Annotated in this window: 50 protein-coding genes and 2 pseudogenes (1 of these 52 running past the window's edge); 25 read left to right on the plus strand and 27 right to left on the minus strand. The window is 62.1% G+C overall.

The features are described from left to right. Positions 1–134 (plus strand): hypothetical protein (locus HGO40_RS12210; protein WP_250963263.1); only part of this gene is annotated, 134 nt, incomplete at its 5' end. Between the two features lie 161 nt (positions 135–295). Here the strand turns inward: HGO40_RS12210 and HGO40_RS12215 are convergent. After that, positions 296–1,648, minus strand: a complete 1,353-nt coding sequence (locus tag HGO40_RS12215; RefSeq protein ID WP_250963212.1) for a GntP family permease — start codon at positions 1,646–1,648, stop codon at positions 296–298. A 92-nt stretch (positions 1,649–1,740) separates the two neighbouring features. Further along, positions 1,741–2,274, minus strand: a complete 534-nt coding sequence (locus HGO40_RS12220; protein ID WP_250963213.1) for a gluconokinase — start codon at positions 2,272–2,274, stop codon at positions 1,741–1,743. 216 nt (positions 2,275–2,490) lie between these two features. Between HGO40_RS12220 and gntR the strand changes: the two are divergent. From gntR to HGO40_RS12235, 3 genes and pseudogenes are all read left to right on the plus strand, one after another. Further along, positions 2,491–3,522 (plus strand): annotated as a pseudogene (gntR, locus tag HGO40_RS12225) (HTH-type transcriptional regulator GntR). A 163-nt stretch (positions 3,523–3,685) separates the two neighbouring features. Continuing rightward, complete coding sequence (locus HGO40_RS12230; protein ID WP_250963214.1) at positions 3,686–4,240, plus strand: hypothetical protein; 555 nt, start codon at positions 3,686–3,688, stop codon at positions 4,238–4,240. Positions 4,241–4,530: 290 nt separating this feature from the next. Further along, positions 4,531–4,950 carry a GNAT family N-acetyltransferase gene (locus tag HGO40_RS12235; protein ID WP_250963215.1) on the plus strand — a complete coding sequence of 140 codons (420 nt, stop codon included), beginning with the start codon at positions 4,531–4,533 and terminating at the stop codon, positions 4,948–4,950. 109 nt (positions 4,951–5,059) lie between these two features. Here HGO40_RS12235 and def read toward each other — a convergent pair whose 3' ends face one another. Both def and HGO40_RS12245 read right to left on the minus strand, forming a co-directional pair. Continuing rightward, a complete protein-coding gene (def, locus tag HGO40_RS12240; RefSeq protein WP_250963216.1) occupies positions 5,060–5,599 on the minus strand; it encodes a peptide deformylase in 540 nt (179 codons plus the stop codon). Further along, positions 5,596–6,546: a YihY/virulence factor BrkB family protein gene (locus HGO40_RS12245; protein WP_250963217.1), complete on the minus strand. Its 951-nt coding sequence runs from the start codon at positions 6,544–6,546 to the stop codon at positions 5,596–5,598. Before HGO40_RS12245 ends, def begins: the two co-directional genes overlap by 4 nt. Positions 6,547–6,793: 247 nt before the next feature. On the opposite strand from HGO40_RS12245, the gene HGO40_RS12250 reads away from it, so the two are divergent. After that, on the plus strand, positions 6,794–7,171 hold the full coding sequence (locus HGO40_RS12250) for a hypothetical protein (protein ID WP_186709198.1): 378 nt from the start codon (positions 6,794–6,796) through the stop codon (positions 7,169–7,171). 219 nt (positions 7,172–7,390) lie between these two features. On the opposite strand, the gene fadD1 is transcribed toward HGO40_RS12250, so the two are convergent. Both fadD1 and fadD2 read right to left on the minus strand, forming a co-directional pair. Further along, on the minus strand, positions 7,391–9,082 hold the full coding sequence (fadD1, locus tag HGO40_RS12255; RefSeq protein ID WP_250963218.1) for a long-chain-fatty-acid--CoA ligase FadD1: 1,692 nt from the start codon (positions 9,080–9,082) through the stop codon (positions 7,391–7,393). Between the two features lie 367 nt (positions 9,083–9,449). Beyond that, positions 9,450–11,138, minus strand: coding sequence for a long-chain-fatty-acid--CoA ligase FadD2 (gene fadD2 / locus HGO40_RS12260; RefSeq protein ID WP_250963219.1), 1,689 nt, complete (start codon positions 11,136–11,138; stop codon positions 9,450–9,452). A 224-nt stretch (positions 11,139–11,362) separates the two neighbouring features. Here fadD2 and HGO40_RS12265 point away from each other — a divergent pair, with 224 nt between their 5' ends. Both HGO40_RS12265 and HGO40_RS12270 read left to right on the plus strand, forming a co-directional pair. Next, positions 11,363–12,307, plus strand: coding sequence for an alpha/beta hydrolase (locus HGO40_RS12265; RefSeq protein ID WP_250963220.1), 945 nt, complete (start codon positions 11,363–11,365; stop codon positions 12,305–12,307). Between the two features lie 40 nt (positions 12,308–12,347). Next, positions 12,348–12,818 (plus strand): MaoC family dehydratase, encoded by a 471-nt coding sequence (locus tag HGO40_RS12270; RefSeq protein WP_014336929.1) that lies wholly within the window; start codon positions 12,348–12,350, stop codon positions 12,816–12,818. Positions 12,819–13,018: 200 nt separating this feature from the next. Here the strand turns inward: HGO40_RS12270 and HGO40_RS12275 are convergent, their stop codons facing one another. The 4 genes from HGO40_RS12275 to HGO40_RS12290 form a co-directional block, all read right to left on the minus strand. Next, positions 13,019–13,882 (minus strand): efflux RND transporter periplasmic adaptor subunit, encoded by an 864-nt coding sequence (locus tag HGO40_RS12275; protein ID WP_186730491.1) that lies wholly within the window; start codon positions 13,880–13,882, stop codon positions 13,019–13,021. A 9-nt stretch (positions 13,883–13,891) separates the two neighbouring features. Continuing rightward, positions 13,892–14,098 (minus strand): DUF1656 domain-containing protein, encoded by a 207-nt coding sequence (locus HGO40_RS12280; protein ID WP_003198565.1) that lies wholly within the window; start codon positions 14,096–14,098, stop codon positions 13,892–13,894. Then, on the minus strand, positions 14,085–16,085 hold the full coding sequence (locus HGO40_RS12285) for an FUSC family protein (protein WP_250963221.1): 2,001 nt from the start codon (positions 16,083–16,085) through the stop codon (positions 14,085–14,087). Before HGO40_RS12285 ends, HGO40_RS12280 begins: the two co-directional genes overlap by 14 nt. Positions 16,086–16,382: 297 nt before the next feature. Continuing rightward, positions 16,383–16,847 carry a PA2169 family four-helix-bundle protein gene (locus HGO40_RS12290; RefSeq protein ID WP_186709209.1) on the minus strand — a complete coding sequence of 155 codons (465 nt, stop codon included), beginning with the start codon at positions 16,845–16,847 and terminating at the stop codon, positions 16,383–16,385. A 206-nt stretch (positions 16,848–17,053) separates the two neighbouring features. On the opposite strand from HGO40_RS12290, the gene HGO40_RS12295 reads away from it, so the two are divergent. After that, positions 17,054–17,290 (plus strand): DUF3820 family protein, encoded by a 237-nt coding sequence (locus tag HGO40_RS12295; protein WP_053119117.1) that lies wholly within the window; start codon positions 17,054–17,056, stop codon positions 17,288–17,290. A gap of 15 nt (positions 17,291–17,305) precedes the next feature. Continuing rightward, positions 17,306–18,493, plus strand: coding sequence for an aminotransferase class V-fold PLP-dependent enzyme (locus tag HGO40_RS12300; protein WP_250963222.1), 1,188 nt, complete (start codon positions 17,306–17,308; stop codon positions 18,491–18,493). A gap of 195 nt (positions 18,494–18,688) precedes the next feature. Here HGO40_RS12300 and HGO40_RS12305 read toward each other — a convergent pair whose 3' ends face one another. From HGO40_RS12305 to zwf, 3 genes are read right to left on the minus strand one after another with little or no spacing between them, the layout of a single operon-like run. Beyond that, a complete protein-coding gene (locus tag HGO40_RS12305; RefSeq protein ID WP_250963223.1) occupies positions 18,689–19,354 on the minus strand; it encodes a bifunctional 4-hydroxy-2-oxoglutarate aldolase/2-dehydro-3-deoxy-phosphogluconate aldolase in 666 nt (221 codons plus the stop codon). After that, positions 19,351–20,085, minus strand: coding sequence for a 6-phosphogluconolactonase (gene pgl / locus HGO40_RS12310; RefSeq protein ID WP_250963224.1), 735 nt, complete (start codon positions 20,083–20,085; stop codon positions 19,351–19,353). The genes HGO40_RS12305 and pgl overlap by 4 nt, the downstream gene beginning before the upstream one ends. Continuing rightward, on the minus strand, positions 20,072–21,541 hold the full coding sequence (zwf, locus tag HGO40_RS12315) for a glucose-6-phosphate dehydrogenase (protein WP_250963225.1): 1,470 nt from the start codon (positions 21,539–21,541) through the stop codon (positions 20,072–20,074). The genes pgl and zwf overlap by 14 nt, the downstream gene beginning before the upstream one ends. A gap of 196 nt (positions 21,542–21,737) precedes the next feature. Here zwf and HGO40_RS12320 point away from each other — a divergent pair, with 196 nt between their 5' ends. Then, positions 21,738–22,598: a MurR/RpiR family transcriptional regulator gene (locus tag HGO40_RS12320; protein WP_250963264.1), complete on the plus strand. Its 861-nt coding sequence runs from the start codon at positions 21,738–21,740 to the stop codon at positions 22,596–22,598. A 140-nt stretch (positions 22,599–22,738) separates the two neighbouring features. Here HGO40_RS12320 and HGO40_RS12325 read toward each other — a convergent pair whose 3' ends face one another. From HGO40_RS12325 to edd, 11 genes and pseudogenes are all read right to left on the minus strand, one after another. Beyond that, entirely contained in the window at positions 22,739–23,593 is an 855-nt protein-coding gene (locus HGO40_RS12325; protein WP_250963226.1) for a D-hexose-6-phosphate mutarotase, read from the minus strand. Positions 23,594–23,863: 270 nt separating this feature from the next. Beyond that, on the minus strand, positions 23,864–25,210 hold the full coding sequence (locus HGO40_RS12330) for a carbohydrate porin (RefSeq protein WP_186709222.1): 1,347 nt from the start codon (positions 25,208–25,210) through the stop codon (positions 23,864–23,866). Between the two features lie 200 nt (positions 25,211–25,410). Further along, positions 25,411–26,571: an ABC transporter ATP-binding protein gene (locus tag HGO40_RS12335; RefSeq protein ID WP_250963227.1), complete on the minus strand. Its 1,161-nt coding sequence runs from the start codon at positions 26,569–26,571 to the stop codon at positions 25,411–25,413. A 2-nt stretch (positions 26,572–26,573) separates the two neighbouring features. Next, positions 26,574–27,419 (minus strand): annotated as a pseudogene (locus HGO40_RS12340) (carbohydrate ABC transporter permease). Further along, positions 27,412–28,320, minus strand: coding sequence for a carbohydrate ABC transporter permease (locus tag HGO40_RS12345; RefSeq protein WP_250963228.1), 909 nt, complete (start codon positions 28,318–28,320; stop codon positions 27,412–27,414). The pseudogene HGO40_RS12340 and the gene HGO40_RS12345 overlap by 8 nt, the downstream one beginning before the upstream one ends. A gap of 143 nt (positions 28,321–28,463) precedes the next feature. After that, positions 28,464–29,765, minus strand: coding sequence for an ABC transporter substrate-binding protein (locus HGO40_RS12350; RefSeq protein ID WP_250963229.1), 1,302 nt, complete (start codon positions 29,763–29,765; stop codon positions 28,464–28,466). Between the two features lie 116 nt (positions 29,766–29,881). Further along, entirely contained in the window at positions 29,882–31,141 is a 1,260-nt protein-coding gene (locus HGO40_RS12355) for a D-mannose isomerase (protein ID WP_250963230.1), read from the minus strand. Positions 31,142–31,366: 225 nt separating this feature from the next. Further along, positions 31,367–32,836, minus strand: coding sequence for an ATP-binding protein (locus HGO40_RS12360; protein ID WP_250963231.1), 1,470 nt, complete (start codon positions 32,834–32,836; stop codon positions 31,367–31,369). Next, complete coding sequence (locus HGO40_RS12365; RefSeq protein ID WP_250963232.1) at positions 32,826–33,557, minus strand: response regulator; 732 nt, start codon at positions 33,555–33,557, stop codon at positions 32,826–32,828. Before HGO40_RS12365 ends, HGO40_RS12360 begins: the two co-directional genes overlap by 11 nt. 183 nt (positions 33,558–33,740) lie before the next feature. After that, positions 33,741–34,700 (minus strand): glucokinase, encoded by a 960-nt coding sequence (locus HGO40_RS12370; protein ID WP_250963233.1) that lies wholly within the window; start codon positions 34,698–34,700, stop codon positions 33,741–33,743. Beyond that, positions 34,697–36,523, minus strand: coding sequence for a phosphogluconate dehydratase (edd, locus tag HGO40_RS12375; RefSeq protein ID WP_250963234.1), 1,827 nt, complete (start codon positions 36,521–36,523; stop codon positions 34,697–34,699). Before edd ends, HGO40_RS12370 begins: the two co-directional genes overlap by 4 nt. Positions 36,524–36,753: 230 nt before the next feature. On the opposite strand from edd, the gene gap reads away from it, so the two are divergent. The 7 genes from gap to HGO40_RS12410 all read left to right on the plus strand — a co-directional run bounded on the left by gap (position 36,754) and on the right by HGO40_RS12410 (position 44,962). Continuing rightward, positions 36,754–37,755 (plus strand): type I glyceraldehyde-3-phosphate dehydrogenase, encoded by a 1,002-nt coding sequence (gap, locus tag HGO40_RS12380; RefSeq protein WP_003184623.1) that lies wholly within the window; start codon positions 36,754–36,756, stop codon positions 37,753–37,755. 216 nt (positions 37,756–37,971) lie between these two features. After that, entirely contained in the window at positions 37,972–38,484 is a 513-nt protein-coding gene (locus HGO40_RS12385; RefSeq protein ID WP_053119086.1) for an RNA polymerase sigma factor, read from the plus strand. A 129-nt stretch (positions 38,485–38,613) separates the two neighbouring features. Beyond that, entirely contained in the window at positions 38,614–39,519 is a 906-nt protein-coding gene (locus HGO40_RS12390) for a FecR family protein (RefSeq protein WP_250963265.1), read from the plus strand. Positions 39,520–39,638: 119 nt separating this feature from the next. Beyond that, the gene (locus HGO40_RS12395; protein ID WP_250963235.1) at positions 39,639–42,233 is read left to right on the plus strand and encodes a TonB-dependent receptor; all 2,595 of its coding nucleotides are present in this window, start codon (positions 39,639–39,641) and stop codon (positions 42,231–42,233) included. 150 nt (positions 42,234–42,383) lie between these two features. After that, positions 42,384–42,974, plus strand: coding sequence for a biliverdin-producing heme oxygenase (locus HGO40_RS12400; RefSeq protein ID WP_250963236.1), 591 nt, complete (start codon positions 42,384–42,386; stop codon positions 42,972–42,974). A gap of 162 nt (positions 42,975–43,136) precedes the next feature. Continuing rightward, positions 43,137–43,580 carry a YbaN family protein gene (locus HGO40_RS12405; protein WP_250963237.1) on the plus strand — a complete coding sequence of 148 codons (444 nt, stop codon included), beginning with the start codon at positions 43,137–43,139 and terminating at the stop codon, positions 43,578–43,580. A gap of 35 nt (positions 43,581–43,615) precedes the next feature. Then, positions 43,616–44,962 carry a CoA transferase gene (locus HGO40_RS12410; RefSeq protein WP_250963238.1) on the plus strand — a complete coding sequence of 449 codons (1,347 nt, stop codon included), beginning with the start codon at positions 43,616–43,618 and terminating at the stop codon, positions 44,960–44,962. 148 nt (positions 44,963–45,110) lie between these two features. Here the strand turns inward: HGO40_RS12410 and arcD (HGO40_RS12415) are convergent, their stop codons facing one another. After that, positions 45,111–46,538 carry an arginine-ornithine antiporter gene (gene arcD, locus HGO40_RS12415; protein ID WP_250963239.1) on the minus strand — a complete coding sequence of 476 codons (1,428 nt, stop codon included), beginning with the start codon at positions 46,536–46,538 and terminating at the stop codon, positions 45,111–45,113. A gap of 373 nt (positions 46,539–46,911) precedes the next feature. Between arcD (HGO40_RS12415) and arcD (HGO40_RS12420) the strand changes: the two genes are divergently transcribed. The 6 genes from arcD (HGO40_RS12420) (at position 46,912) to HGO40_RS12445 (ending at position 52,669) form a co-directional block, all read left to right on the plus strand. Then, the gene (arcD, locus tag HGO40_RS12420; protein ID WP_250963240.1) at positions 46,912–48,339 is read left to right on the plus strand and encodes an arginine-ornithine antiporter; all 1,428 of its coding nucleotides are present in this window, start codon (positions 46,912–46,914) and stop codon (positions 48,337–48,339) included. Between the two features lie 31 nt (positions 48,340–48,370). Then, a complete protein-coding gene (gene arcA / locus HGO40_RS12425; protein WP_250963241.1) occupies positions 48,371–49,627 on the plus strand; it encodes an arginine deiminase in 1,257 nt (418 codons plus the stop codon). A gap of 70 nt (positions 49,628–49,697) precedes the next feature. Further along, a complete protein-coding gene (locus tag HGO40_RS12430; RefSeq protein WP_250963242.1) occupies positions 49,698–50,708 on the plus strand; it encodes an ornithine carbamoyltransferase in 1,011 nt (336 codons plus the stop codon). A 139-nt stretch (positions 50,709–50,847) separates the two neighbouring features. Then, positions 50,848–51,777 carry a carbamate kinase gene (gene arcC / locus HGO40_RS12435; RefSeq protein WP_250963243.1) on the plus strand — a complete coding sequence of 310 codons (930 nt, stop codon included), beginning with the start codon at positions 50,848–50,850 and terminating at the stop codon, positions 51,775–51,777. Positions 51,778–51,841: 64 nt separating this feature from the next. Continuing rightward, the gene (locus tag HGO40_RS12440) at positions 51,842–52,201 is read left to right on the plus strand and encodes a DUF5064 family protein (RefSeq protein ID WP_250963244.1); all 360 of its coding nucleotides are present in this window, start codon (positions 51,842–51,844) and stop codon (positions 52,199–52,201) included. Positions 52,202–52,492: 291 nt separating this feature from the next. After that, the gene (locus tag HGO40_RS12445; RefSeq protein ID WP_162843733.1) at positions 52,493–52,669 is read left to right on the plus strand and encodes a hypothetical protein; all 177 of its coding nucleotides are present in this window, start codon (positions 52,493–52,495) and stop codon (positions 52,667–52,669) included. A gap of 7 nt (positions 52,670–52,676) precedes the next feature. Here the strand turns inward: HGO40_RS12445 and HGO40_RS12450 are convergent, their stop codons facing one another. Further along, on the minus strand, positions 52,677–53,570 hold the full coding sequence (locus HGO40_RS12450; protein ID WP_250963245.1) for a helix-turn-helix domain-containing protein: 894 nt from the start codon (positions 53,568–53,570) through the stop codon (positions 52,677–52,679). 175 nt (positions 53,571–53,745) lie between these two features. Between HGO40_RS12450 and pobA the strand changes: the two genes are divergently transcribed. Both pobA and HGO40_RS12460 read left to right on the plus strand, forming a co-directional pair. Continuing rightward, a complete protein-coding gene (pobA, locus tag HGO40_RS12455) occupies positions 53,746–54,936 on the plus strand; it encodes a 4-hydroxybenzoate 3-monooxygenase (RefSeq protein WP_250963246.1) in 1,191 nt (396 codons plus the stop codon). Positions 54,937–55,005: 69 nt separating this feature from the next. Continuing rightward, positions 55,006–56,523, plus strand: a complete 1,518-nt coding sequence (locus tag HGO40_RS12460) for an MDR family MFS transporter (RefSeq protein ID WP_250963247.1) — start codon at positions 55,006–55,008, stop codon at positions 56,521–56,523. 138 nt (positions 56,524–56,661) lie between these two features. On the opposite strand, the gene HGO40_RS12465 is transcribed toward HGO40_RS12460, so the two are convergent. Next, positions 56,662–57,671, minus strand: partial view of a spinster family MFS transporter gene (locus HGO40_RS12465; RefSeq protein WP_250963248.1) — the 3' portion only. Its footprint extends 340 nt past the window's final position; the window shows 1,010 of its 1,350 coding nt (coding positions 341–1,350); its start codon lies beyond the right edge, outside the window; its stop codon occupies positions 56,662–56,664.

The following is a 57,671-nucleotide window of genomic DNA, read 5'->3' on the forward strand; positions in this document are numbered from 1 at the left end:
TGGGCTCGGAATATGTGTATAAGAGAGAGGATCATGTGCGTTTTGCGCTGATCGAGAACCAGGACCGGATTCGCCAGGCTGTGCGGGGGATTCGTGGGATGTTTCGGGCGGATGGGTTGACCGGCAAAGCCTGACAGCCAACCACAACATCTGTGGCGAGGGAGCTTGCTCCCGCTCGACTGCGAAGCAGTCGCAAACCGGTCGCCTCACTCTATGAGTCGGAGTTGACTGGATTGGGGCCGCTTCGCGGCCCAGCGGGAGCAAGCTCCCTCGCCACAGTTAGTCCAGGGTGTTCTTAGATCACCAGCGACAACAGCAGGATAAAGATCAGCCCCACCACGGACAGGATGGTTTCCATCGCGGTCCAGGTCTTGAAGGTTTCGGCCACGGTCATGTTGAAGTACTGCTTGACCAGCCAGAAACCTGCGTCGTTCACGTGGGACAGGATCAACGAACCGGCACCGGTCGCCAGCACCAGCAGCTCACGGTTCACGCCTGGCATCATCCCCACCACCGGCACCACGATCCCGGCCCCCGTAATGGTCGCCACAGTGGCCGCACCCGTCGCAATCCGAATCACCGCCGCCACCAGCCAGGCCAACAGGATCGGCGAAATCTGCGCACTAACCGCCATGTGGCCGATCACATCGCCCACGCCGCTGGTCACCAGCATCTGCTTGAAGCCGCCACCGGCACCGATGATCAGGAGGATCGCGGCAGTCGGGGCCAGGCTTGCGTCCAGCCATTTGAGCATCTGGCTGGAGCCGATGCCCTGCTTGTAGCCGAAGGTGTACAGCGACAGCAGCAACGCCAGCAGCAAGGCCGAGATCGGGTGGCCGATCATGTCCATGCAGACGCGGAAGAGGTTGCCGTCCGGCAGCGCTACGTCAGCAAAGGTCTTGAGCAACATCAGGAACACCGGCGACAGTACGGTGATCAGGGTGATGCTGAAGCTTGGCAGCTCGGCGGCGTTCGTCTCGCGGGCCAGTTGATCCACCAGTTCCTGGTTCGGATGGCCGGGGATGTGCTTGGCAATGAACGTACCGAAGATCGGGCCGGCAATGATGGCGGTCGGCAGTGCGACGATCAGGCCATAGAGAATGGTCTTGCCGATGTCAGCGCCAAAGATGCCGATCGCCAGCAGCGGACCCGGGTGCGGTGGCACCAGGCCGTGGACTGCGGAAAGGCCGGCCAGCAACGGGATACCGATCTTGATGATCGACACGCCGGTGCGGCGCGCCACGATGAACACCAGCGGGATCAGCAACACGAAGCCGATCTCGAAGAACAGCGGGATGCCCACCAGGAACGCGGCGAACATCATCGCCCATTGCACCTTGTCCTTGCCGAAGGCACGGATCAGGGTCTGGGCGATCTGATCGGCCCCGCCGGACTCGGCCATCATCTTGCCGAGCATCGTGCCCAGCGCCAGGATGATGCCGACAAAGCCGAGCACGCCACCGAAGCCGTCCTGGAACGCCTTGATGATGGTGCCGGTCGGCATGCCCGACGTCAGGCCGAGGAACGCGGCGGCGATGGTCAGTGCAATGAACGGGTGGAATTTGAACTTGGTGATGAGGACGATGAGTCCGATCACCGTGACCACTGCATCAAGCAGTAGGAACGTCTCGTGGGACATGCCGAACATGGGAGGTGTCTCCTGATTTGTTGTTGTTATTGAAGCAGTTATTTATGAGCCGTCGGGACAGCGCTATCTTTCTGACGCAAATTTTTTGAAACTCAACCGGCAAGCTTCAAACCGTGGGCCAACCACCAGACGTAAGCCTGGCGCGCCAGTTCATCGATGCTGTGGCTGGACGCGTCGAGAGCCAGGGTCAGGGGCTCGCCGACAGGGGATTCGAGGGAGGCAAACTGGCTGTCGATCAAAGTCGACGGCATGAAATGACCGGGACGGTGGGAAACACGGTCGGCGGCCACTTCGGGGGTCAATTCAAGGAATACGAAGCCCAGGCCGGGCAAGGCACTGCGCAGACGCTCGCGATAACTGTGCTTGAGGGCCGAGCAGGTCAGCACCGGGCGCTCGCCCGTGGCGTCGACACGGCGCAACTCATCGCACAGGCTGTCGAGCCAGCCGGCACGGTCGTCGTCGTTCAGGGGAATACCGGCGCTCATCTTCTGGATGTTGGCCGCGGGGTGGAAGGTGTCGCCTTCGATGGCGGTGGCGCCGCTCAATTGGCACAGGGCCTGGCTGACGCATGTCTTGCCGCAACCGGCAACGCCCATGATGACCAGGGCGGTGATGGGATTGTTCATGTAACACCTCAGCGCGCAGACAGCGCTACCTTTGCCAGTTATGACACCGCAGCAAAAGCAGAAGTTGCCGACGCCTTCTTGTCATTTTTGTGGTTGCAGCATGTTCGTTCACGACGCGAGCGGACGGGAGATCAGGCAACCCCCGTTCACGCATTTGCAGCGGCGTCGAGACAGCGCTACCTTAGTGCCTTGATTTTTGTTTGGCAAGCCGCCCTGATGACCGCCTCTAAAAACGATAAGAATACTCGCACCACCGGTCGCCCCACGCTCAACGAAGTCGCACGCCTGGCCGGTGTCAGCCCCATCACTGCCTCCCGTGCCCTGCGCGGCGTCAGCACCGTAGCCTCGGAACTGGTGGAAAAAGTCCGCCAGGCCGCCGTGGAGCTCAACTACGTCGTCAATCCCGCTGCCCGCGCCCTGGCTTCGGCCCAGAGCCATTCGGTGGTGGTGTTGGTGCCGTCGTTGTCCAACCTGTTATTCATCGACACCTTGGAAGCCATCCATCGGGTCCTGCGGCCCAAGGGTTTCGAGGTGGTGATCGGCAACTATCACTATTCCCGTGACGAGGAAGAAGACCTGTTGCGCAACTACATGGCCTATCAGCCACGGGGTTTGCTGCTGACCGGTTTCGACCGCACCGAAAGCGCCCGGCGGATGATCGAGGCCAGCAACATTCCCTGCGTGTACATGATGGAACTGGACCCCGGCGCCGGGCTCAACTGCGTTGGTTTTTCCCAGCTCAAGGCGGGGGAAACGGCGGCCGGGCACTTGATTTCCAAAGGCCGCAAGCGCCTGGCCTACATCGGTGCACAGCTGGACCAACGTACCCTGCTGCGCGGCGAAGGCTTTCGTCGCGCCCTGCAGAAAGCCGGCTTGTAAGACCCGGACCTGGAACTGCTGACCCCGCGCCCCTCCTCGGTGGGCCTGGGTGGTGAATTATTCCTGCAATTGCTCGACAGCCACCCGGACGTCGATGCGATTTTCTTCGGCAACGACGACCTGGCCCACGGCGCCTTGTTCGAGGCCCTGCGCTGCGGCATCAAGATCCCCGAGCAGGTCTCGGTCTTGGGCTTCAACGACCTGCCCGCCTCGGCCCACATGGTGCCGCGCCTGAGCAGTATCAGCACCCCACGGGAAGCCATCGGCCGTCGCGCCGCCGAACAGATGCTGACGCTGATGGCTGGCAACCGCATCGCCCAGCCGGTGGTGGACATGGGCTTTGAGCTCAAGGTTCGCGAAAGCACCTGAACAGCCTCGGCACGAGGCGGTCGATCCATGCCGACGAACGGCAAGGATTGGCCGCCGCGCTCGCAGCACGCCCGTCTAAAAGCCCTTGGCATAAGGTTCTAGCGGCAACGGCATGGGAATTGCTCCTGCCCCTCGCTCAGCCATTACCTACAAGGTGTTCATCATGTTGGTCAGTGCAAAACAGCAAGCGATGGTCTTGCCGCTCAAGCGCCCGGGCGAGGATCCCACCGCCGAAGCCGCCAGCGGCCTGCAAAGCGCCGCATTGCAGGCGTTGCGCGATAACGTCCAGGCCCGGGCCAGCCAGGGCAGTGCCCAGGTCCAGGACGCCTTCACCCGACAAGCCACGCAGCAGGTCAGCGCCGCCACCGCCATCAGCGACAAGGTGGACGAGGCATTCGCCAAGACCCGCGTGCACTTGCAGACCGTTGCTTCGTCAGCGCCCGAAGAAACCACGACGCTTGGCGGCTCCGCGACGGCAGAATTCAAGGACTACATGAGCAAGACGCCCGAAGAGCGCCTGCGCGACAGCATCCTTGAAGAGATGGGCATTACCCAGGAAGAGTTGGAGGCGATGCCGCCCGAGAAGCAGATGGCCATCAGTCAGGAGATTGCCCAGCGCATGCAGGACAAATCGGCGATGGCACAAGTGGAAAAGGCCGAGGAAAGCCGCACAGGGGACACGGCCTCGGCCACGGACATGTTTCTCGCCTCGCTCTGAGCTTCGACACATAACGAAGGGTTTGAGCTGGGCCGACCGCCCCAGCTCAAACTGAGGCCAACCGAGACGGTAGCGGCTCAATGACCGAACAGATTCACCTTCTTGGCCTTCTTGTCGGCACGCTTTTCATCAGCACTCTTCGCCGGTTTTTTCTTTGCCGCTTTTTTTGAATCCATGCCTTTGGCCATGATACGTACTCCACTCATACGGGATGTGCAGTCAGGTATACACCTATCGCCGCACCCGCGTTCTTTTATAATCGCCTCCCCCTTCTGCGCCACGACCCTGCCATGTCCGAAATCCTTTACACGCAACTCGACGAGCCGCTGTGGCCACTGATGAACAAATTTTACCGCGCCCACCAATCCTCGATGAAAGCGGTGCGTGACGCACAACTGTGGGTGGCAAGGCGCGATGAGATTGTCGCCGCCCTGTGCCTGCGGCCCGTGTCGGGCGGGCATTGGTTGACCGGGTTGTTCGTCGACCCGACGTACCGCGTACAGGGCATTGGCGCGCGGTTGATCGCCGAGGCGGTGAAAGACCTGGATGAGCCGGTGTGGTTGTTCTGTCACCCGGACTTGCGTGGTTTTTATGAGCGACGTGGTTTCAGCTTCGATCCTGAACTGCCCTATGCCATGGCCGAGCGCCTGAGCCGGTATGCGCGCAGCAAGCCGATGATTGCGATGGGGTTGGCATCTGCAAAACCCTGAAGATCAACGCAGCCCACTGTGGGAGCGAGCTTGCTCGCGATGGCGTCAGGCCAGTTGCATCAAGGGTGGCTGACACACCGCCATCGCGAGCAAGCTCGCTCCCACAGAGTTAGTCGTCGGCCATGGGATCCAGGTCCGGAAACATCACCTCGGTAAAGCCGAACTTGCTGAAATCCGTGATGCGCGACGGGTACAACCGCCCGATCAGGTGATCGCATTCATGCTGCACCACCCGCGCATGGAAGCCCGACGCGTAGCGCACGATCGGCTCGCCCTTGGGGTCGAAGCCTTCGTAGCGGATGTCCTGGTAGCGATCCACCGCACCCCGCAGGCCCGGTACCGACAGGCAACCCTCAAAACCCTCTTCCATCTGCGGGCCCAACGGAGTGATCAATGGGTTGATCAGAATCGTCTGGGGCACCGCCTCGGCGTCGGGGTAACGCTCGCTGTGTTCGAAGCCGAAGATCACCAGTTGCAAGTCGACACCGATCTGCGGCGCCGCCAGACCGACACCGCCGACGCTTTGCATGGTCTGGAACATGTCGTCGATCAATTGCCACAACTCAGGGCTGTCGAACAGGTCGGCGGGCACCGGCGGGGCGATGCGCAGCAGGCGTTCGTCGCCCATTTTCAGGATTTCACGGATCATGGTCGGGCTTCGTCAGGGTGGGTGTGAGGGATGGAATGGTCGCGCCCCAGGCCGGACACGTGCTGCTTTTCATGCTCGCCCGGGGTCTTTTCACCTGGATTCTTGCCCTCGGCGGACATGTGCTCGATCACCGCATTCATCTCCGCACCGAGCAGCAGCACTGCCGAAGAGATGTAGAAATACAGCAACAACACGATGATCGCGCCGATGCTGCCATACATGGCGTTGTAGTTGGCGAAGGTCTTGACGTAAAACGCGAAGCCCAGGGAGGCGATGATCCACACCACCACCGCCAGCACCGACCCTGGGGTGATGAAGCGAAACTCCTGCTTGACGTCGGGCATCACGTAATAGATCAGCGCCACGGCGACCATCAGCAAGAACACGATCACCGGCCAGCGCACAATCGTCCAGAGCGTGACGATGAACTCCTCCAGGCCGACCTGGGCCGCAATCCAGCCCATCACCTGCGGCCCGAGCACCATCAGCGCCGCGGCGGCCAGCAGCATGCCGGCGATGCCGACCGTGTAGAAGATCGACAGCGGAAAGCGCTTCCAGGCCGGACGGCCCTCGACCACGTCGTAGGCGGCGTTCATCGCGCTCATCATCAGCCGCACGCCCGCCGAAGCGGTCCACAAGGCGATGACGATACCCACCGACAACAAGCCGCCCTTGGATTGCTGGAGCTGGTCAATCACCGGGTTGACCTGTTCCAGGGCCTGGGGCGGCAGCACCAGTTCCGATTGCAGGCGCAGCCAGGAGAAGAAGTCCGGCAGGTGCAGGAAGCCAATCAATGCAATCAGAAAGAGAATGAACGGGAACAGCGAAAACAGCATTTGGTAGGCCAAAGCCGAGGCGTAAGTCGACATCTCGTCGTCGAGAAACTCGGTCACGGTGCGCATCATCACACGATGCAAGGGTAAGCCTTTCAAGGCCGGGAACATCATGTGCGTCTCCTTTCGCCGCAAAAAGGGGTGGTCGCTTGGCGACTCAGGGGGCGTTGCCACAACAAAGTAGCCTGTTTGGCGACGTTGGATCAATTTCGTCTTTTCAGGCCCGACGCTGAGTTGACCGATGATTGCCAAGCCAAGTTTCATCGTTCGTACAGGCGGGGCTTTATGTTTACCCGGCAACCACCGAGAATGCCCCACGTATTCAGGCGGCGGCCTGAAGCTCCAACCCCGTAGGAACGTTATGAAACTCGATAAAAAGCAGGCCATCGCCCGCAGAAACCTTGAACTGGGCGGCGCCGTACTGGGCGTCAACAACTGCCACTTCAGCGAATTGAACCGCAACCGCAACATCTTCTGGTTCGATATCCCGGTGGCGCGCCTGGCCATCGGTCAGTACGAATGGATCCACCTGCTGCTGCACACGCCGGCCACCGATGAGCTGCTGCACTTGAAAGTGCCGACCGTGTTCCTGCGCGAAAAGATGGAAGGCCTGGAAGTGCGCAACCAGGGCAAACGCAAGGCAGCCCTGAGCCTGGAGCTGAGCGCCGACAAAGACTCCTACCTGCAGGACATGCGGCCGGGGGGCACCAACCTGGATTTTGCGCAGTTCAGGTTGTAATGCTCCACATAGGTTGATTGCAGGGAGCTCTTGTGGCGAGGGAGCTTGCTCCCGCGGGACGCGCAGCGGCCCCGTGCGGTGTGTCAGTGGGATCGGAGGGGGCTGCTGCGCAGCCCAGCGGGAGCAAGCTCCCTCGCCACAAAAAGCTGCCCCGCCCCGGGACATTCGCCGCACAATGAAAAGCCCCGCATCAGCGGGGCTTTGTCATTGGCAACGGCCTTACTGCTTCAGCCCCAGCTTTCTAAGCTCTTCATCCCGCAACTCGCGCCGCAGGATCTTGCCCACGTTGGTGGTCGGCAAGGCATCGCGGAATTCCACGGCCTTGGGCACCTTGTAGCCGGTGACGTTGGCGCGCATGTGCTCCATCACCTGTTCCTTGGTCAACGTGACACCCGGCCGTGCGACGATGAAGATCTTGATCGCCTCGCCAGACTTCTCGTCCGGGATGCCGATGGCCGCGCATTGCAGCACGCCCGGCAGGGTTGCCAGCACATCTTCCAGCTCGTTGGGGTACACGTTGAAACCGGAGATCAGGATCATGTCTTTCTTGCGATCGACGATGCGCATGTAGCCATCCGGCTGGATCAGCGCGATGTCACCGGTCTTGAGCCAGCCTTCGCTGTCGAGGATCTCATCGGTGGCTTCCTGGCGCTGCCAGTAGCCTTTCATGACCTGCGGGCCTTTCACGCACAACTCGCCGATTTCGCCCAACGGCTGTTCGACGCCCGCGTCATTGATCACCTTGCACAGCGTCGACGGCACGGGGATGCCGATGGTACCGACCTGGATGTGCTGGATCGGGTTGACCGTGGCCACCGGGCTGGTTTCGGTCATACCGTAACCTTCGCAGATCGGGCAACCAGTGACCGCTTTCCAGCGCTCGGCTGCCGCGAGTTGCAGGGCCATGCCGCCGGACAGGGTGACTTTCAGGGCCGAGAAATCCAGCTTGCGGAAGGCTTCGTTGTTGCACAGGGCCACGAACAGCGTATTGAGGCCGACGAAACCACTGAACTTCCACTTCGACAGTTCCTTGACCATCGCCGAGAGGTCACGCGGGTTGCTGATCAGGATGTTGTGATTGCCGATCAGCATCATCGCCATGCAATGAAAGGTGAACGCATAAATGTGGTACAGCGGCAGTGGCGTGATCAGTACCTCACAACCTTCATTGAGGTTGGAGCCCATCAGCGCCTTGCACTGCAGCATGTTCGCCACCAGGTTGCGGTGGCTGAGCATCGCGCCCTTGGCCACGCCGGTGGTGCCGCCGGTGTATTGCAGCACGGCCACATCGTCGCTGGAGGGGTTGGCTTCGTTCACGGGCTGGCCGTGGCCTTTGCTCAACACGTCGTTGAACTTCACGGCCTTGGGCAAGTGATAGGCCGGGACCATTTTCTTGACGTACTTGATCACGCTGTTGATCAACAGGCGCTTGAGTGGCGGTAGCAGGTCGGCGACTTCGGTGACGATGACGTGCTTGACACCCGTCTTGGGCACCACGGTTTCCGCCAGGTGGGCCATGTTCGCCAGACACACCAGCGCCTTGGCGCCGGAGTCATTGAACTGGTGTTCCATTTCCCGCGCGGTGTACAGCGGGTTGGTGTTGACCACGATCAGCCCGGCGCGGATCGCACCGAACACGGCCACCGGGTACTGGAGAACGTTGGGCAACTGCACGGCGATTCGATCGCCCGGCTGTAAATCGGTATGCTGTTGCAGGTACGCGGCAAACGCCCCGGACAACTCGTAGAGCTCACCGTAGGTGATCGTCTTGCCGAGGTTGCTGAATGCCGGCTTGTTGGCAAAGCGTTGGCAGGACTGCTTCAACACCGCCTGAATATTCGGATACTCGTCTGGATTGATGTCGGCAGCAATCCCAGCTGGGTACTTATCCTTCCAAAAGTCTTCGATCATGGAAGCCCACTCCTCAGCAACGCGAATTCTCACCGCATTTGATGCGATTATTATTGGTGTGTTTATTGGTGAATCTGGCTTGAATCAAGGCCGAGAAGTCACAAAAGCGCGCCGAGAGTAGCAGCTTTGCCGAGGGTCGCCTAGAGCCAAAAACAACCCCCATAGTCATAAACATGACTCATGACCATTCAATGGTCACTTTTAGAGTAAAAATTCCAAACCCCCACTGCATCGCCCTGAATACACAAAAATCTGTGGGAGCGAGCTTGCTCGCGATAGCGGTGTATCAGCCAACATTTCTGTCACTGACCCACCGCTATCGCGAGCAAGCTCGCTCCCACAGGGTTTCTATTGGTCTTCCTTAAGCTCAGGCGATATCCCGCAGCTCCCGCCGCAGGATCTTGCCCACCGGCGTCATCGGCAATGAGTCCCGCAAGACGATGTGCTTGGGAATCTTGTAGCCGGTGAAGTTCTCCTTGCAGTAGGCCTTGAGTTCTTCAAGGCTGACCCCGGTTTCCCGCGCCACCACGAACAACTTCACCGCCTCGCCCGAACGCTCGTCCGGCACGCCGATCACCGCGCAGTTGGCGACCTTGGGGTGGGCCATCACCACGTCTTCGATTTCGTTGGGGTACACGTTGAAACCCGAGACGATGATCATGTCCTTCTTGCGGTCAACGATGCGCACGAAGCCGTCCGGGTCGATCACCGCGATGTCGCCGGACTTGAACCAGCCCTCGCTGTCCAGCACTTCGGCCGTGGCCTCGGGTTTGTTCCAGTAGCCTTTCATGATCTGCGGTCCCTTGATGCACAGTTCCCCGCGCTCGCCCAAGGGTTGCTCGACGCCCTCGTCGTCGATCACTTTCATCAGCGTGCCCGGCACCGGCATCCCCACCGTGCCCAGGCGGGATTTACCGCCATAAGGATTGGCGCTGGCCACCGGCGAGGTTTCGGTCAGGCCATACCCCTCGGTAATGCCGCAACCGGTGATCTGCTGCCAGCGCTCGGCGGTGGCCTTGATCAACGCGGTGCCGCCGGAGTTGGTGACCTTGAGGTGGGAAAAATCCAGGGTCTTGAAATCGGGATGGTCCATCAGCGCCACGAACAGCGTGTTGAGCCCCAGCAATAACGAGAAACGCCAGTTCTTCAGCTCCTTGATGAAGCCACCGATGTCCCGCGGATTGGTGATCAGCACGTTGTGGTTGCCGGTCACCATCAAGCACATGCAGTTCGCCGTGAACGCATAGATATGGTACAGCGGCAATGGCGCGATCATGACCTCCTGGCCTTCGCGCAACAGCGGCTGGCCGTCATCGCCGAGCTGTCCCAGGCACGCCCGGGCCTGTTGCATGTTGGCCACCAGGTTGCCGTGGGTCAGCATCGCCCCCTTTGCCAACCCGGTGGTGCCGCCGGTGTACTGCAGCACGGCAATGTCATCGAGGCTGACCTTCAAGGGCTTGATGCCCTGGCCGCGTCCCAGGCGCAAGGCGCGCTTGAAGGAAATGGCCTGGGGCAGCGAATAGTCCGGGCCCAGTTTCTTGACTTTGCTCACCACCGTGTTGACCAGCCAGCCCTTGGCGGTGGGCATCAGGTCGCCCATCTTCGCTTCGATCAGGTATTGCAGGTCCGTGTCGGGCAACACCTCCTGGACTTTCTGCCCGAACATGTTCAGGTACACCAGCGCCCGGGCACCGGAGTCCTTGAACTGATGACGCATTTCCCGCGGGGTGTACAGCGGGTTGGTGTTGACCACGATCAGCCCGGCGCGCAACGCACCGAACACGGCGATCGGGTACTGCAGGATGTTAGGCATCTGCACCGCGATACGATCGCCCGGCGCCAGGTCGGTATGGGCTTGCAGGTAACCGGCGAAGGCTGCGCTGTAGCGCTCGAGCTCGGCGTACGTGAGGGTCACCCCCATGTTGCTGAACGCCGGGCGGTCGGCGAATTTCTTGCAGGAACGCTCGAACACCTCGACCACCGACTTGTAGGCCCCGAGGTCGACATCCAGGGGCACGCCGGCCGGGCGCTTGTCATTCCAGAAATCAGGCTGCATTGTTTTTGTCCTCTTTACCTGAGCATATCCGGGCCGCGTCTGTATCGCTTGCAGAGGCGGAGCTCCTGGGACACTAGCAGCTATGGCGAATCAGGCAAATATGGCAACCTGCGTCATAGATTGTGTGAATCTTCCTCCCATGGATCAGCCTGATCAGGCGAGACGCAGCGGATGCGCTATACAATGCAGCGACGCAGCGTCTGACTTTGTGCAAAGGAACCGCCATGATCCACCAAACGTTCTGGCTGACCGCGACCGACCACAGCCGCCTGTTCGTCAACCAGTGGCTGCCTGAAACCGCCCCGTTGGCGGTGGTCATGCTGGCCCATGGCATGGCCGAACACAGCGGCCGCTACGCCCGCCTGGCCCAGGCGCTGTGCGACGAAGGTTACGGAGTCTACGCGCTGGACCTGCGCGGCCATGGCAAGACCGGCGAAGAAGCGATCCTCGGCCACTTTGCCGACGAGGACGGCTGGGCCAAGGTCGTGGGCGACCTGGCCAGCCTCAACCATCACATCGGCCAGCAACATCCGGATACGCCTATTCTGCTACTGGGCCACAGCATGGGCAGCTACCTGGCCCAGGGTTACCTGCTACATCACAGCGCCAGCCTGCACGGGGCGATTCTCAGCGGCTCGAACTTTCAACCGGTGGTGCTCTATCGCAGCGCTCGCCTGATCGCCCGCTTCGAACGCCGGCGCCAGGGTGCGGCGGGGCGCAGCGCCCTGATCGAGTGGCTGTCGTTCGGCAGTTTCAACAAGACATTCAAACCGACACGTACTCCCTTCGACTGGCTCAGCCGTGACCCGGTCGAAGTCGATAAATACATCCACGACCCCTTGTGCGGTTTCCGTTGCACCAATCAGCTTTGGGTCGACCTGCTCGGCGGCTTGCAGCAAATCAGCAAAGCGTCCAATCTCGCCCAGATCGATCCGGGCCTGCCCCTGCTGGTGATCGGCGGTGAATGTGATCCGGTGAGCGAAGGCAAGCGTCTGAAGGATCTGGCCGACGCCCTGCGCGACGCCGGCAGCCAACACCTGCAATTGACGATTTACCCGCAGGCCCGGCACGAATTGTTCAATGAAACCAACCGCGACGAAGTGACCGCCGACGTGCTGGCCTGGATCGCCCAGGCCTTGGACCACAAGCGGCCGCCACGCAGCGAGTAGGTTTGCGACGTTTTTCTTTACCCCACAGGATCTGAAACAGATGACCCAGGTTACCAACACCCCTTACGAAGCCCTCGAAATCGGCCAGACCGCCAGCTACAGCAAGACCGTCGAGGAACGCGACATCCAGCTGTTCGCGGCGATGTCGGGCGATCACAACCCGGTGCACCTGGACGCCGAATTCGCCGCGGCGAGCATGTTCAAGGAGCGCATCGCCCATGGCATGTTCAGCGGTGCGCTGATCAGCGCGGCGGTGGCGTGTGAGTTGCCTGGGCCGGGCACTATCTACATCGGCCAGCAGATGAGTTTTCAGAAGCCAGTGAAAATCGGCGACACCCTGACCGTGCGCCTGGAAATCCTGGAGAAACTGCCGAAGTTCCGCGTACGTATCGCCACCCGTGTGTTCAACCAGCGCGACGAGCTGGTGGTGGACGGCGAAGCCGAGATCCTCGCCCCGCGCAAGCAGCAGACCGTGACGTTGCCGACGTTGCCGGCGATTACTGTCGGTTGATCCACTGAAACGAACAGCCCCAGCGGACTGGATGAAGCAACACATCCTCTGTGGCGAGGGAGCTTGCTCCCGCTCGGCGGCGAAGCCGTCGTAAAAAAAGCGCCCGCGTTTGATCAGATCTAACGTGGGCGCCTTTCTTGGGGGCGCTTCGCGCCCCAGCGGGAGCAAGCTCCCTCGCCACAGGGAACGCAGCGCGGCGGTTATTGCGGGTCTTCCCGCACCTGCACGCTCGCCGTCATCCCGGCGCTCAGGTTCACGCCCTCAGGCACCTTGTCCAGCTTGATCCGCACCGGGATCCGCTGGGCCAGGCGCACCCAGTTGAAGGTCGGCTCCACCTCCGCCAGCAACTGCGCATCGGGATTGGTGTTGCGGTCGGTAATGCCACGACTGATGCTTTCGACATGCCCCTCCAGCGCATGGCCGGCACTCATCAGCCAGACCTTGACCGGATCGCCCACACGAATCCTGGGCAACTTGGTCTCTTCGAAATAGGCCTGCACATAAAATGTCGAGTCGTCGATCAGCGCCATGACCGGCTGCCCGGCATTCACATAGTTGCCTTCGGCCAGGCGCAGGTTGGTGATGTGGCCGCTGCGGGGGGCCAGGACCTGGCTGCGGGCCAGGTTGAGTTCGGCGACCTTGGCCTCGGCCTGGGCTTCGCGCAATTCGCCCCGGGCGATGCCCGCGTTGATCTGGGCGTTTTCCCGCAGTTCGGCACTGATGGCCTGGGGGCCCAAGGCGGCGCGGCGACTGGCTTCGTGTTCACGCAGACTCAACTGCTGCTGGCGTGTCTGGACCACGGCCCGGGCCTTCTCCAATGCCGCCTCGAAACGCTCGCGATCAATGCTCAACAGCAGGTCGCCAGCCTTGACCTGCTGGTTATCCACCGCCTTGAGCTCGCGCACCCACCCCGACACATCGGGGGCAATCACCACCACATCGGCGCGGATCCGCGCATCGCGGGTCCAGGGCGTGAGCATGTAGTACTGCCACAGGTGAAAGCCGGCGAAGATCGCCACGGCCACCATGCACAGCGTGACGGCAACACGTACGGATGTACGCATGTTCAACTCCTATAGCGGCCCGAGGACCACGGTAATAACAGTCAGGACACAGACATACAGGGCACAGTCGAACAAGGCTTCATGCCAGATCCAGCGCCCGGCCGGCACCAGGCTGAGCAACAGGCGCAACGCACCCGTCACCAGCAAGGCCAGCACCACATAAATCAGGAACGGGCTGAGCAACACCCCGCCGATCGACCACTCACGCAAGCCCATGGCTGTGCTCCCGTCGTTCAGGTTCGTGCTGGCGGCACCAGGCGCGCCAGCTGTTTTGCAATTGCACCACCGCGCCTTGGGCCAGCTTCAGTGCGTCACCGGGCGGCTGGGCAGCCAGCACGCTCAGGAACTCGGCGCTCGCCGGGGCCAGCGCATCGGCCTGGTCACCGGCCGGGCCGCGTTCGAGTACCTGCTCCAGCGCTTCGAAATAACGGCGCTGCGCCCGGGTATCGGGCTCTTGGGCGACGGCCAGGCTCAGGCGCAAATGCAGCAACTCATCGCCAATGTCCAAGCCAAGCAAACCATCATCCCAACGGGTGCGCGCCTGCACCGGCAATTCAGGGTAATGCCGCGCCAGCTGCAACAGCCGGTCGGCCATGCGCCCACCGAACCAGCTCTCGGCGCCACGCAGGCTGCGATGGGTCAGGCGCACCAGATCGTGGAGCGTCGCCGCCAGCAGGCGGCGGCTGTGCCAGGCCGGGTTGCGCAAAATCAGCAGATTGAAAGCCAGCACCGCCGCACCCACACCGATCATCATCGCCTGGGCGTTGTTGAAGAACGCCGCGACGTCGTATTTCATCGCATTGAGCGGCGAAATCAGCACCACGAAATGCAGGCAGAACGACGTCGCCGTGGCGAAGATCTGCGGCTTGGCCATGCCCAATGCGCCGAAAAACAACGGCACGCCCATGGCCATGCACAGCATTGCGAAACTGCTCCATTGCGGAAGTATGAGCTCGCCGATCACGAACGCCGTGGGCACGGCCAACAGGATACCCCGCAGAAAACTCATGCCGATCTGCGCGCCGTTTTCGCGACTGGCGAACAGGCTGCACACCACGCACGTCAGCAGCATCGCACCCGATGCGGCGGGCCAGGCGGTCGCCAGCCAGAAACAGGCAACGACCAGGAACGCCAGGGCGCTGCGAGCGCCGAAGACCATGGCCAAGGACAAGTCGCGATGGGGCGCCAGGGTGCGAGGTGGATCCGCCGCTTCCCTACCCTCCTGCACTGCCGTCAAGGCGGCGCAGGCGGCCAGGGCGGTATCGAGCAACAAGGCGAAGCGGGCCAGGCAGTAACTTTGCGCCGCGCTGAACTGCGGGTCGTGGGACGCATCCCACACCCGGGGACGCAAGGCTTGGAGGGTCGCACTGTCGGCGTCGAGGGCTTGCTGCACCTCGTTCATCCATGGCTGGAGCGCCACGGTTTCCTCGGGGTCGAGCTGCTTCCACTGCCGCCGCACCGAGCGTGAAAGGCGCAACAGCATCAGTAACTTCTGGCTCAAGCCGCTGATGGCCCGGGCGCGCTGCCGGCCACGGCTGCCTTCGAACCAGGCATGTTCACGCTGGGCATCCACCGCGACAATCCTGCCCAGGATTTCCAGCAACCCTTTGCGGGCCTGGGCATCGCCGGCCAGGGTCGCACGGGCGGCCTGCATGCCGCTTTGCCACGCCGCCAGGGCCTGACCGGCCAATTGCCGCTCGACCCGCAACGGCCAGAGCAAGGCGCTGGCCGCCGTGGCGCAGACGATGCCCAGGCTGATCTCGGTGCAGCGCGCCACCGCCTGGTCGAACACGCCCAGCGGATGGGAAAGGGCCGGCAAGGCAATGATCGCCACCGTGTAACCGGCCAACACGAATGAGTACGACCAGGCACTGCGCAGCAGCGTCGAGCAGGCCGTGCACAGGCCCAACCAGAGTGCCAACGCCAGCAGGAATAACCACGGTGCCTGGGCGAACAGGCCCATGAACACCACCGACATGACGGTGCCCACCAATGTGCCGAGCAATCGCGCCAAGCCCTTCTGCACCACCATCCCGGACAAGGGCTGGGCGACGATGAACGCGGTCATCAGCGCCCACGACGGCTGCTCCAGCCCCAAGCGCAAGGCCAGCCACAACGCCAACCCACCGCCGAGCACAGTCTTGATGGCGAACTGCAAGGCGAGGCGGTCGGGGGCGAACAAGGCCTGGATAGTAATGGGCACGCGGAAAACTCTTTGGGAGACGCCAGTAACAATAGATGCAATGCGGGGGATAGGCGATGCAATTATTAGCTAGCTATCTATTAGAGTCCAGAGCTGTTTGTCGACTCGCATGCAAAGGCTTTCGTGGCGAGGGAGCTTGCTCCCGCTGGGCTGCGCAGCAGCCCCCAAAAACAGGGTCGCTGCGCAACCCAGCGGGAGCAAGCTCCCTCGCCACAAGAGTGCTCACCTTCACCCAGAGTCGTTCCCCACAAAAAAACGCCAGGCAGGCTGGCGTTTTTTTGGATCAGGACGCGTTGTTTAGCTCGCGCGCGCCTGGTTACGCAGCGCCTTGACCTGGTCATGGTTGCGTTGCACGCCGTGGTACTGACGCTCCACAAGGTCACGAATGCCCACCAGGTTGTGTTTGTTGATCTTCTCGATGGCTTCCTTGTACGCCTTCAGCGCGTGGTCTTCGCCGCGCTCGGCTTCATTCAACACGGCTTCTTCATCCTTGCCGGTGAACATGGATTTTACATCTACCCAACGGCGGTGCAGATCACCGGCGACGCTGGTGGAAGTTTCCGGATCGCCGCCCAAGGAACGAACCGCTGCTTGCAGCTCAGCCGCGGCGGTTGCGCAATCTGCGGCGCGCTTGACAAACAGAGCCTTGAGTTCGGGGTGCTTGATGTCTTCAGCGCAGGTCTTGAAGCCTTCCTGGCCATCCTTGCTGGTCTCGATCAGGTCGTTCAAGACAGAGATGGATTCTTTGTTGATGTCAGTCATTTTTCAGTTCCTTTGCTGGTGAATAAAAAACCTGCAAGGGATATTGCATCGGCCATGCCAGCCATCGATTTTAATAAAACAAATTTAAAATCAATAAGTTAATAACAAACAGGAAATCTGTATCCGCGCGATTTGCATGATCTGTCATTTGGCCTGCATGCAGAATGCCTGTATTTTCGAGGCAGGTTTGAATCAAGACAATTGCCATGAATCCGGAAAAGCTCGAATTGCTCGTCACGCGCCAAATGCCCTTCGGAAAATACAAGGGCCGAATCCTCGCCGACCTGCCGGGTCAATACCTGAACTGGTTCGCTCGCGAGGGTTTCCCCAAGGGAGAGCTGGGCGGTTTGCTGGCCTTAATGCAGGAAATCGACCACAACGGCTTGTCCGACCTGCTGGACCCATTGCGCGCCAAACATGGCCTGCCCAAACCTCGCCATTGACTGACTGAGACCGCCATGCCCGAGAACACGCTGCGCGCCCATGATGAAGTTTTCTGGCGAACCTTCGTCGACCGCTACGACATCGACCCCGCCGGGCCGCTCAATCTGGAAAACGGCTACTTCGGGCGCATGTCCCGCACCGTGGTGGAGGAGTACCAGCGCAACATCGAATTCATCAACCGTGGCAATTCGGTGTACGTGCGCCAGCATTTCGACCTGGAACACGGCGAAGCCATTCGGCGGCAGGTGGCCCGGCTGATCCACGCGTCCCCCCAGAGCGTGGCCTTGGCTGGCAGCGCCGTGGATGCCCTGCAAACGTTGATTCGCAACTACAACGGCCTCAAGCCGGGCGATCAGGTGCTGATCTGCGATGTGGAGTACGCCTCGGTCAAAAGCGCCATGCGCTGGCTGGCCCGCCAGCGTGGCGTGGAGGTGATCGAAATTGTCCACCAGCACCCCGCCAGCTTCGAAAGCCTGGTGGGCACTTATCGCGAAGCGTTCATTCGCTACCCGCGCCTCAAGTTGATGGCGCTGACCTACGTCAACCACCTCACCGGTTTGGTGATGCCGGTCCAGGCCATTGCCGAGAGCGCCCGGGAGTTTGCCGTCGATATCATCCTCGACGGTGCCCATGCCCTGGGCCAGATCGATTTCGACCTGAAGAAGCTCGGGATCGAATTCGCCGGATTCAACCTGCAGAAGTGGATCGGCGGCCCGCTCTCCCAAGGCTTCCTGTACATCGCCCCACAGCGGTTGGCCGACATCGATCCGGACATGGACGAAAACAGCTACCCCGCCACCGACGTCCGCTCCCGCACGCCCCACAGCACGCCGAACATCCCGGCCTTGCTCACCCTGCCCCTGGTCTTCGAAGAACATCGGGCCCTGGGGGGTGCCTTGGCCAAGGGCGCGCGCCTCTGTTACCTGCGTGACTTGTGGGTGGACGCCGTGCGCGATGTACCGGGCATCGAAGTCATGACCCCGGATGACCGGCGCCTCTATTGCGGCATCACGGCGATGCGCTTCACCGCCCACACCGATCAACAGGCGATGGCTGATCGATTGCTCAATGAGCATGGGATCTTCACGGTGGTGCGCCAGACCAGCACCGGACCGTGCATCCGCATTACTCCGGGGTTGATTACCTTGGCGAGTGATATCGAGCGGTTGACTGCGGCGCTGCTGACCCTGAGCCAGACATAGTTGTGGTGAGGGGATTTATCCCCGTTGGGCTGCGTAGCAGCCCCAAAAACAAGGGGGCCGCTACGCGACCCAGCGGGGATAAATCCCCTCGCCACAAGGGCAGAGTTCAGGGCCAAACCCCGGGCAAAAAAAAAACGGTGCGCCGACCAAGCGCACCGTAAAACCGTAGAGCACCCAACGAGGTTCGGTAAAAAATCAGTCCAGCAGCGCCAAGGCCTCGGCGGTGCATTCCTGAATGCGGGCCCAATCGCCGTTCTTGATCCACTCCGGATCGAGCATCCAGCTACCGCCCACGCACATCACGTTTTTCAACGCCATGTAGCTTTTGATATTGGCCGGGCTCACGCCGCCGGTCGGGCAGAATTTCACTTCGCCGAACGGGCCGCCCAAGGCCTTGATGGCCGCGACGCCGCCGCTGACTTCGGCCGGGAACAGTTTGAAGCGGCGATAGCCCAGGCCGTAGCCTTCCATGATTCCCGAGGCATTGCTGATGCCGGGTAGCAACGGGATCGGGCTGTAGACGCTGGCTTCGAGCAGATCACGGGTAATGCCCGGGGTGACGATAAACTGCGAACCGGCAGCCTCGGCGGCGGCCAGCATGTGGCGGTCGAGCACCGTGCCGGCGCCGGTCACCAGTTCCGGACGCTGCTCGCGCAGCACCTGGATGGCCTTGAGGCCGAATTGGGAACGCAGCGTCACTTCCAGCGCCGTCCGGCCGCCGGCGGCCAGGGCCTCGGCCAGCGGCAGGATGTCCTGTTCACGGGCGATGGTGATCACCGGCAGGATCCGCGCCTTGGCGCAGAGGCTGTCGATCAGGGCAACTTTGTCCGCCATGGAAACGGTCGGGGATGGGTTTGTCAAAGCGGCTGATCCTTGGTGCATGGGCACCAGTAAATCTCTAACGTAGGGTGCAGAAACGCGCGGATCGGCATTTCGGCGACGTCGTCACCCGCCACCGCAGCGTTCAATGTGGTCAACTTCGATTGGCCGGAAATCGACAGCACTTTGTGTTGCGCCGAGGCCAGCAAGGCACGGCTCATGGTCAGGCGCTGGTGCGGCACGGTCGGCGCCAGCATCGGCCAGCAGCGGCGTGCGCCATTGGTGTCCAGGGCCTGGGCCAGGTTCGGACTGTCGGGGAACAGCGAGGCGGTATGCCCGTCATCGCCCATGCCCAGTACCAACACGTCGATAGGCGGCAGCTCGGCCAGCAAACGGTCCGCCTGTTCGGCCGCCGCTTCCAGGTTGGCGCTGGCGCTGTAGAGGCTCAGGAACTGGGCCTTGGCCGCCGCGCCTTGCAACAGGTAACGCTTGAGCAGGCCGGCGTTGCTGTCGGCGTGTTCAACCGGTACCCAGCGCTCGTCGGCCAGGCTGACCACCACTTTGGACCAGTCCAGCGCCTGCTTGGCCAGGTGCTGGAAAAACGCCACCGGGCTGCGGCCACCGGAGACCACCAGGGTCGCCGCACCGCGCGCGTCGATTGCGTCGCGCAACTGCTCGGCCACCTTCAGCGCCAGGCCTTCGGCCAGCAGCACCGGATTCTTGAATGCATGGGCGCTGACGCCCTGCGGCAGTTTCACATCAGATATCGCCATACCACGACCTCCCATCCCGCGTGATCAGTGCAATGGAGCTCATCGGTCCCCACGACCCGGCCGCATACGGCTTGGGCGCATCGCCGGACTTCTTCCACCCGGCGATCAACTGGTCACACCACGTCCACGCGGCTTCAATTTCATCTTTACGGACAAACAGGTTCTGATTGCCGTTCATGACTTCCAGCAACAACCGCTCGTAGGCATCGGGGATACGTGCGCTGCGATAGGTGTCGGAGAAGTTGAGTTGCAGCGGACCACTGCGCAATTGCATGCCCTTGTCCAGGCCCTGCTCCTTGGTCATCACCCGCAAGGAAATCCCTTCGTCCGGTTGCAGGCGGATGATCAGCTTGTTGCTGATCTGCAAGCGCTGCTCGGGGGCGAAGATGTAGTGGGACGGTTCCTTGAAGTGAATGACGATCTGCGACAGCTTCTGCGGCATGCGCTTGCCGGTACGCAGGTAAAACGGCACCCCAGCCCAACGCCAGTTGCGGATGTCGGCGCGCAGGGCGACGAACGTCTCGGTGTCGCTCTGGGTGTTGGAATTGGGTTCTTCGAGGTAGCCAGGCACCGCCTTGCCTTCGCTGTGGCCGGCGATGTACTGGCCGCGCACCACCTGGGTGGTCAGGCCTTCCGGGCTGATCGGGGCCAAGGCCTTGAGCACCTTGACCTTCTCGTCGCGGATGCTGTCGGCGGACAAGTCGGCCGGAGGATCCATGGCGATCAGGCACAACAGCTGTAGCAGGTGATTCTGGATCATGTCCCGCAGTTGGCCGGCCTTGTCGAAATAGCCCCAGCGACCCTCGATACCGACCTTCTCGGCCACGGTGATCTCCACGTGGGAGATGTAGTTCTGGTTCCACTGGGTCTCGAACAGGCTGTTGGCGAACCGCAACGCGATCAGGTTCTGGACCGTCTCTTTGCCCAGGTAATGGTCGATGCGATAGGTACGGTTTTCCGGGAAGAACTGCGCCACGGCGTCGTTGACCTTGCGCGACGACTCCAGGTCCGAACCAATCGGTTTTTCCAGGACGACGCGGGTGTTTTCGCTCAAGCCGACCTTCGCCAGGTGCTCGCAGATCGCCCCATACACCGCCGCCGGGGTGGCGAAATAGGCAATGACCTGCTGGGCCGAACCGGCCGCTTCGGCCAGGGCTACGTAATCGTCGGCCTTGAGGAAATCCACGTGCAGATAGGTCAAACGTGCCAGGAAGCGCTCGAGCACGGCTTCGTCCACGTCTTTTTCCCCCACGTAGCGACGCAGCTCGGCGGCAATGAATGCCAGGTGCTGCTGCTCGCCGCCGGGTTCACGGGCCAGCGCAATGATCCGCGTGTCCTCGTGCAACAGTTGAGCGCCATCGAGTTGATACAGGGCAGGAAAGAGCTTGCGCAGGGCCAGATCGCCCAACGCGCCGAACAAGGCAAAGGTGCACGGTTCAACCGTAATCGAAGGCATGATGTTTGTTCTTTTATCAAGTTAAACTACAAATACCTTTTTTCAAGGTATCACTCAAGGAAAAATGTAGTAATAACCACAACATTTTTCGAAAATACTGATTCCGAGTGGTGGTCCGCCGGAGCCATCAGTAGGATAGGCCACCGCAAAGGGTCGTATCAAAGACCCGTCTTCCTAGGAATCTTGTATGGACCGCGTGCGAAATCTACTGGAACAGATCCAGAGTCGCCTTGAAGACCTGAACAAGGCCGAACGCAAGGTGGCCGAGATCATCCTGCTCAACCCGCAGCAGGCCACCCGCTTCAGCATCGCCGCCCTCGCCCAGGCGGCTTCGGTCAGCGAACCGACCGTCAACCGCTTCTGCCGCTCGTTCGGCGTCAGCGGCTACCCGGAACTCAAGCTGCAATTGGCCCAGAGCCTGGCCAGCGGCGCCGCTTATGTCAGCCGCGCAGTGGAAGCCGACGACAACCCTGAAGCCTATACCCGCAAGATCTTTGGCAGCGCCATTGCCTCATTGGACAGCGCCTGCCAGGCCCTTGATCCCAATTTAATCAGCCGCGCCGTGGACCTGCTGATCCAGGCCCGGCAGATCCACTTCTTCGGCCTCGGCGCCTCCGCCCCGGTGGCCCTGGATGCCCAGCACAAGTTCTTTCGCTTCAACCTGGCGGTGACCGCCCACGCCGACGTGCTGATGCAGCGCATGATCGCGTCGGTGGCCCATACCGGCGAACTGTTCGTGATCAATTCCTACACCGGCCGCACCCGCGAATTGGTGGAAGTGGCACGCATCGCCCGGGAAAACGGCGCCTCGGTGCTGGGCCTGACCGCCGAAGGTTCGCCGCTGGCCAAGGCCAGTACCCTGAGCCTGAACATCCCCCTGCCCGAGGACACTGACATCTATATGCCGATGACCTCGCGAATCATCCAGCTCACCGTGCTGGACGTGCTCGCCACCGGCATGACCCTGCGCCGTGGCGTGGACTTCCAGCCGCACCTGCGCAAGATCAAGGAAAGCCTGAATGCCAGCCGGTATCCGGTGGGGGATGAGTTCAACTGATTCGGTCCAGGATCTCTAGCGTCTGGTAGTCCGTCATCGCGAGCAAGCTCGCTCCCACAGGGGGTTTGTGAACACCAAAGATCCAATGTGGGAGCGAGCTTGCTCGCGAAGGGGCCAGCCGCCACACCGGAGATCCTGAGCTAAGCCCCCACCCACGCCTGCAAACTCAAGTGCGCCCGCTCCCCCGGCGCCAGGCACAGGCTGTCGGTGCCGCCACTGGCCGCTTCGACACAGACAAACTCACTGACCTCATCCCAACTCACGCCCAGCAACGGCCGGGTGCCAGGATGCCAGACCACGGTGTCGGCGCTGTCACCGGTGTCGATGCACAATTCGCGCTGCCAGGCGTGATCCTTGAGCTGCAATTCGCCTTCATGCTGGAACACCCGCTGACAACCGCCCTCGACCCGTAACTCGCCTTCCTGCTGGCAAGCTTCGCGGCTCAACTGGTCATAACCCTGGGCGCCTTCGAGCCCAGACAGCGCTACCTCACCGACATCACCGATACGCCAGTAAGCGTGCAAAGCCTGGCTCAACTGGCACGGCAGGCTGTCCTGGTGCTCGGTGCTCAAGCGCAGCTCCATGCGTTCACCCAGGTCGGCATGCAGGTCCACTTGCCAGTCGCACAACTGCAGTTGCCAGTGCAAATGCACGCCCCCTTCATCACTGCGGCTGTCTAGCAGTTTCCAATCGATCAACCGTGCCCAACCGTGGGACGGCCAGGCGTTTTCGCTGGGATGACGGCCATACCACGGCCAGCACACCGGCACCCCGCCGCGTATCGCCCCGACTTGCGGCCACTTGGCCGCGCACCACAACCAGGGCTTCTGGCCGCGCGGCTGGAAGTGCAGCAACTGCGCGCCCTGGCGACTGAACACCGCCTGGCACAACGGGTGATCGATCACCAACACATCGCGCTGCCGATAGCGCTCCCACGCGAATACCGGGCGCTCGCGCAAGGATCTGAAAAAGCGTTGTAGCGGATGCTCATGCATGGGCCGCGGTCCTGGGAATCATTGAATTGCTCATCTGTTTGCAACGCGTTCTTTTGTGGCGAGGGAGCTTGCTCCCGCTCGGCTGCGAAGCAGTCGCAAACGAGGCGAATGCGGTCTGGCGCAAACACCGCAGTGAATGGCTCTAGGGTCGCTTCGCAACCCAGCGGGAGCAAGCTCCCTCGCCACAGGTTCTGCGCTCCGCAAAAAAAAGCGGACAGCCTTGGCCGTCCGCAAATATGCGCACATAGAGAGGAGCTTATCGCAACAGCGTTAGAACACCGACTGAATTTTCAGGCCGGCCACCAGCGCGTTGTCGACTTCATCCACACCACCTGGGTGAGTGATGTACTGCAGGTTCGGACGCACGGTCAGCCAGTTGGTGACGTGGAAACCGTAGTTGATCTCGTAGTTGTATTCAGTGCTACGCAGTGGCGCGAACAGCGGATCGTCGTAGTCGGTGACGCCATTGGCGGCGTTGACCAGTTCGGAGTTTTTCTTCACGTCTTCGTTGACATGGATACGCGAGAAACCGATGCCGACATCGTCTTTTGGACGAGCATCGAACGGCCCCTTGTACACGAACATCAACGACTGGTAGTTGTCGACGACGTTGGTTTCCTTGTCATGGAAAGTAGCGTTGGCGGCGATGTTCAGGCCGCGCGAAGCATCACCGTTGTGGCTGGTGAGCTGTTGTTGCACGACGAGCCAGTAGCCGTCCTTGCTGCTGTGGCTGCGATAGGCGTTGCCGGTGGTCGCGGCGTCGTTGCCATCCTCGTCTTCACGGACGTCATCGGCCTTGGCTGTACTTTTGTAGTAACCAACACGGTATTCACCCGGCAGGTTATTGATCTTCGGCGACCAGACCAACTCGACCGGAATGAGGGTACCCTTGGTACCGCTGCCGCTGAGTTTGTAGCGGTTGTTGTTTTCCAGCTGCGAAGGGTTCTGGTTGTAGGCGCCGATTTGCGCATAGAGCTCAGGCGTGAGGTTGTATTTGACGCGAATCGCCGCCTGCATGATCGGCCAGTTGTACCAGATGCCGGTCGCCCAGTTACCCGCTTGTGAACCGCAGAACGCCAGGTTCTGGAATTCGCACGGGAAGGTGTTGAAGTCTTCGCCCTCACCGAAATAACCGGCTTTGACATCCAGTTTGCTGTCGAAGTATTTCTGCTTGATCCACAACTGGGTCAGACGCGTGGTTTGCCCACGGCCCCAGACTTCCTGGGAAGAACTGAGGGTACCGGCGCGTGGATCACCGATGCGGTCGTTGGAGATGTTGCGACCGTCACGTCGGGTGAACTGGATCTTGGCTTCCGTATCACCCCAGCCTGCCAGTTTTTCCAGGTCGAGCGCGACGCCCAGGCCAAACTGCTGGGACCAGCGCGCGGTCTTGTCATCGTTGTAGCCGCCGTGGAGGTTGGCACCCATCTCACCGACGAAATCCGCCTTGATATCGATACCTTGCTCGATCAGCTTGGTCCGTTCACCGCCCCAGTCGCCCGTCATCCACTGCGAATCGGCGCTGAACGCGTCGGCTGCGTGTGCGCTACCGGCCAGCATCATCGCCGCAACGGCTGACAACTGGCAGATACGCTGGGCGTTTTTTTGCTTTTTCATCCCTACATCCTCGTCTTTATTTATTGTTATTAACTGTTTTTATCTAACGCGGTTTACAACGATTGCGATGGATGGTCCCCCACTCACCGCATACTCCTTTTTCTGTGGGAGCGAGCTTGCTCGCGATAGCGGTGTGTCATTCACCTCGGCAGCAACTGATGTACCGTCATCGCGAGCAAGCTCGCTCCCACACAGGCCTCTCACCGGCCTTTGAACTGCGCTACGTTGGCACTTCGGGCATCGGTTTGCGGCTGGCCGGCCACGCCCAGGCGCTCGCCGGACTGGGCGTCGAACAGCAGCACTTTCGACGGATCGAATTGCAGCGTCAGGGTTTCCCCCGGCTGCGGTGCCACGTCCGGCGCCAGGCGGCAGCAGACCTTGGTGTCGTTGAGGTTGACGAATACCAGGGTGTCCGGCCCGGTAGGCTCGGTGACCTGGACTTCGGCGCGAATGGTCGGCAAACCATTGGGCTCGCTGCCGGCCAACGCGATCTGTTCCGGACGCATGCCAAGAATCACTTCGCGGTCTTCCAGGCCGGCGTCCTGCATGCCCAGCGGCAGCTCGCAACGGGCCTGGCCGCTGTCGAGCAGTGCCAGCAGGCGACCGTCCTTGCGTTGCAGGCGCAGCGGGATGAAGTTCATCGGCGGCGAACCGATGAAGCTCGCCACGAACAGGTTGGCCGGGTTGGTGTAGATGTCTTTCGGCGTGCCGAACTGCTGGATGATCCCGTCCTTCATCACCGCCACTTTGTCCCCCAGGGTCATGGCTTCGATCGGGTCGTGGGTGACGTAGACCGTGGTGGTCTTCAGGCGCTGGTGCATCAGCTTCATTTCGGTGCGCATCTCGACCCGCAGCTTGGCGTCGAGGTTGGACAGCGGTTCGTCGAACAGGTAGATCTTCGGCCGCCGCGCCAGGGCCCGGCCCATGGCCACGCGCTGTTGCTGGCCGCCGGAAAGCTGGCCAGGCTTGCGATTGAGCAAGTGCTCGATCTGCAGCAGCTTGGCCACGCGGTTGACTTCTTCGTCGATGTCCGACTGTTTCATCTTGCGGATTTTCAGGCCGAACTCGATGTTCTCGCGCACGCTCATGGTCGGGTACAGCGCGTAGGACTGGAACACCATGGCGATGTCGCGATCCTTCGGGCTCATGCCGCTGACATCCTGGTCACCGATCATGATGGCGCCGCCGGTGATGGTCTCCAGGCCGGCGATGCAGTTCATCAGCGTCGACTTGCCGCAGCCCGACGGGCCGACGAGGATCAGGAACTCACCGTCCTTGATCGACAACTCGATGTTCTTCAGGGTATCCGGCAGGCCGGCACCATAGGTCTTGTTTACATTGCGAAGTTCAAGCGTTGCCATGATTACCCCTTGACTGCGCCGGCCGTCAGGCCGCGCACGAAATACTTGCCTGCCACCACATAGACCAGCAGGGTCGGCAGCCCGGCGATCATCGCCGCCGCCATGTCCACGTTGTATTCCTTGGCCCCGGTACTGGTGTTGACCAGGTTGTTCAGCGCCACGGTGATGGGTTGCGAATCACCGCTGGAGAACACCACGCCGAACAGGAAGTCGTTCCAGATCTGCGTGAACTGCCAGATCAGGCAAACCATGCTGATCGGGGTCTACATTGGCAGGATGATCCGCCGGAAAATGGGGAAGAAACCCGCACCGTCCAGTCGCGCCGCCTTCACCAGCGCATCGGGAATGCTGACGTAGTAGTTGCGGAAGCACAGCGTGGTGAATGCCAGGCCGTAGACCACGTGCACGAACACCAACCCGGTGGTGGTGCTGGCCAGGCCCATCTTGCCAAGGGTGAACGAGGCCGGCAGCAGGACGGTCTGGAACGGCAGGAAGCAGCCGAACAGCAACAGGCCGAAGAACAGCTGCGAACCGCGGAAGCGCCACATCGACAACACGTAGCCATTCAAGGCACCGATGGCGGTAGAGATCAGCACCGCCGGGACGGTGATCTTGATCGAGTTCCAGAAGTAGCCGTCGACCGTGGCCCAGGCCTTGACCCAACCGATGCCGCTGACCACGGTCGGCCAGCTCAGCAGGTTGCCGGTGCTGATGTCTTCCGGCGTCTTGAAGCTGGTCAACAGCATGACCACCAACGGCACCAGGTAAAGCAGTACGGCGAGGATCAGCACCGCGTAGATCGCGATGCGACTCAGGCTGATGGAGGGTTTGGCAGCGAGACTAGTCATGACGCTTGGTCCTCAGCTCGGAGTACAGGTAAGGCACGATGATCGCGAGGATCGCACCGAGCATCAGGATTGCACTGGCCGCGCCCATGCCCATCTGGCCGCGACTGAAGGTGAACGAATACATGAACATGGCAGGCAGGTCGGAGGAATAACCCGGGCCACCGGCTGTCATCGCCGCCACCAGGTCGAAGCTCTTGATCGCGATGTGTGCCAGGATCATCACGGCGCTGAAGAACACCGGGCGCAGGCTCGGCAGCACCACTTTCCAATAGATGCGCGGCATGCTCGCGCCATCGATCTGGGCGGCACGGATGATCGATTGGTCGACACCCCGCAGGCCGGCCAGGAACATCGCCATGATGAAACCCGACGCTTGCCACACCGCCGCGATCACCAGGCAATACACCACGCGGTCCGGGGCGATCAGCCAATCCAGGCGGAAGCCTTCCCAGCCCCAGTCACGCAACAATTTGTCCAGGCCCATGCCCGGGTTGAGCAGCCATTTCCAGGCCGTACCGGTGACGATCATCGACAGCGCCATCGGGTACAGGTAAATGGTGCGGATGAAACCTTCGCGACGAATGCGCTGGTCCAGGAACACGGCCAGCAGCACGCCGATCACCAGGGTGATGCCAATGAACAGGCCGCCGAACAGCGCCAGGTTCTTGCTCGCCACCCACCAGCGGTCGTTGTCCATCAGCCGCGCATACTGCGCCAGGCCTGCCCATTTGTAGTTCGGCAGGAACGTCGAAGTGGTGAACGACAGGACGAACGTCCACAAGATATAGCCATAGAAGCCCACCAGAACGATGAACATGCTCGGCGCCAGCACCAGTTTCGGGAGCCAGCGCTGCAATGCATCGAACGGCGAGGCCTTGCTGAACACAGCAACAGAACTCATGGGAAGATCCAAAACAAGGTTACAAGGGTATCCCTCTGTGGGAGCGAGCTTGCTGGCGATGACGGTGTGTCAGTGACTCATCTGCTACCTGACACTCCGCTATCGCGAGCAAGCTCGCTCCCACAAAGGGACCGCGGCGCTAATTACTTGGCTGACTGAACCGCTGCACCCAATTTCTTGGCAGCATCGGCCGGGTCGGCTTTCGGGTCGTTGATGTAGTTGGTCACCACATCGAAGAACGCACCCTGTACCGCCAGCGTGGTCGCCATGTTGTGCGCCATGCTCGGCTGCAAGCCGCCGGACTTGGCGTCCGTCAGGAAGTCCTTGGCCGCGGTCTGGGCGCAGGAGTCGAAACCGTACTTGGCCATGTCGCCCAGCATGTCGTTGCGCACCGGGATCGAGCCCTTGTTGATGCTGAAGACTTTCTGGAAGTTCTCACCCAGCACGACCTTGGCGATATCCTGCTGGCCCGCCGCAGTGCCTGCGTCCTTCTGCTTGAACACCGCCAGGGAGTCGATGTTGTAGGTGAAGGCCTTGTCGGTGCCCGGGAAGGCCACGCACTCGTAGTCCTTGCCGGCGACTTTCTTCGCGGCGGTCCACTCGCTCTTGGCCCAGTCACCCATGATCTGCATGCCGGCCTTGCCGTTGATGACCTTGGCTGCTTCGAGGTTCCAGTCCTGGCCCTTGCCGTCGGCGTCCATGTAGGTCGCGACTTTCTTCAGCTCGGTCAGCGCCTTGACCATTTCCGGACCGGTCAGGGCCTTGTTGTCCAGGTCGACGAGGGCCTTCTTGTAGCCCTCGGCACCCATGACCGAGAGCACCACGGCTTCGAACACGGTGCTGTCCTGCCAAGGCTGGCCGCCATGGGCGAGCGCAATGAAACCCGCCGCCTTGAGCTTGTCGCCAGCCGCGTAGAACTCTTCAAGGGTGGTCGGGTTCTTGGTGATGCCGGCTTTCTTGAAGACTTCCGGGTTGATCCACAGCCAGTTGACGCGGTGGATATTCACCGGCACGGCGACGTAGTCACCTTCGTACTTCACGGTATCGGAGACTTTCTTGTCGAGCAGGCTGTCCCACTTCTCGGCCTTGGCGACGTCCTCGAGGATGTCGGTGTCGAGCAGCCCGGTGGACGCCCACTCCTGGATGTCCGGGCCCTTGATCTGGGCGACACCCGGTGGGTTGCCGGCCACGGCACGGCTCTTGAGTACGGTCATGGCAGTGGAACCACCACCACCGGCGACAGCGCCGTCCTTCCAGGTAAAGCCGTCTTTTTCTACCTGGGCCTTGAGCACATCGACCGCGGCCTTTTCGCCACCCGACGTCCACCAGTGGACGACTTCCACGGAACCTTTGGATTCGGCGGCAAGGGCAGTGACGGGAAATGCTGCGACGGGAAGCAGGGAAGCAAGAGAAATGACAGTAGCGAGGCGAGAAATCGCATTCATCTAGAATTACCTTTCTTGTTGTTATGCATGCAAGTCTGGAGCTTGCGCTGCATGGATTCTAATCAGAGGGAATCCCTTCGCAGGTAACGAAGGGACGTGCAAATGTCACGACATGGTTACACAGGTGCAGGGCTGGATAACCGCGCCAGGGCTGACGCCATGCTCGGTGCCAGGGGCAGGCGTGGAATCAGGACTGCTTGCCAGGCGTGATACAGGTCCGGCTTGCCCGGCCAGATATCGGCGCTGGGGCGGTTCTGCGGATCGAGTTCGTGATGCCAACTGCCGTTGCAGCGATCGATGAAATGCTTGTCACAGAACTCCCAGAAACGCCGATACCAGGCTTCGTATTTCGCCTCGTCGGTGCGCTTGAGCAAGGCGCTGGCCGCGGCCGCCGCTTCGGCGTGGACCCAATGCAGGCGGGGGCGAACCACGGCGCGGTTGTCCCAGTCCAGGGTGTAGACAATGCCCGGCGCACCATCGACGTCCCAGCCGTGGCGGCAGTTCTGGTCGAAGAGTTTTTGCGCGTCCTGGGCCAGCCAACCCGGGGTCAGCATGCCAATCTGCACCCGCGCCGCTTCAAGGTGCAGCAACAACCGCGCCCATTCGAAGCCGTGGCCGGGCGTGGTGCCGTAGGGGCGAAAACCATCGGCGGGATTGTCCTGGTTGTAGTCGCGCAGTGGCTGCCAATGGCGATCGAAATGTTCCACCACCAAGTAGTCGTTGGCGGCGGCATGGTCATGGATCACCCGCTCGACGATACGCAGGGCGCGGGCCAGCCAACGCGGATCGTCGGTGGCATCGGCCAGGGCGAGAAAGGCTTCGGTGGCGTGCATGTTGCTGTTGGCGCCCCGATAGGCCTCTTCCTCGCGCCAGTCGCGGTTGAAGGATTCGCGCATGGCGCCCTCTTCTTCGCACCAGAAATGCGCGTCGATGATCCGCACCGCTTCGTCCAGCAACGCAGGGGCGCCGGGACGCTGGGCCACCACCGCGGAACTGGCTGCCAAGGCGACGAAGGCATGCAGGTAGGCGGCTTTGCCGGTGCTGTCCGCATCGGGTTGCGACGTGGCGAACCAGCCACCATGCTCGGCATCGCGCAAGGGGCCGTTGAGGGCCTGGATACCGTGGTCCACCAGCTCGGCGAAACCCGGCAAGCCCTGGATGTGGGCCATGGCGAAGCTGTGGGTCATGCGCGCGGTGTTCATGGTTTCGGCCCGGGCATCGGCCGGCAGGCGCCCAAGCTCATCCAGGTTGCCAAAGCCGTCCGGCAGCTTCGAGGCCTTGGCGAACGCCAGCAGCCGCACGCCTTCATCGGCGAGCCAACGCTGGTGGGCAGGGGCGTTCAGCCAACTGCTGAAGGCCGGTTGGAAGGTGTCCATCGGAGTACCTTTTTTGTTGTTTTGACGCAGGGAGTCTAAACAAGGGAGGGTGGGTGGCAGGTAACGAAAGGGGCGAGTTATGTCACCGAGTTGTGACATTCCTTGAGAGATGCGTTGAGGCGACTGGCGCCTTCGCGAGCAGGCTCGCTCCCACACTAGATCTTCGGCGTTCACAAAATCCCTGTGGGAGCGAGCCTGCTCGCGAAGAACGATAACGCGGTGTTGCTAATCCACACTACGAGGCAACTGCAACGTCACCCGCAACCCCCCTTCACGAAGGTTCTGCAGGCTCACCTCGCCGCCATGGCTGTGGGCAATGTTGCGGGCGATACCGAGGCCCAGGCCATAGCCCTGCTGTTGCCCGGCGAGACGGAAATGCGGCTCGAAAACTTGCTCCAGGCGCTGTTCCGGCACACCCGGCCCTTCGTCGTCGACGTGCAGGATGAACGCGGTTTCATCGTCATCGATGTGCAGGTGGGCGTTCTGTCCGTATTTCAAGGCGTTGTCGATCAGGTTACCGATGCAGCGCTTGAGGGCCAGCGGCTTGCCGGGATACGGCGCCAGCGCCCGGCCATCCTGGGTCACCCGGCCATTGCCGTTGGGCGCCAGGTACGGCTCGACCAGGCAATCGAGCACATGGTTGAGGTCCACCGGCTCGATGTTCTCGTGGATGTCGGTGTCCTTGACGCATTGCAGCGCGCCTTTGACCAGCAGCTCCAGTTCATCCAGGTCACGGCCGAACTTGGCTTGCAGGTTTTCGTCCTCCAGCAGCTCGACCCGCAGCCGCAATCGGGTGATCGGTGTGCGCAAGTCGTGGGAGATCGCGCTGAACAACTGGCTGCGCTCCGTCAGGTAACGGCTGATGCGTTCGCGCATGGCATTGAACGCCCGCCCCACTTCCACCACTTCGCTGCCGCCGCCCTCGGCCACCGGCTCCACCTCGGCACCCAGGGACATGTCCCGCGCGGCCCGGGCCAATCGCTTGAGGGGCCGGCTCTGCCAGTGCACCAGCAAGCCGATGAACAGCAACAACAGGCTGCTGGTGAGCACGATGAAACCAACCTGTTGCTTGGGCAGGTCTTGTTCTTCGAGGCTGGTGTAGGGTTCGGGCAGCAGCGAGGCGATGTACAGCCACTCACCCGGCGCCATCTGGATCTGCGTGACCAGCACCGGTGGATTTACCGGCTCCAGGGTCAGGGCATAGTGGGCCCACGCGCGAGGCAGTTCATCGAGCTTGAGCCCGGCATTGAAAATCCGCAGGTCGTCGGGGCTGACGAACGTCACCGAGATGTCGGCGTTATGACCCAAGGAGCGGCGCAGCACTTCATCCACGGCCGTGAGCACCGCCTGCTTGCGCGGCGTCACTGGCAGCACGTCCATGCCCAGGGGTTTGTCGTTGAGGGTGACGACGAACCGCGTGCCGCCCATGCTGCGCAACTGGTCCAGCACCAACGGCCGGTACGCCACGGGCAGCGCGCGCAAATAACTGACGCTGGCGGTCATCGCCTGGGCCAGGCTGCGGGCGCTGGTGACCAGGCCTTCGAGCTGAGTCGCGCGCAATTGCGAAACCCAGATCAGGCTGGACAGGGTCTGGGCGAACAGCACCACCAACAAGGTCAGCAGCAGCATCCGGCCCAGCAACGAGCGTGGCACCGGTACCCGCCGGGCGATTTTCTTGATCCCGTCAATGACCATTGCTGGCAACCACACTGGCCGCCAGCTGGTAACCGCTGCCCCGCACCGTACGAATCAGCCGCGGCGGCTTGTCGGTGTCACGCAGGCGCTGGCGCAGGCGGCTGACCGCCATGTCGACGATCCGGTCCAGGGGCATCAGCTCACGGCCACGCGTCGCGTTGCCAATGGTGTCGCGGTCGAGGATTTCCTGGGGATGGTCGAGAAACAACTTGAGCAAAGCGAAGTCGGCACCGGAGAGAATCACTTCTTCACCGTCGGTATGGAACAGCCGATGGCTGACCATGTCCAGCCGCCATTCATCGAAGGCCAGCACTTCGCCGCCGGCGCGTTCCTGGCCGAATTGCGCCCGGCGCAGCAGCGCCTTGATGCGCGCCTGCAGTTCACGCGGGCTGAAGGGTTTGCCCAGGTAATCATCGGCGCCCAGCTCAAGACCGATGACCCGGTCGGCCTCGTCGGAACTGGCGGTGAGCATGATGATCGGCACATGCGCCTGGCGTGGATGTTGGCGAACCCAGCGGCAAAGGCTGAAGCCGTCTTCATCGGGCAGCATGACATCGAGGATCACCAGGTCGCTCGGTGCATCGTGCACCGCCTGGCGAAACCCGGCGCCGTCGGGCGTGGTCCGCACGTGGAAACCCGCACGGCTGAGGTAGGTGTCCAGCAGCTCGCGAATCTCCTGGTCGTCGTCGACCAACAAAATCGATTTGTTTACTGAACTCACGGGCCTCGTCCTTGTTGTTTGGATGGGGGCGATTATGCCTGATGGACGGGTTCTACAAACACACTGCAAAACCTTGTGGGAGCGAGCTGGCTCGCGATAGCGGAGTGCCAGTCACCTTGATGTTGGCTGATAGGCCGCTATCGCGAGCAAGCTCGCTCCCACAGGGGGGGACATTTTCAAACTTCAAGCTGCGGCGGATTGCTCCAACGCCACGCCCGCGCCCATCAGGCCGGAGTATGGCGCGGTCACCAGCCAGACCGGAATGCCCTTGAAATAATCGCTCATGCAACCCTTGTCGGCGAAGCACTTGGCGAAACCGCTTTCGAGGAAGAAATCGGCAAAGCGCGGGACCACGCCACCGACGATGTAGACGCCGCCGCGTCCGCCCAGCGTCAACACATTGTTGCCCGCCACGCGCCCCAGCCAGCGACAGAACTGCTCCAATACTTCCAAAGCGATTGGGTCGCCAGCCAGGCCGGCCGCGGTGATGGATTCGGGGGTATCGAGCACTGGCACATGGCCGTCCACGGCGCAAATGGCCCGGTACACCCGAGGCAAACCGCTGCCGCTCAAAGCGGTTTCGGCGCTGACGTGGCCGATCTCGTTGTAGATGTGCTGCCACAACTGGGTTTCCCGCGGGCTGCTCATGGGCAGGTCGACATGGCCGCCCTCCCCCGGCAACGCGGCGAACCGGCCCTCACCCAGATCCAACAGCGTACCGACGCCCAGCCCGGTGCCCGGCCCGATCACCACCGCCGGGCGCATCGGCTCCGGGGTGCCTTCGCACACGACCCGGTATTCATCGGGACGCAAGCGAGTCATGCCCAGGGCCATGGCCGAGAAATCGTTGACCAGCAACAGCTTCTCCACCTGCAACCTTTCGCAGAACGCCAGGTTGCTCAAGCGCCAGTGATTGTTGGTAAAACGAAACTCATCGCCGCTCACCGGACCCGCCACCGACAGGCACACCGAACCGATGGCGCCCGGCTTCAGGCCCATGCCACTCAAGTAAACCTCGATGGCATCTTCCGGGCAGGCGTAATCCGCCGTGGCCAGCACCTGGATGTTTTCCAGGGTGTGATTTTTCCACAGCGCGAAGCGTGCGTTGGTCCCACCGATGTCACCGACCAAAGCCAGTTTCAATTAAGCGTCTCCAGGGCAGAAGTGAAGGCGCTGGCGCCCTGCTCCGCCGAGCTGAAGGCCATGCGCATGAAACCGAACAGCTCGCGACCAGTGCCTATGTTGTTGCCCAACAGGCCCTTGGCCGGCGTGCGCGCGGCAAATTCCTCGGCGTCCACCTTCAGTTCCAAGGTACCTTTGACGCCATCGACACGGATGATATCGCCCTCCTGCACCCGGGCCAACGCACCACCGACATAAGCTTCCGGGCTGACATGGATGGCCGCCGGGATTTTCCCCGATGCGCCGGACATGCGCCCGTCGGTCACCAGCGCCACTTTGAAGCCGCGATCCTGCAGCACACCGAGGAATGGCGTCATCTTGTGCAGCTCCGGCATGCCGTTGGAGCGCGGGCCCTGGAAGCGCATCACCGCGACAAAATCTTTTTCCAGCAGGCCGGCCTTGAAGGCGTCCGCCAGGTCCTGTTGGTCCTGGAAGACCCTGGCCGGGGCCTCGACCACCTGGTTTTCCAAGGCCCCGGCCGAGACTTTCATCACGCCGCGGCCGAGGTTGCCTTCCATCACCCGCACCCCGCCTTCTGGCGAGAAGGCGCGGGCCACCGGGCGCAGGATGGTTTCGTCGAGGCTTTCGAGCGGACCGTCGCGCCATACCAGTTCGCCGTCCTCGAGGAACGGCTCCTGGGTGTAGCGGCTCAGGCCGTGACCGAGCACGGTGTTGACGTTTTCGTGAAGCAAACCGGCTTCCAGCAACTCCCGGATCAGGAACGACATGCCGCCCGCCGCCTGGAAGTGGGTGATGTCGGCCGTGCCGTTCGGGTAGACGTGGCTCAGGGTCGGCACCACCTCGGAGAGGTCGGCCATGTCCTGCCAGGTCAGCTGGATACCCGCCGCCATGGCAATGGCCGGCATGTGCAGGGTGTGGTTGGTGGAACCGCCGGTGGCATGCAGCGCGACGATGGAGTTGACCAGCGAGCGCTCGTCAACGATTTCGCCGATGGGCATGAAATTGCCGCTCTGCTTGGTCAGGCGCGTCACCTGGAACGCCGCTTCACGGGTCAGGGCATCGCGCAGCGGCGTGTTCGGGTTGACGAACGAGGCGCCCGGCAAGTGCAGGCCCATCACTTCCATCAACAACTGGTTGGTGTTGGCGGTGCCGTAGAAGGTGCAGGTGCCGGGGCTGTGGTAGGACTTCATCTCCGATTCCCGCAGCTCTTCGCGGGCGGCCTTGCCTTCGGCGTAACGCTGGCGCACGTCGGCTTTTTCCTTGTTGGAAATGCCCGAGACCATCGGCCCGCCGGGCACGAAGATCGTCGGCAAGTGACCGAAGCGCAGCGCGCCCATCATCAGGCCCGGAACGATCTTGTCACAGATGCCGAGCATCAGTGCGCCGTCGAACATGTTGTGGGACAACGCCACCGCCGTGGACAGCGCGATCACTTCGCGGCTCGGCAGGCTCAGTTCCATCCCCGCCTCGCCCTGGGTCACGCCGTCGCACATCGCCGGCGTGCCACCGGCGAACTGGCCGACCGAGCCGATTTCGCGCAGGGCTTTCTTGATCTGTTCCGGGAAGGTTTCGTAGGGCTGGTGAGCCGAGAGCATGTCGTTATAGGACGACACGATGGCGATGTTGGCGGCGTTCATCATCCGCAGATGGTGCTTGTCTTCGGTGCCGCAACCGGCCACGCCATGAGCGAAGTTGGCGCATTGCAGCTTGCCACGCATCGGACCGTCGCTGGCGGCACCACGGATCAATGCAAGGTAAGCCTCACGCGTGGCGCGGCTGCGGGCGATAAGCCGTTCGGTGACCTCAAGAACGCGGGGATGCATGTGTAGAACTCCAGGCTAACGGATGTGGCGACCTGATTGTCTATGCTGGTCAAAAGCCCGCTGCACGCTGTGTGGAAGGCGAGGCGACAGCCGGTTTTTGACCATTCGGACCAGTTGATTCAGGTCACTCGTTGTAGATAAAACAAAATATTGCCACTAAAAAGGCTTGTTTTCTATTTTTATGCGAATAATCTTGTAATTCCAACAACAAATCGACGGCGGCGCAGTTAATGACTCTTCGAATCGCAATCAATGGTTTTGGCCGCATCGGCCGCAACGTCCTCCGTGCACTGTATACCCAAGGCTACCGTCGCGACCTGCAGATCGTCGCCATCAACGACCTGGGTGACAGTGCAATCAATGCCCATCTGCTCAAGTTCGACACCGTGCATGGCACCTTCGATGCCGACGTCCAGCACGATCACGAAAGCCTGACGGTCAATGGCGACCGCATCTCGGTCAGCGCCATCCGCAACCCGGCCGAACTGCCCTGGGCCGCCGAGAAAATCGACGTCGTGTTCGAATGCACCGGTCTGTTTACCGACCGTGCCAAGGCAGCCGCGCACATCAGCGCCGGCGCCCGCAAGGTGATCATCTCGGCCCCGGCCAAGGGCGCCGATGCCACCGTCGTGTATGGCGTGAACCATGACATCCTGCGCCAGTCCCACCAGATCATCTCCAACGCGTCGTGCACCACCAACTGCCTGGCCCCGGTGGCCCAGGTGCTGCACCGCGAGCTGGGCATCGAAAGCGGCCTGATGACCACTATCCATGCCTACACCAACGACCAGAACCTGACCGACGTCTACCACAGCGACCCGTACCGCGCCCGTTCGGCCACCCAGAACATGATCCCGAGCAAGACCGGCGCCGCCGAAGCGGTGGGCCTGGTGCTGCCGGAACTGGCAGGCAAGCTGACCGGCATGGCCGTGCGCGTACCGGTGATCAACGTCTCCCTGGTCGACCTCACCGTGCAGCTCAAGCGCGAAGCCTCGGCCGAAGAAGTCAACGAACTGCTGCGCCATGCCAGCCAGCATTCGAAGATCCTCGGCTACAACACCCTGCCGCTGGTCTCCAGCGATTTCAACCACAACCCGCTGTCGTCGATCTTCGACGCCAACCACACCAAGGCCAGCGGCAAGCTGCTCAAGGTGCTGGCCTGGTATGACAACGAATGGGGCTTCTCCAACCGCATGCTGGATAACTGCCTGGCGTTGTGTAACGCCGAGTAACTGCCACGGTAGTTCTTGAGCTTTTCTGTGGGCGCTTTTCTGTGGGAGCGAGCTTGCTCGCGAAAGCGGTGTATCAGCCAACATCAATGGCGACTGACACTCCGTCATCGCGAGCAAGCTCGCTCCCACAGGGTTACAACATCGATGAAATGAAGGCTTGACCCGTCACGCAGATGATAAGCATTATCATCTGCTAGAACCGGATCGGGCCCTACCGTGAGTCAATCGCGCTTTCATCATGTCTTCCTCGCCCAGCGCACGCCGCTGCTACGCACCCTCGAGCGCATGGTCAGCAACCCCAGTACCGCCGAAGACCTGCTTCAGGAAACCTACCTGCGCGTCACCCGAGCATTGGCCGAACGTACGGTCGAGCACCTCGAACCCTTTGTTTTCCAAACCGCCCGCAACCTGGCGCTGGACCATCTGCGTGCCCGGCGCATCCAATCCCGAACGCTGTTGGACGACGTACCGCTGGAAGTCGTCCACAACGTCGTCGCCCCCCAGAGCAGTGCCGAGGACGCCGCCCATGCCCAGCAACTGCTCGAGCGCCTGGACGTCAGCTTGCAAGCCCTGAGCCCGCGACAACAGCAGATCTTCATTCTCAGTCGCCTGCATGGCCACAGTTACCAGGAAATCGCCGAACGGCTCGGTGTATCCCTGAGCACCGTGCAGAAGGAACTGAAGCTGATCATGGCGATCTGTGTGGGTGTGGCGGAACGCAACCTATGAACTTCACGCTGCGTACAGGCTTGCCTCCTACTGCCTGCGGCTTGTAGCTTGTGCGGGCCGCTAATAAGAGAACCCACCGTGACGGACTACTCCCCTTCTCCTGAGCCGACGTCGGAAACCGCCCATGCCATGGAGCAGGCGCTGGACTGGCTGATCCTGCTGGACAGCCCCAGCGCGGAACAGACGCGGCAGTTCCAGGCCTGGCTGGCGGCCGCTCCACGTCACGGCGAGGCGTTTGCCCGGGCCCAGGCGATCTGGAGCGGCCCGCAGGTGCTGGAAAGTGCCCGCCGGCTGGAAACCGCGCCCAAGGTCACCGCGCTGTCGCGCCTGCGTGCCCAGTGGAAACCCCTGGCCACCGCCGCTGTTCTGTTTCTCGGCCTGTTCAACTTCAGCGACCTGCCTCTGCATCTCCAGGCCGATCACCTGACCGTGGTCGGTGAGCGCCAGCGCCTGCAATTGGAGGACGGTTCCAAGGTCCTGCTCAACACCGATTCGGCCTTCTCCAGCACGTTCAACGAACAACGGCACGTGGCGCGCCTGTACAAAGGCGAGGCCTTCTTCGAAGTCCCGGGCAACCGCACCCTGCCGCTGGAAATCGATGCCGGCCCGGTCACCGCCAGCGTCAGCGACACCACATTCGCCGTGCGTTACCTCGACGGTGTGGCCCAGGTCCAGGTGCAGCGCGGCGATGTGGACCTGCGGGCCAACCGCAACGACACCCATGTGCGGCTGTCGGCCGGGGAAAGCATCCGCATCGGCCCCAACGGCTTCGACCGCCCGGCCCGGCTCGATGCCAGCACCGAGCTGGCCTGGGTCCAGGGTCGACTGGTGTTCGAGAACCGGCCGCTGAGCCAGGTACTGGCCGAGCTGCGCCGCTACTACCCCGGCTGGATCATCAACAGCAACGAACAGTTGGCCAACGTCGCGGTGACCGGCAATTACCGCCTCGATCAGCCGCTGGACGTGGTCCGTTCCCTGGCCCACATTACCTCGGCGCGCCTACAGGAATTCCCGGCGCTGGTGATCCTGAACTAAATGAGAATTATTTTTACTCGATAGGCTTCGCTGGTTCGTCTCGTTATAGCCAATGCAATTGATTCGCATCTAGCCATGCGAATCTGCACCTATAACAGATGCGACACGGAGCGCTATCGATGTCCTCTCGCCTTACTTGCCGGTTTCTTGCCCCTTCTTGCACGCTGTCACTGCTCACAGCCGCCATCCTGATGGCCGGCACCGCGCCGCTCGCCCTGGCCGCTACCACCGTACAGCCCCCGGCACGCAACATAGGCGACTACACCTTTGCCATCGCCCGGCAACCCCTGGTCTCGGCCCTGAATGCATTCACCGCGGTCACCGGCTGGCAGGTCGGCCTGCCGGCGGAACTGGCCGAAGGCGTCGCGTCGCCAGGGGTGAACGGCTCGCTGCCGCCGGAAAAAGCCCTGGAACGCCTGCTGGCGGGGACCCAACTGAGCTATCGCAAGCTGGGCGACAACAGCATCGTCCTGGAAAAACGCAGCCGCGGCAGCGCGCTGGAACTGCAGCAGGTGACCATCAGCGCCACCCGCCAGGAACAGGACATCACCAGCGTACCGAGCACGGTCACCGTCCACGACCGCCAGGCACTGGACCGTAACAACGTCAATACCCTCAAGGACCTGGTGCGCTATGAACCGGGCGTATCAGTGGGTGGCGCGGGCCAGCGCGGCGGCATCAGCGGCTACAACATCCGCGGCATCGACGGCAATCGGATCCTGACCCAGGTCGACGGCGTGGAAATACCCGGCGGGTTCTTCAACGGCCCCTATGCCAAGACCCAGCGCAACTACGTCGACCCGGAAATCATCAAGCGCGTGGAAATCCTTCGCGGTCCGGCCTCGGTGCTGTACGGCAGCAATGCCATTGGCGGTGCCGTCAGCTACTTCACCCTCGATCCGGACGACATCATCAAGCCGGGCGAGGACGTCGGCGCGCGCCTGAAGACCGGCTACAGCTCAGCCGACGAGAGCTGGCTCAAGTCCGCCACCGTTGCCGGCCGTAGCGGCCCAGTCGATGGCTTGCTGCACTATAGCCAGCGTGACGGCCACGAAACCGAGTCCTACGGCAGCCACAACGGCACCGGCCTGGACCGCACCGCCGCCAACCCGGAAGACGTGCGCACCTACAACGTGCTGGCCAAGCTCGGCTGGAACTATAGCGATGACGCACGCCTTGGCCTGGTCTATGAAAAATACAAGGACGACCGCGACACCGACCTGAAAAGCGCCTATGGCGGCCCCTACGCCAACGGCCAGCCGGCGATTCCCGACTTCGTACTGCCCGGTGGCATGTACCAGTGGCGCACCGGCAACGACACCATCACCCGCGAGCGTTTCGGCCTGGAACACAGCTTCGCCCTCGACAGCCTGCTGGCCGATCACGTCAAGTGGAGCCTGAATCACCAGGTCGCCAAGACCGACCAGAGCACCGCCGAATTCTATTTCCCCATCACCCGCCAGGTCCTGCGCACCCGGGAGACCCTGTACGAAGAGAAGCAGTGGGTCTTCGATGCGCAACTGGACAAGGCCTTCAGCGTCGCCGACACCGACCACGCCTTGACCTACGGCACCACCCTCAAGCAACAGAAAGTCACCGGCTCGCGCAGTGGCAATGGCGTGTGCCTGGCGGTCGGCGTCGGTTGCTCGGCGGTGGGCGCCATCAGCACCCGGGACGTGCTGGCAAAAGCCAGTGACTTCCCCGACCCGACCATCAACACCTACAGCCTGTTCGCCCAGGACCAGATCAGCTGGGACAAATGGACCTTCACCCCCGGCCTGCGCTACGACTACACCCGGCTCAAGCCGCACCTGACCGAGGAATTCCTCAGTACCGTGGACCCTACCGGCGGCGGTACAGTCAGCGGCAAGAACAAGACCTGGCATCGCGTCTCGCCCAAGTTCGGCGTGACCTACGCCCTGAGCGATGAGTACACCTGGTACGGCCAGTACGCCGAAGGTTTCCGCACCCCGACCGCCAAGGCTTTGTACGGTCGTTTCGACAACCCCGGCGCCGGCTATAGCGTAGAACCCAACCCCGATCTGGAACCGGAAAAAAGCCAGGGCTACGAGACCGGCCTGCGTGGCCGTTTCGATTCCGGCTCGTTCGACGTGGCGGTGTTCTACAACAAGTACCGCGACTTCATCAACGAGGACGCCATCGCCCCCGGCGACGACCAGTTGACCTTCCAGAGCAACAACATCAAGCACGCCACCATCAAGGGCGTCGAAGCCAAGGGACGCCTGGACCTGGACGTGCTGGGCGCGCCAGAAGGCCTCTACACCCAGGGTTCGGTGGCCTACCTCTACGGTCGCAACAACGACACGGGCGAACCGCTCAACAGCATCAACCCCCTCACCGGCGTGTTCGGCCTGGGCTACGACCAGAAGCAGTTCGGCACCTTGCTCAGCTGGACCCTGGTCAAGAAAAAGGACCGCGTCGACGACAGCAACTTCAACTCCCCCGATGGCGTGAGCAGCCAATTCAAGACACCAGGCTTCGGCATCCTCGACCTGACGGGTTACTACAAGGTGACCGGCGACGTGACCGTCAGCGGCGGCCTCTACAACCTCACCGACAAGAAATACTGGCTGTGGGACGACGTGCGCGGCTACGACAGCGTCGGCGAAGCGGCCGTGCTGAGCCCCGCCAACCTCGATCGCCTGACGGCGCCCGGGCGTAACTTCGCGGTGAACCTGATCTGGGATATCTGACCAAGATTTTTGTCGGCAAGCCAAATGCCCTGTGGCGAGGGAGCTTGCTCCCGCTGGACTGCGCAGCAGTCCCAAGAACTTGCGGTCGCTGCGCAACCGAGCGGGAGCAAGCTCCCTCGCCACAATGTTCCAACTCGAAGGAATTTTTTCATGACCACACAACGTCCCGCTTCACGTTCCCAACGCCTGAACCAGATCATCCACGAGCCCCACAGCAAGCTCGACGCGCTGGTCAAGGCCCATGCCCCGTTCGACACCCCGGCCAGCTTCGCCCGCTTCGTCGTCGCCCAGTACCTGTTCCAGTCGGAACTGGTGGCGCTGTACAACGACGCCGAACTGGCCGCCTTGATTCCCGACCTGCCAGCCCGCTGCCGTGCCGACGCAGCCAAGGCGGATCTCGCCGACCTGGACACCGAAGTCCCCGGGCCGGTGGCCGGTGCGGTGAAAACCCCGACCCAGGCCGAAGCCCTGGGCTGGCTGTTCGTCTCCGAAGGCTCCAAGCTCGGCGCCGCCTTCCTGATCAAGCGTGCCGTGGGCCTGGGGCTGAGCGAAACCTTCGGCGCCCGGCACCTGGCCGAACCCGCCGGCGGACGCGCCGAAGGCTGGAAAACCTTCACCCGCACCCTCGATGGCCTGACCTTCACCGAACAACAGGAAGCCGAGGCGGACAAAGGCGCGCTGGATGCCTTTAACCGCTTCACGGTGCTGTTGGAACAGGCTTACGCGACCGAGTTGGCCTGATTCACACCACTCCCACAGGAGATTCATGGTCAATGCATAAACCCGTGTGGGAGCGAGCTTGCTCGCGATGGCGTCAGATCAGTCGACCTACATGCGCCTGACACACCGCTATCGCGAGCAAGCTCGCTCCCACAAGGTAAAGCGCATGTTGGATATCAATAGATGAGCCGCACGCCCTCGAAACTCACCCAACTGCTCTTCGCCCTGCTCGCCTACACCAGCCTGGCCATCGGCCTGGTCGCCATCGTCGTGCCGGGACTGCCGACCACCGAGTTCATCCTCTTGGCCGCCTGGGCCGCGACCCGCAGTTCGCCGCGCCTGAGCGCCTGGCTGGAGAACCATCGGCTGTTCGGGCCGATGCTGCACAACTGGCGCAACGGCAAGGTCATCCCGCGCCGGGCCAAGGTCGGTGCCAGCGCCAGCATGCTGCTGTGTGCCGGGTTGATGCTGGTGATGCTCGACCACCGCTGGCCGGTCTACCTGGCGCTCGCGGGCATGGTCCTGGGCAACCTGTGGATCTGGTCGCGGCCGGAACAAGCACAGGGCTCTTGTGGCGAGGGAGCTTGCTCCCGCTGGGGCGCGCAGCGGCCCCCAACGGATTTTTGATCTATGCTCGCCCTCTGGTTCAGGAGGGGCTTTCGATGGCAGATCTACTCACATCCATGCAAGCCGCGCTCGGCTTGCCCACGACCTCGATCACCTTCAGCGGCGAAGGCGCCCTGCCCTCGGCATTCGCCGTCACGGAGCTGGCCAGCGCCAGCATCGCCGTGGCCGGCCAGGCGACCGCCGCGCTCATCCACCATCACACCGGCCGCCAGCCCCCCGTCGAGGTCGACCGGCGCCTGGCATCGTTCTGGTTCGCCACTTCCCTGCGCCCCATCGGCTGGAGTGTGCCGCCGATGTGGGACCCGGTGGCCGGCGACTATGCCTGCGCCGACGGCTGGATTCGCCTGCACACCAACGCGCCGCATCATCGCCTGGCGGCGGAAAAAGTCCTCGGCACCTGCACCGACCGCACCGACATGGCGGCCAGGGTCGCCCGCTGGAACAAGGCCGAGCTGGAGCAAGCCGTGGTCGACGCCGGCGGTTGCGCTGCCCAGATGCGTTCGTGGCAGGCCTGGCAAACTCACCCTCAAGGCATGGCGGTGCATGCCGAGCCGCTGGTGCATCTGAGTGAAACGACTGCAGGACAGCACAAACCCTGGCCTGGCTCTGTGACCCAGCCACTGGCGGGCCTCAGGGTCCTGGACCTGACCCGGGTGCTGGCCGGCCCCGTCGCCAGTCGCTTCCTCGCCGGCCTCGGGGCCGACGTGCTGCGCATCGACCCGCCGACCTGGAACGAACCCGGCGTGGTCCCGGAAGTCACCCTGGGCAAACGCTGCGCCCGCCTCGACCTGCATCGAGCCGATGATCGCGCGGCGTTCGAGGCATTGCTCAAGGACACCGACATCCTCCTGCACGGCTACCGTGCCGACGCTCTGGAACGCCTGGGCTACGGCGCCGAACAGCGCAGTAAACTGGCTCCGGGCCTGATCGACGTCAGCCTCAACGCCTACGGCTGGAGCGGCCCCTGGCAGAACCGGCGCGGCTTCGACAGCCTGGTGCAGATGAGCAGTGGCATTGCCGAAGCCGGCATGGCTTGGAAACACACCGACAAACCGACACCGCTGCCGGTGCAAGCACTGGACCATGGCACCGGCTATCTGCTGGCGGCCAGCGCCTTGGTGCTGCTGTCCCGGCGCTTGGAAAATGGTCGCGGCGGTTCGGCACGCTTGTCACTAGCGCGCACGGCGAAGCTGCTGATCGAACGTGGCGCCGGCGACCCGACCCCATTGCGGGCCGAGGCCGAAGATGATCACGGGTTGGTCGTCGAACAGACGCCATGGGGGCCAGCCCATCGCCTGCAGGTGCCCTTGAAGATCACCGGGACGCCGCTGCAATGGACTTTGCCGGCGGCTGAGCTGGGGGCGCATCGGGCACGGTGGTGACGCTCGCTACCGGTTAAAACTGCCCCTGTGGCGAGGGAGCTTGCTCCCGCTGGGCTGCGCAGCAGCCCCAGAAAAACAGGGCCGCTACGCGCCCCAGCGGGAGCAAGCTCCCTCGCCACAGGGGTTCGCCTTGGCATTGCGGTGAACCTCACAACGCCAAAAATCCACTGTACAACCCATACGCCGCTACACCCGCGCCAAACAGCACACAGGCAAAAACACCTTTTTCCACAGCGGTGAATAAGGGCTGTCCCTGTTCCCGCTTGGCCTGGGCGAACAGGATCACTCCGGGTGCATACAACAACGCCGACAGCAGCAGGTATTTCAACCCGCCGGCGTACAACAGCCACACCGCATAGCACAGGGCTACGCCACCGATGCACAGATCCTTCATGCGCTGGGCCGAGGCTCGTTCGTAGGTTTCCCCCCGGACGCACAGCAGCACCGCATAAGCGGCCGACCACAAGTAGGGCACCAGGATCATCGATGAGGCCAGATAAATCAGGCTGGTGTAGGTGCCGGCGGAAAACAGAGTGATCAGCAAAAACAGTTGGATCATGCCATTGGTCAACCACAGCGCATTGACCGGCGCATGGTTGGCATTTTCCTTGGTCAGGAATGCCGGCATGGTCTTGTCCCGGGCGGTGGCGTAGAGGATCTCGGCGCACAGCAGCGCCCAGGACAGCAGCGCCCCCAGTAATGACACCGCCAAGCCCAGGCTGATCGCCAATGCGCCCCAAGGCCCGACAATGTGCTCGAGCACGCCTGCCAGTGACGGGTTCTGCAACTGCGCCAATTCCGGCTGGCTCATGACGCCCAGGGACAACACATTCACCAGCACCAGCAACGCCAGGACACCGAGGAAACCGATCACCGTCGCCCGCCCTACGTCCGCACGTTTCCGGGCCCGCGCCGAATACACGCTGGCGCCCTCGATACCGATGAACACGAACACCGTGACCAGCATCATGTGCCGCACCTGGTCCATCACGCTGCCCAGGTCCGGGCTCATCGTGCCCCAGATATCGCGGGTGAACACCTCGGCCTTGAAGGCCACGGCCGCCAGGACAATGAACATCAACAGCGGCACGACCTTGGCCACGGTGGTCACCAGGTTGATGAACGCCGCCTCCTTGATGCCCCGCAACACCAGGAAATGCACGGCCCACAACAGCAACGATGCACAGCCGATGGCCACCGGCGTATTGCCCTGGCCAAACACCGGGAAGAAATACCCCAACGTGCTGAACAGCAGCACGAAGTAACCGACATTGCCCATCCAGGCGCTGATCCAGTAACCCCAGGCGGACGAGAAGCCCATATAGTCACCGAACCCGGCCTTGGCGTAGGCATACACGCCCGAGTCCAATGCCGGTTTGCGATTGGCCAGGGTCTGGAACACGAAGGCCAGGGTCAGCATGCCGACGGCGGTGATGGCCCAACCGATCAACACCGCCCCGACATCGGCCTGAGCCGCGACGTTTTGCGGCAGGGAAAAGATCCCACCACCGATCATCGACCCCACCACCAGTGCGACCAACGCGCCCAGCGGCAATTTTTCAATCGGTGGCGACATTTCGCCTCGCTATTTAATAATTAAATAAAAGCCCAATAGCGCTTTTGAATAACGCCTACCGTGCAAATTCCGTTGCCTTATTTACTGGCCCTTATTCAATCGCGCTAAATAAAAAGTGCCAGAACAGCCAACTACAAAATAGTTGCGACTCAGCGGAAATCAACTAGCGTGAATAATCCTGTGAGAGCGCAGATTATCGCCATTTTTGCCAAGACCACCTGGAATGGGCCTCTCGAGCAATTAAAACCCCTAATGGACGCTTCAAATCCTTCATTAACAACGGAATGTTGTCATGCACTGATCCAGATCAGCTATTCAAACTTCAAATCGACTTCGCCTGATGACTCTCTTCTCCTGCATTGGAGTCTCGTACATGTCTGATACGCCCGGAAAACTTCGATTGGGTGCGTTGGTTGCATTGGTCGTCGGCTCAATGATCGGCGGGGGAATCTTTTCCCTGCCACAAAACATGGCAGCCAGTGCCGATGTCGGCGCCGTGCTGATCGGATGGGCCATCACCGCCGTCGGCATGCTAACCCTGGCCTTCGTGTTCCAGACCCTGGCCAACCGCAAGCCTGATCTGGACGGCGGCGTGTATGCCTACGCCAAGGCCGGGTTCGGCGACTACATGGGGTTTTCGTCGGCCTGGGGCTACTGGATCAGCGCCTGGCTGGGCAACGTCGGTTACTTCGTGCTGCTGTTCAGCACCTTGGGCTACTTCTTCCCGATCTTTGGTGAGGGCAATACCGTCGCGGCGGTAATCGGCGCCTCCGTGCTGCTGTGGGCGGTGCATTTCCTGGTGCTGCGCGGGATCAAGGAAGCCGCATTCATCAACCTGGTCACCACCGTCGCCAAGATCGTGCCGCTGGTGCTGTTCGTGCTGATCGCCCTGTTCGCTTTCAAGCTCGAGATCTTCACCCGGGACATCTGGGGCACGATGAACCCGGACCTGGGCAGCGTGATGAACCAGGTGCGCAAGATGATGCTGGTCACCGTGTTGGTGTTCATCGGCATCGAGGGCGCGAGCATTTTTTCCGCCCGCGCCGAGAAACGCAGCGACGTCGGCAAGGCCACCGTCATCGGTTTCATCACCGTGCTGCTGTTCCTGGTGCTGGTGAACGTGCTGTCCCTGGGCATCATGACCCAGCCTGAACTGGCGAAGTTGCAGAACCCGTCCATGGCCGCCGTGCTGGAACATGTCGTCGGGCATTGGGGTGCGGTGCTGATCAGCGTCGGCCTGATCATCTCGCTGCTCGGCGCCCTGCTGTCCTGGGTATTGCTGTGCGCCGAGATCATGTTTGCCGCCGCCAAAGACCACACCATGCCCGAGTTCCTGCGCCGGGAGAACGCCAACCACGTACCGGCCAACGCCCTGTGGCTGACCAATGCGATGGTCCAGCTATTTCTGGTCATCACCCTGTTCTCGGCCAGCACCTACCTGTCACTGATCTACCTCGCCACCTCGATGATTCTCGTGCCGTACCTCTGGTCGGCGGCCTATGCGCTGCTGCTGGCGGTGCGTGGCGAGACCTATGAAGGCTTCGCGGCCGAGCGGCGCAAGGACCTGGTCATCGGGGCCATCGCCCTGATCTATGCGGTGTGGCTGCTGTATGCCGGCGGCATCAAGTACCTGCTGCTCTCTGCCCTACTCTACGCCCCCGGCGCGATCCTGTTCGCCAGGGCCAAGCGCGAGTTGGGCAAACCTATTTTCACCTCTGTCGAGAAGCTGATTTTCGCCGCGGTGGTCGCAGGCGCCCTCGTGGCCGCCTACGGGCTCTACGACGGCTTCCTGACCTTGTAGTTGGCTGATTGTTTTAACGGGAGGATGTGTAATGACCACGGAAAAAGTGAAGTACGGCGTTCATTCCGAAGCCGGCAAACTGCGTAAAGTCATGGTCTGTTCCCCGGGCCTGGCCCACCAGCGGCTGACCCCGAACAACTGCGACGAGCTGCTGTTCGACGATGTGATCTGGGTCAACCAGGCCAAGCGCGACCATTTCGATTTCGTCACCAAGCTGCGCGAGCGTGATATCGATGTGCTGGAAATGCACAACCTGCTGACCGACATCGTCGCCATCCCCGAAGCCCTGGACTGGATCCTCCAGCGCAAGATCAGCGCCAACTCGGTGGGCCTGGGCCTGGTGAATGAAGTCGGTTCGTGGCTGCGCAGCCTGGAACCGCGCCACATCGCCGAATTCCTCATCGGCGGCGTCTCGGCCGATGACCTGCCGGACAGCTTCGGTGGCAAGACTATCCAGATGTTCCGCGACTTTCTCGGACACTCCAGCTTTATCCTGCCGCCGTTGCCCAATACCCAGTTCACCCGCGACACCACGTGCTGGATCTACGGCGGCGTGACCTTGAACCCGATGTACTGGCCGGCGCGCCGACAGGAAACCCTGCTGGCCAGCGCCATCTATAAATTCCATCCGGAGTTCACCCACGCGGCCTTCCAAGTCTGGTATGGGGACCCGGACCAGGACCACGGCAACGCCACCCTTGAAGGCGGCGATGTCATGCCCATTGGCAACGGCGTGGTGTTGATCGGCATGGGCGAGCGCTCGTCCCGCCAAGCCATCGGCCAGTTGGCGCTGAACCTGTTCAAGCACAACGCGGTGGAACGGGTGATTGTCGCCGGCTTGCCGAAATCCCGGGCCGCCATGCACCTGGATACCGTGTTCAGTTTCTGCGACCGCGACCTGGTCACGGTATTCCCCGAAGTGGTGAGCCAGATCGTCGCCTTCTCCCTGCGCCCTGACGAGAGCAAGCCTGGCGGCATCGACGTGCGCCGCGAGGACGGCAGCTTCCTCGACACCGTGGCCGCCGCCCTCAAGCTACCCGCGTTGCGAGTCGTGGAAACCGGCGGCAACAGCTTCGCCGCCGAACGCGAGCAATGGGACGACGGCAACAACGTCGTGGCGGTGGAACCGGGCGTGGTGATCGGCTATGACCGCAACACCTACACCAATACCCTCCTGCGCAAGGCCGGCGTGGAAGTCATCACCATCAGCGCCAGCGAACTGGGCCGGGGCCGGGGCGGTGGCCATTGCATGACCTGCCCGATCATCCGCGACCCGATCGATTACTGACTTCGAGCCGAGGCCGTTCCTTATCCGGAATCGGTCTCGGGGATAACCTACACCAGAGGAGATCCACACCATGGCGTTCAACATGCGCAACCGCAGCCTGCTGAGCCTGATGCACCACACCAACCGCGAGCTGCACTTTCTGCTGGACCTGTCCCGCGCCCTCAAGCGTGCCAAGTACACCGGCACCGCACAGCCGCACCTCAAGCGCAAGAACATCGCGCTGATCTTCGAGAAAACCTCGACCCGCACCCGCTGCGCCATTGAAGTCGCCGCCCACGACCAGGGCGCCCACGTCACCTACATCGACCCGGTGTCGTCGCAGATCGGCCACAAGGAAAGCATGAAAGACACCGCCCGAGTCCTGGGGCGGATGTTCGACGCCATCGAATACCGTGGCTTCGAACAGGAGATCGTCGAGGAGTTGGCCACGTTCGCCGGGGTGCCGGTGTTCAACGGCCTGACCGCCGAATTCCATCCCACCCAAATGATCGCCGACACCCTGACCATGCGCGAACACAGCGACAAGCCGCTGCATGACATCAGCTACGCCTACCTGGGCGATGCCCGCTACAACATGGGCAATTCGTTGCTGATGATCGGCGCGAAGCTGGGCATGGACGTGCGCATCGGCGCGCCAAAAGCCTTGTGGCCGCACCAGGATTTCATCGACCAGTGCCAGGCCTTCGCCGCCGAAAGTGGCGCCCGCCTGACCATCACCGAAGACCCGAGGGAAGCCGTCAAGGGCGTGGACTTCATCCACACCGACATCTGGGTGTCCATGGGCGAGCCGGTTGACGCCTGGGATGAGCGCATCGAGCAATTGCTGCCCTACCAGGTCAACGCGCAGATGATGAAGGCGTCGGGCAACCCACGGGTGAAATTCATGCACTGCCTGCCGGCGTTCCATAACAGTGAAACCAAGGTCGGCAAGGACATCGCCGCACGCTACCCGAACCTGGCCAACGGCGTGGAAGTGACCGAGGAGGTGTTCGAATCCCCGGCCAACATCGCCTTCGAGCAGGCGGAAAATCGCATGCACACCATCAAGGCGATCCTGGTGGCGGCGTTGGCGGATATCTAGAACCCACTGTGGGAGCGAGCTTGCTCGCGATGGCGAAGTGTCAGCTTGCATTGATGTTGGATGTGCCGCTGTCCTCGCGAGCAAGCTCGCTCCCACAAGGGAATCAGGTTGTTCGATCCATTTTTTAAAGGACAGCACCATGCGCATCGTCGTTGCCCTGGGCGGTAACGCCCTCCTGCGTCGGGGTGAACCCATGACCGCAGCCAATCAACGCAGCAACATCCGCACCGCGACCGAACAGATCGCCAAGATCCACCCCGGCAACCAACTGGTCATCGCCCACGGCAACGGCCCGCAAGTCGGCCTGCTGTCGCTGCAGGCGGCGGCCTACACCTCGGTCACGCCGTATCCGCTGGACGTGCTCGGCGCCGAAACCGAGGGCATGATCGGCTACATCATCGAACAGGAACTGGGCAACTTGCTGGACTTCGAAGTCCCCTTCGCCACGCTCCTGACCCAGGTTGAAGTGGACGCCAACGACCCGGCCTTCCAAACCCCCACCAAGCCCATCGGCCCGGTCTACAGCCGGGAAGAAGCACAGGCACTGGCCGCTGAAAAAGGCTGGGCCATCGCCCCGGACGGCGCCAAGTTCCGTCGCGTGGTCGCCAGCCCCAGGCCCAAGCGCATCTTTGAAATCCGCCCGATCAAATGGTTGCTGGAAAAAGGCAGTATCGTGATCTGCGCCGGCGGTGGCGGCATCCCGACGATGTACGACGCCGACGGCAAGCTGCAAGGCGTGGAAGCGGTGATCGACAAGGACTTGTGCTCGGCGCTGCTGGCCGAACAGCTGGAACGCGATCTGCTGGTGACCGCCACCGACGTCAACGCCGCGTGCATCGACTTCGGCAAGCCGACCCAGAAAGCCATCGCCCAGGCCCATCCCGACGAACTGGAGCGGCTCGGCTTCGCCGCCGGTTCCATGGGGCCGAAGGTGCAGGCTGCCTGTGAATTCGCGCGCAATACCGGCAAGGTCGCGGTGATCGGGTCGCTGGCGGACATCGATGCTATCGTCCAGGGCACCGCCGGCCCGCGCATCAGCACCGCGACGCCGGGCATTGTTTATCGCTAACGGGAAAACTTATGCGGCAGGCACGGTGTCTGCCGTTCTCCATGCCTTCGAAGGAGAGTCGTTTATGGCCACGTTCAAACCCGGTCACCTGCACATGGAACGCCATGCGCTGAACAAGGATGATTTCAGCTACAACCTGTGCATCGACTACAAGCTCGATCAGAACGACAAGGGCGAGACGGGCATGTCGTTCCAACTGCACGGCACGGTGGAAGAAAAAACCCTGGACGAGACCTTTTTCCTGGCCAAGGACCAAGCCTTCGACTTCGCCCGCCATGCCACGCGCATCGCCCAGAAATACGGCCTGCCCAAGGCTGCCAGCATCGGTTCGATGCACAAGTACTACGACGAAATGTTTGAAGACGTGCGCCACCAACTGGACGTCAAGCCGGGCGACCCGATGAAGCCGGAGCACCTGGAATAACTGGCTGGGAAACGCTGCCATTCCTGACATGAAATGAACCTGTGGCGAGGGAGCTTGCTCCCGCTCGGTTGCGCAGCGACCGCAAGAGCTTGGGGCCGCTGCGCGGCCCAGCGGGAGCAAGCTCCCTCGCCACAATGAAGCAGGGCTTCAGCCTTGAGGCCTGGGCCCCAACAGGGGAATATCAGTGTTCTGAATATCGGGTTACACACAAAGCCTGCCTGGCTGGCAACTCGCTATAGCTGACCTATGCTGAATACAGTACCCCCGGGTATTCGTTCAGAGGTCACCGCCATGAACATCAAAACAAGAAGACGCCTCGCCATTTTCGTCACTTGCGCCGCTACGCTTGCGCTGTATGGCACTGCGGCCTACCGGGTCGAGCAGGCCAGGCAACTGCCCCGTGAATATGCCAGCTGCAATTTCGAACGCTGCATCCCCCATAGCGCAACCCTGAACGCCCTGCGCTGAGGCGTGGTCAGTCGTCCTGTTGATCGGTCTTGAGCCGGTCCCGGAACGCCTTGGGCGAGATACCGACGCGCCGACGGAACAGCCGAGTGAAGTTGGTCGGGTCGGAAAACCCGAGCAGTTCGGAAATCTCGTAGATGGTCATGCCCGTGTAGGTGAGCAGGCGCTTGGCTTCCAGCAACTGGCGCTCATGCATGATCTGCAACGCTGGCTGCCCCGCCAGTTCGCGACAGGTGCCGTTGAGGTGCGACACGGAAATGCCCAGGCGATGGGCCAGGTCTTCGACCTTGACGTGCTCGCGATAGGTTTCTTCCACCAACTGAATGAAACCGTTGAGGTACTCCCGGGCCCGTTGCGGGCGCTGGGCCTGGGTGTGGCGCTGCATCACCTGGCGGCTGACCCAGACCATGATCACGCTGACCAGCGCATGCATCAGCATTTCCCGGGCCGGTTGATGCCCCATGTACTCATTCTGCAAGGCGCTGAACAGGCTGTTGAGGTACTCGGCATTCTCAAGGGCCGGGTAGCTTTCGGCCTGGGCCAGCACATTGACCGAATGCCCCAGCTGCGCTTGCAGGTGCGTGACCAGCGGCGCCGCCAGCGTCACCACGTAACCTTCCACATCCTCGGAAAAACGAAAGCCATGGACCGACAGCGGCGGCAGGATCTGCACGGCCGGCTCGGTGAGTTGCGTGCGCCGGCCTTCGATTTCCAGTTCCGCCTGGCCCTTGAAGACAAACAGCAACTGGCACAGGTCGGCGTGCCGATGGGGCTTGATTTCCCATTGATGCTCGCGGCTGCGCTTGGAGATGGTCTCGCAATGCAGCAGATCCGGCGTCGGCCATTCCTGGCGCTCACCGTAGAGCTTGAACACCGGGATCGAAGGCAGGTCAGGTTTTTTCATAACGTGGATCCGGGCCTGGGGTTGCGGGCGATAATCGCACCAATTGGCGAAAAGAACAGGTATCGGCTCAGTTTTCCCCTTCAACTGACAGGTCCGCAAGCGAAAAATGCAGGCACTCGGTCCATAACAATCAACACCGACCCTGGTCGCGTGCTTCGTGCGAGTCATAAGAACAATGAAAACCCTCAAGACCCAAGTCGCTATCATCGGCGCCGGCCCCTCTGGCCTGCTGCTCGGCCAGTTGTTGCACAACGCCGGGATCGACACTGTCATCCTCGAACGCCAGGCCCCGGACTATGTCTTGGGTCGCATCCGCGCCGGTGTGCTGGAGCAAGGCATGGTCGAGCTGCTGCGCCAGGCCGGCGTTGGCCAGCGCATGGACGCCGAAGGCCTGCCCCATGACGGCTTTGAACTGGTGCTCAACGATCGGCGGGTACACATCGACCTCAAGGGCCTGACCGGCGGTAAAAACGTCATGGTCTACGGCCAGACCGAAGTCACCCGTGACTTGATGGCCGCCCGCGAAGCCGCCGGCGCCCGCACCCTGTACCTGGCCAGTGACGCCCAGCCCCACGACATGCAAACCGAACACCCCTTCGTGACCTTCGAACATGAAGGGCAAGCCTGGCGCCTGGACTGCGACTACATTGCCGGTTGCGACGGTTTCCACGGCGTGGCCCGCCAGTCCATTCCAGCGGAAAAGCTCAAGGTCTTCGAGCGCGTCTACCCGTTTGGCTGGCTCGGCGTACTGGCCGACACCCCGCCGGTGCACGAGGAGCTGGTCTACGCGCGGCACGACCGCGGTTTTGCCCTGTGCAGCATGCGCTCCAAGACCCGCACCCGTTATTACCTGCAAGTCCCCGCCGAGGAACACGTCGCCGACTGGCCGGACGAGCGCTTCTGGGGTGAACTGAAAAACCGCCTGCCCGCCGACCTGGCCGACGCCCTAGTGACCGGCCCCTCCATCGAAAAAAGCATCGCGCCCCTGCGTAGCTTCGTGGTCGAACCGATGCAGTATGGGCGGATGTTCCTGGTGGGCGATGCGGCCCACATCGTCCCACCGACGGGGGCCAAGGGCTTGAACCTGGCGGCCAGCGATGTCAGCACGCTGTTCAACATCTTGCTCAAGGTCTATCGCGACGGCCGTGTGGACTTGCTGGAACAATATTCGGCCATCTGCCTGCGACGCGGGTGGAAAGCCGAGCGGTTCTCCTGGTGGATGACGTCGATGCTGCACCGCTTCGACGACGACGCCTTCAACCAGCGCATCAGCGAAGCCGAACTGGAGTATTTCCTCGACTCCGAGGCCGGTCGAAAAACCATTGCGGAAAATTACGTCGGGCTTCCTTACGAGGCTATCGAATAGCCGCCTATCGACTTAAACTGCGGGCTTCGTCCCATTCGCCTCTTTGGCGCGACGCCCGCAGGTTCTGTCGTGACTCAGCTCAATACGCACCAAGCCCCAAAACCGGCCATCCGCAGCGTACTGGTTGCCCTGATGCTGGCGATTTTCCTCGGTGCCCTGGACCAGACCATCGTCGCCGTCTCGATGCCGGCCATCTCCGCACAATTCGCCGACGTCAGCCTGCTGGCCTGGGTGATTTCCGGCTACATGGTCGCCATGACCGTGGCGGTGCCGATCTACGGCAAGCTCGGTGACCTTTATGGCCGCCGACCGCTGATGTTGTTCGGCATGGGCCTGTTCACCCTGGCCTCGCTGTTCTGTGGCCTGGCGCAAAACATGGATCAACTGGTACTGGCGCGGATTTTCCAGGGCATCGGCGCCGGCGGGAGGAGTTCGGTGAGCCAGGCGATCATCGGCGACATCATCCCGCCCCGGGAGCGGGGTCGCTACCAGGGGTATTTCAGCAGCATGTACGCGGTGGCCAGTGTGGCCGGGCCGGTGCTCGGTGGCTACATGACCGAATACCTGTCGTGGCGCTGGGTGTTCTGGGTCAACCTGCCACTGGGCCTCGTGGCCTGGTGGGTGGCCCGGCGCACCCTGGTCGGGCTGCCAATACCGCAACGCACGCCAATCATCGATTACCTGGGCACCGTGTTGCTGATCATCGGCCTGACGGCATTGTTGCTGGGGATAACCCAGGTCGGCCAAGGCCATGCCTGGCACAGCCCTGAAGTGCTGGGGTTGCTGGGTTGCGCGGGGGTAGCGCTGGGGATGTTCGCCTGGCACGAGCGCCGGGCTCGGGAACCGTTGCTGCCGATGCACCTGTTCGCCAACCGCAGCGCGGTGCTGTGCTGGTGCACGGTGTTCTTCACCAGTTTCCAGGCGATTTCCCTGACGGTGCTGGTGCCGCTGCGCTTCCAGAGCGTGACCGGCGCCGGTGCCGACAGCGCGGCGTTGCACTTGTTGCCGCTGGCGATGGGGCTGCCGATCGGCGCGTATTTCGCCGGCCGCCGAACCTCGGTCACGGGGCGCTACAGACCGATGATCCTCAGCGGCGCCCTGCTTTTTCCATTCGCGATCCTCGGCATGGCCTTCACCGCGCCTGACGCGCTCTGGCTCAGCAGCCTGTTCATGCTGCTCAGCGGCATCGCCTCTGGCATGCAATTCCCCACATCGCTGGTGGGTTCGCAAAACGCCGTGCAGCAACAGGACATCGGCGTCGCCACCAGCACCACCAACCTGTTCCGCTCCCTCGGCGGCGCGGTGGGCGTGGCCCTGATGTCGGCGTTGCTGCTGGCCCTGCTGCAGGATTCAAGCTTCGCCCAGCTCACCGGTTCGTCGCCGCTCGGCGAAGGGCATTCCGGCAACGTCTTGCTCGACGGCCTCAATGCTGCCCCGGGCGAGGCGCAGCATGCCTTGCGCCAGGCGTTGCAGGCGACGTTCCGGCATTTGCTGCTGATCAGCGCGGCGGTGTCGCTGCTGGGGTTGGCCGCAGCGGTGGCGATGCCTAATCGCCTGTTGCGGGGGCGGGATGACAAGGCTGGATAACCTGTAACACACCACCTCTGTGGCGAGGGAGCTTGCTCCCGCTGGGCCGCGAAGCGGCCCCAAAAATGGTGCGGTCGCTGCGCAACCGAGCGGGAGCAAGCTCCCTCGCCACAAAAGCATCGTTGTCACAAACTCTCACTAGGCTGTCGCCACCACCCCCTCCGGCACCACCACTGCACTCATCCCATCCTTCATCCGCTTGGCATCGCGCACGAAGCAGCGTGACGCCAGGAACAGGAACACCATGGTCAGGAGCAGTGCCACCGGGATCAGGTACATCGCGTCGTGCAGGCCGATGGCCTTGAAGGCTTCGGTCATCTGCGGGGCGCCTGCGGTCGCCATGGCCGTGCGGGCGAAGTAGTCGGACAAGCCGCCCACCACCACCGGCCCCAGGCCGCCGCCGAGCAAATACAGCCCGGCAAAGTACAACGCCATCGCCGTGGCGCGCAGGCGCGGCTCCACCACGTCCTGGATCGCGGTGTAGACGCAGGTGTAAAAGTTATAGGCAAACAGCCAACCCACACTGAACACCGCCACGAACACACCGATTTCTATGCGCCCGGCATGCAGGGCCCACGCCGTGGTGACCGTCGAAATCGCCAGGCTGAACGCGGCAAACAGCAGGCGGCCGTAGGGCACGCGCTGGTGGATCTTGTCTGCGACCCAGCCGCCCAGGGTGAGCCCGAACAAGCCCGTCACGCCCACCATGATCCCGGTCGCCACGGCCGCCTCGTGCAGCGGCATCAGGAAATAACGCTGCAGCATCGGCACCAGGAATGAGTTGCAGGCATAGGTGGCGAAGTTGAAGCACAGCCCCGCCAGCACCAGCCAAAGAAAGGTCGGAATCGCCAGCACCCGGCGGACCGGCTTGTCGATCTTTTCCTGGGACACCTGCACGGTTTCCGCCGCGCCGCGCTTGGGCTCCTTGATGAAAAACATGAACACCGCCAGCACCAGCCCAGGCACCGCCGCGATGAAGAACGGCGCGCGCCAGCTGTCGAAGGCCTTGACCATCGCGCCGATGGTGAAAAACGCCAGCAGCAGCCCCAGCGGCAGCCCGAGCATGAAAATGCCCATGGCCCGCGCTCGACGATGGGCCGGGAACAGATCGCCAATCAAGGAGTTGGCCGCCGGCGCGTAGCTGGCCT

It is taken from the genome of Pseudomonas sp. CG7, assembly GCF_023701885.1.
In the GTDB taxonomy this organism is placed as follows: domain Bacteria; phylum Pseudomonadota; class Gammaproteobacteria; order Pseudomonadales; family Pseudomonadaceae; genus Aquipseudomonas; species Aquipseudomonas zanjanensis.

Coding starts and splice junctions, on each gene's coding strand:
- def (WP_250963216.1), bottom strand. CDS start 5,599: ATGATCCGTGAAATCCTGAAAATGGGCGACGAACGCCTGCTGCGCATC.
- HGO40_RS12245 (WP_250963217.1), bottom strand. CDS start 6,546: ATGATGTTCCCGGCCTTGAAAGGCTTACCCTTGCATCGTGTGATGATG.
- HGO40_RS12400 (WP_250963236.1), top strand. CDS start 42,384: ATGACCACACAACGTCCCGCTTCACGTTCCCAACGCCTGAACCAGATC.
- HGO40_RS12445 (WP_162843733.1), top strand. CDS start 52,493: ATGAACATCAAAACAAGAAGACGCCTCGCCATTTTCGTCACTTGCGCC.
- HGO40_RS12325 (WP_250963226.1), bottom strand. CDS start 23,593: ATGCATGAGCATCCGCTACAACGCTTTTTCAGATCCTTGCGCGAGCGC.
- arcD (WP_250963239.1), bottom strand. CDS start 46,538: ATGTCGCCACCGATTGAAAAATTGCCGCTGGGCGCGTTGGTCGCACTG.
- arcA (WP_250963241.1), top strand. CDS start 48,371: ATGACCACGGAAAAAGTGAAGTACGGCGTTCATTCCGAAGCCGGCAAA.
- HGO40_RS12270 (WP_014336929.1), top strand. CDS start 12,348: ATGACCCAGGTTACCAACACCCCTTACGAAGCCCTCGAAATCGGCCAG.
- HGO40_RS12300 (WP_250963222.1), top strand. CDS start 17,306: ATGCCCGAGAACACGCTGCGCGCCCATGATGAAGTTTTCTGGCGAACC.
- edd (WP_250963234.1), bottom strand. CDS start 36,523: ATGCATCCCCGCGTTCTTGAGGTCACCGAACGGCTTATCGCCCGCAGC.
- zwf (WP_250963225.1), bottom strand. CDS start 21,541: ATGCCTTCGATTACGGTTGAACCGTGCACCTTTGCCTTGTTCGGCGCG.
- HGO40_RS12355 (WP_250963230.1), bottom strand. CDS start 31,141: ATGGACACCTTCCAACCGGCCTTCAGCAGTTGGCTGAACGCCCCTGCC.
- HGO40_RS12220 (WP_250963213.1), bottom strand. CDS start 2,274: ATGAACAATCCCATCACCGCCCTGGTCATCATGGGCGTTGCCGGTTGC.
- HGO40_RS12430 (WP_250963242.1), top strand. CDS start 49,698: ATGGCGTTCAACATGCGCAACCGCAGCCTGCTGAGCCTGATGCACCAC.
- HGO40_RS12265 (WP_250963220.1), top strand. CDS start 11,363: ATGATCCACCAAACGTTCTGGCTGACCGCGACCGACCACAGCCGCCTG.
- gap (WP_003184623.1), top strand. CDS start 36,754: ATGACTCTTCGAATCGCAATCAATGGTTTTGGCCGCATCGGCCGCAAC.
- pgl (WP_250963224.1), bottom strand. CDS start 20,085: ATGGCGATATCTGATGTGAAACTGCCGCAGGGCGTCAGCGCCCATGCA.
- HGO40_RS12345 (WP_250963228.1), bottom strand. CDS start 28,320: ATGAGTTCTGTTGCTGTGTTCAGCAAGGCCTCGCCGTTCGATGCATTG.
- HGO40_RS12330 (WP_186709222.1), bottom strand. CDS start 25,210: ATGAAAAAGCAAAAAAACGCCCAGCGTATCTGCCAGTTGTCAGCCGTT.
- HGO40_RS12405 (WP_250963237.1), top strand. CDS start 43,137: ATGAGCCGCACGCCCTCGAAACTCACCCAACTGCTCTTCGCCCTGCTC.
- HGO40_RS12335 (WP_250963227.1), bottom strand. CDS start 26,571: ATGGCAACGCTTGAACTTCGCAATGTAAACAAGACCTATGGTGCCGGC.
- HGO40_RS12410 (WP_250963238.1), top strand. CDS start 43,616: ATGGCAGATCTACTCACATCCATGCAAGCCGCGCTCGGCTTGCCCACG.
- HGO40_RS12360 (WP_250963231.1), bottom strand. CDS start 32,836: ATGGTCATTGACGGGATCAAGAAAATCGCCCGGCGGGTACCGGTGCCA.
- arcD (WP_250963240.1), top strand. CDS start 46,912: ATGTCTGATACGCCCGGAAAACTTCGATTGGGTGCGTTGGTTGCATTG.
- HGO40_RS12350 (WP_250963229.1), bottom strand. CDS start 29,765: ATGAATGCGATTTCTCGCCTCGCTACTGTCATTTCTCTTGCTTCCCTG.
- HGO40_RS12275 (WP_186730491.1), bottom strand. CDS start 13,882: ATGCGTACATCCGTACGTGTTGCCGTCACGCTGTGCATGGTGGCCGTG.
- HGO40_RS12250 (WP_186709198.1), top strand. CDS start 6,794: ATGAAACTCGATAAAAAGCAGGCCATCGCCCGCAGAAACCTTGAACTG.
- arcC (WP_250963243.1), top strand. CDS start 50,848: ATGCGCATCGTCGTTGCCCTGGGCGGTAACGCCCTCCTGCGTCGGGGT.
- fadD2 (WP_250963219.1), bottom strand. CDS start 11,138: ATGCAGCCTGATTTCTGGAATGACAAGCGCCCGGCCGGCGTGCCCCTG.
- HGO40_RS12440 (WP_250963244.1), top strand. CDS start 51,842: ATGGCCACGTTCAAACCCGGTCACCTGCACATGGAACGCCATGCGCTG.
- HGO40_RS12390 (WP_250963265.1), top strand. CDS start 38,614: ATGGAGCAGGCGCTGGACTGGCTGATCCTGCTGGACAGCCCCAGCGCG.
- fadD1 (WP_250963218.1), bottom strand. CDS start 9,082: ATGATCGAAGACTTTTGGAAGGATAAGTACCCAGCTGGGATTGCTGCC.
- HGO40_RS12450 (WP_250963245.1), bottom strand. CDS start 53,570: ATGAAAAAACCTGACCTGCCTTCGATCCCGGTGTTCAAGCTCTACGGT.
- HGO40_RS12235 (WP_250963215.1), top strand. CDS start 4,531: ATGTCCGAAATCCTTTACACGCAACTCGACGAGCCGCTGTGGCCACTG.
- pobA (WP_250963246.1), top strand. CDS start 53,746: ATGAAAACCCTCAAGACCCAAGTCGCTATCATCGGCGCCGGCCCCTCT.
- HGO40_RS12215 (WP_250963212.1), bottom strand. CDS start 1,648: ATGTTCGGCATGTCCCACGAGACGTTCCTACTGCTTGATGCAGTGGTC.
- HGO40_RS12290 (WP_186709209.1), bottom strand. CDS start 16,847: ATGACTGACATCAACAAAGAATCCATCTCTGTCTTGAACGACCTGATC.
- HGO40_RS12295 (WP_053119117.1), top strand. CDS start 17,054: ATGAATCCGGAAAAGCTCGAATTGCTCGTCACGCGCCAAATGCCCTTC.
- HGO40_RS12230 (WP_250963214.1), top strand. CDS start 3,686: ATGTTGGTCAGTGCAAAACAGCAAGCGATGGTCTTGCCGCTCAAGCGC.
- HGO40_RS12280 (WP_003198565.1), bottom strand. CDS start 14,098: ATGGGCTTGCGTGAGTGGTCGATCGGCGGGGTGTTGCTCAGCCCGTTC.
- HGO40_RS12395 (WP_250963235.1), top strand. CDS start 39,639: ATGTCCTCTCGCCTTACTTGCCGGTTTCTTGCCCCTTCTTGCACGCTG.